This is a genomic window from Serratia sp. MMO-28, assembly GCF_037199905.1.
Taxonomy (GTDB): Bacteria; Pseudomonadota; Gammaproteobacteria; order Enterobacterales; family Enterobacteriaceae; genus Chania; species Chania oryzae.
Genome location: NZ_JBBCVB010000034.1, coordinates 1 through 57,671 on the forward strand (window position 1 = coordinate 1; position 57,671 = coordinate 57,671).

Here is a 57,671-nt window from a genome sequence, read left to right on the forward strand (position 1 = left end):
GAAAGCTGTTAACGATATTAAACGCGATGCTGCGAGATAATAGGCAATGGGTGACAAATTAATCATCACCCATTGACTTTAAACACAGCTGCTCTCCCACAGGGAGAGGGGGCGATGCTTTAAGCAATTGATGCATTATTATGCTGCTTTGCGCTTAACTGACCAGCATTAAGCCATTATGGTTAGTTTTTTTGTTATATCTCTTTTACCTATCACAGCCATTGCTTAATAAAACCACTACCATCGACTACGATTAGTCTGATGCTGTTGCAGACGTTTTGCACACAGCCGGGTTGATAACCCATTGAGGGATATCATTATAGTTTAAACCGTTTAAGCCTCATGCCACACGGCTAAGAAAGGTTGATTATGGCACGTACTACCCCCATCGAACGCTACCGCAATATCGGCATCTCGGCGCACATTGATGCCGGCAAGACCACGACGACCGAGCGGATTCTGTTTTATACCGGGGTCAGCCACAAGCTGGGCGAAGTTCACGACGGCGCCGCCACCATGGATTGGATGGCGCAGGAACAGGAGCGCGGCATCACCATTACCTCGGCAGCAACTACCTGTTTCTGGAATGGTATGGAGCACAATTACCCTCAGCACCGTATCAATATTATCGACACGCCAGGACACGTGGATTTCACCATTGAGGTGGAACGCTCGATGCGTGTGCTGGATGGCGCGGTGATGGTGTATGACTCGGTCGGTGGCGTGCAGCCGCAATCAGAAACCGTGTGGCGTCAGGCCAATAAATATAAAGTACCGCGCCTGGCGTTCGTCAATAAAATGGACCGCACCGGCGCCGATTTTTTCCGCGTGCGCAAAATGATGATCGAACGCTTGAAAGCCAACCCGGTGCCCATCGTGATTCCGATTGGGGCAGAAGATCATTTTGCCGGCGTTGTGGACCTGGTCCGCATGCAGGCGATCCGCTGGGATCAGGCGTCACAGGGGATGCTCTTCAGTTTTGAAGCCATTCCGGCCGATATGCTGGAGATGGCCTACGAGTGGCGTGCCAAGATGATAGAAGCCGCCGCTGAGGCTTCCGAAGCGCTGATGGACAAATACCTTAATCAGGTTGAACTGAGCAACGAGGAAATCGTCCAGGGTCTGCGGATCCGCACCATTGCCGGTGAAATCCAGCCGATGCTGTGTGGTTCGGCATTTCGCAACAAAGGTATCCAACGCATGCTGGATGCGGTGATCGAACTGATGCCTTCGCCGCTGGACGTGCCGCCGGTAGAGGGCCATGATGAGCGCGACAACATCGTCACGCGCAAGGCCGATGATAACGAGAAATTCTCTGCGCTGGCGTTCAAGCTGATGACCGACCCTTTCGTCGGCCAATTAACCTTTGTACGCGTCTATTCCGGCATTTTGGCTAAAGGAGACAGCGTTTATAACCCGGTGAAAGGGAAAAAGGAGCGTATCGGCCGTATCGTGCAGATGCACGCCAACGATCGTAAAGAGGTGGACGAGCTGCATGCCGGGGATATTGCCGCCTGTGTCGGCCTGAAAGACGTCACCACCGGCGATACCCTGTGCGATCCCAACGCCATCATTACGCTGGAGCGCATGGTGTTCCCGGAGCCGGTGATCGCGCAGGCCATTGAGCCGAAAACCAAGGCCGATCAGGAAAAAATGGGCATCGCCTTACAGCGTTTGACCTCTGAAGATCCGTCATTTCGCGTGCGTACCGACGAAGAATCTGGCCAGACCATTATTTATGGCATGGGCGAGCTGCATTTGGAGATCATCGTTGATCGCATGCGGCGTGAGTTTGGCGTGGAGACCAACACCGGTAAGCCGCAGGTGTCTTACCGCGAAACCATCCGCCGTAAAGTAACGGATGTGGAAGGCAAGTTTGTACGTCAGTCCGGCGGTAAAGGCCAATACGGCCATGTAGTGTTGACGGTGGAGCCCAATGAAGCCGGTAAAGGCTTTGAGTTTTTCGATGAGATCAAAGGCGGTGTGATCCCCGGTGAATATATTCCGGCGGTGAAAAAAGGCATTCTGGAAGCGCTGAACAACGGCGTGCTGGCCGGGTATCCGATGGTCGATGTCAAAGTGCACCTGACCTTTGGTTCCTACCACGATGTCGACTCCTCAGAGCAGGCGTTCCGCATGGCGGCGATCTTCGGCTTCAAAGAAGCTTGCCGCCAGGCCAACCCAGTGATCCTGGAGCCGATTATGTCGGTTGAAGTGGAAACGCCGGAAGAGTACGCCGGTAACGTGATGGGCGATTTGTCATCGCGGCGCGGTATGGTGCAAGGTATGGAGGATATTCCAGGCGGTGGTGGCAAAGAGATCCATGCCAAAGTGCCGTTGTCGGAGATGTTCGGTTATTCCACGACCTTGCGCTCGATGTCGCAAGGCCGAGCAACCTACACCATGGAGTTCAGCCATTACGCGGAAGCCCCGCGCAATGTGGCGGAAGAGATTATTCAACACAGCAAACGCTGATCCTCACGCCTGCCGCCGTTGCGGCAGGCGTTATTCTTCTACGGCCACCACCGGCTCCGGTTTGATGCGCATGGCGGAAATAACCCCAATCACCAGGCAAGCAATGCCACACAGCGTCAACAGCGGTGGCCAACTGTGGCGTAATATAAAGGTATAGGCCAGCCCGGCCAGAGTCTCGAACACAATCAATGGCCCGAGCAGCACCGTCGGCAAACGTTGGCTCGCCTCATTCCAGCACAGCGTACCTATCCATGAACACAAAATGCCAATGATGATCATCAGCGGTATAAAAACTTCCGGCCTTGGGCCAAATGGCAACGCAAACTGCGGCTGCGTCAGCGCCAACTGCCCACATACCAGCAAATACCCCACCAATGCCAGCGGTAGCGTTACCACGCCCTGCGCCGTCGCCCAGGTCATTGGGCGCTGATGTGGATTTGCACGCAACCAACGCGCATTGCGCAGCGGGAACCAGGTCCAGCAAACCACGGCCAATAAGGCCAGCAGCAATCCGCTGAGATAGCGCCAGGCATCCACGGCCACCTCATTCCCCATCAGTTCGGCAATATTGACCAGCAGCAGCCCGGTAACAATCAGCACCAGTGCCGGGGTCAATTCACGCCAGGAAAGCCGGCCATCGTGCTGGCCGTACAACAGATTGGCGCTGACAGACATCACCACCGGCAACGTACCAATTATCATGGTCGAAACCGGTGCGCCGGTGCGTTGAATCGCGCTGGCCAAACACAGGTAATAGAGCAGATTACCGATGGCGCTCAGTTTCAGCGCCTCCAGCCAATCCTTGGGCCGCAACTGCCGTAAACGGCGGCGATCGAGCCACGCCAGCGGCAACGCGATCGCACCAAAAGCCAGATAGCGCCCGGTTGATTGCAGGGCCGCCGGATAATCCGGCACCAATACCGGGCCGATAAAAATCAGCCCCCACATCAGCCCGGCCGCCAAGGCAAACAACACGCCAAAAAACATAATAACGTCCTTATTAACGACCCAAAGCGAATGGCTTAAACCGGTACACGCCGGCTGATTTCTACCACCTGATCGCTGGGTAGATAGTAATAATCCGTCACATGCATGCCGTTACGCACCATCAGCGCAAAAATATTGCGTTGCCACGCCGGTAATGCCCTACGCCCCTCACGCCCAACGATGGTTTCATGCCCCAGGTAATAGGTGATGTCATTGAAATTAAACCCACACTGCTGTGCTTCAGGCAGGCGCAACAACCGCGGAATATTGGGCCGTTCCATAAAGCCATAACTTGCTACACCGCGCCAGAAATTGGGTGCCAGTTGGGTCATCACCAAACGTTCAGCATTTGCCACTCGCGGCACGTTCAACACCACCACGTTCAAGGTCAGCAGGTCGGTATGCAAGGAGCCATTGCGCTTGACGTGCCATTTCATGACCGGCGGTGCTCCCCCTTGAGATCGCGTCAGGAAAACCGCCGTGCCCGGCACACGCGGAATGTTTTTCTCTTCGATCGTCGCCATAAAGTCGGCGACAGAGACCACCTTTTCGTCCAGCGTCTGTGATGCCGCCCGCACGCCACGGTGCCAGATCAGCATCACGCCGTATACCGCCGTGGCCAACAACAGCGGCATATAGCCGCCATCAAGAACTTTAGACATGTTGGCAATCAGGAAGCTGAGATCGACAATAAAGAAACATCCGGCCGCCACAAGAGTGGCTGCAAGGCTCCAGCGCCACACTTCACGCATGGCAATGAACAGCAAACCGGTGGTCATGATCATGGTCAGTGAAACGGCAATACCGTAGGCCGCCGCCAGGTTGTCTGACGATTTGAAAAATACCGCCAGGAACACCGTGACCGCCATCAGTAACCAGTTGATAGCCCCGATATAAATTTGCCCATAGCTCTCTTCCGTTGTCTGCTTGACGCGCAAACGTGGCAACCAGCCGAGTTGGATCGCCTGCCGGGTCATGGAGAATGCACCGCTGATGATGGCCTGACTAGCAATAATTGTCGCCAATGTGGCCAGAATCACCAGCGGGATCTGCAACACCGGCGGGCACAGGCGGAAAAAGATGTTCTGCGTAACATCGGCACCCGACAGAATCAACGCCGCCTGCCCTGCATAGTTCAACAGCAGGCTGGGGAACACGATACCGAACCAGGCCAACCAGATCGGTTTCTTGCCAAAATGCCCCATGTCGGCATACAGCGCTTCGGCGCCGGTGACGCAAAGAAAGACGCCCCCCAACACCAGAAAGCTGACCATGCCGTTTGAAAGTAAAAAGTTGATGCCGTAGACAGGGTTAATGGCCAGCAAGACTGCCGGGTGCTGAACAATGCCCCAGATGCCCAGTGCGGCGATCGCCGCAAACCACAGTGCCATAATCGGGCCGAACACTGTGCCGATACGGGCCGTGCCCAAGGGCTGGATGGCAAACAGGCTCACCAGGATCACCACCGTGGCCGGTAAAATATAGGGCTTAGACTCCGGCAAGACAATGTTCAGCCCCTCCAGCGCCGACAGCACCGAGATGGCGGGGGTAATGGCGCCGTCTCCGTAGATCAACGCTGCGCCAAACAATCCGGCAAAAATCACTGCCGGGCGAGTACGGGTTTTACTCACCAGCAACGACATCAGCGCCAGAATGCCTCCTTCACCGTTATTATCAATGCGCATGGCGAAAGTGGCATATTTCACCGAGGTAACAATCACCAGCGTCCAAAAAATCAACGACAGCAACCCCAGGATCACCGGTGCCGAAGGAGCATCACCCGACAGGAACAGCACGGTTTTCAGGGTATACAGCGGGCTGGTGCCGATATCCCCAAACACCACACCCAAGGCACCACCGGCCAACAGCGTCAGGCTGGTCTGCTTTTTATCTTCTGGATCGCGCACGGCTGACATGACGTCTTCCTTAAGGGCATCAGAACGTTAAGCAATGATAGTCATAGAAAAAGGATAGTGTACAACAAGAATCGATTTATCATTTCCCTATTGCGCCACGTCACAAGGCAAGAAAAAATCCTCAACAAGATGGTTGAACATTATCCACCCTGTTCTATATTTAACCTTATGGTTAAATTATCCTCGTCACGACTGGACGCTATCTTTCATGCATTGGCCGATCCGACAAGGCGCGCCATCCTGCATACGCTGGCTGAAGGCGAACATAGCATTGGTGAACTGGCGGCACCTTTCGAGATGTCGTTTGCAGGCGCATCCAAGCATATTAAAGCGCTGGAGCAGGCTGGGCTGGTGCAGCGAACCGTGCAAGGAAGAAACCATATTTGCCGGCTTGATCCCGAGCCGATGGCGCAGGCCATGCATTGGCTGCAAACTTATGAACATTTCTGGAATGAGCGGTTGGACGCACTGGAGCTCGCGTTGCGGCAAGCCGACTCGAGGAGTGAACCATGAACGATTACGGTATGATCATTGAACCCGGTACGCTGCGTATTCAACGGCTGTTGCCCGGCCCGCTCGAGCGAGTCTGGGCCTACCTGACCGAATCGGACAAACGCGCCACCTGGCTCGCTACCGGTGAAATGACGTTGCAGAAAGGTGCCCAAGTTGAATTGGTGTTCTGTAATTCTGAGCTGGCTGGCGAACATGAGAATCCACCGGCCAAATATAAGCAATATGGCGGCAAAGTCACCAATACTGGCCATATTACCTGTATTTTCCCCCCGCGCCTGCTGAGTTTTACCTGGGCAGAACAAGGCGAAGGCCGCCCTTCCGAAGTCACCTTTGAGCTGGCGCAACAGGGCGATAAAGTGCTGCTGACGGTGATCCACCGCCGCCTGCCCAATCGCGATACCATGCTCAACGTCGCCGGTGGCTGGCACACTCACCTGGATATCCTGCGCGATCGCCTGCAGGAGCGCCCTCCGCGCCCGTTCTGGGCCACCTTTACCCAGATGGAAGATGAGTATCGGGCAAAGCTGTAATCGCCTCTCTCCTAGGGATGAGCGTTTTTCTCATCCCTGATCAAACCTCTACGTGGTGCTTGAGCAAAAATCCCCGATTTGAAAAAGGCGGCGTTATAATGCACGGCAACTTTAAGTGCCCCTTGTATCACGCTTGGAAATGGAGCCGCTATGCGCCAACGTATTATTGTTTGCCCGTTAATTGAGAATGACAACGCTTATCTATTATGCAAAATGGCCGCACATAAAGGCGTTTTTCCCGGCCAGTGGGCACTGTCTGGCGGCGGTATGGAGCCGGGGGAAACCATCGAAGAGGCGTTGCGCCGCGAGGTGCGTGAAGAACTGGGCACCGCCTTGGTGCTGGACCGCATTCAGCCCTGGACCTTTCGCGACGACGTGCGGATAAAGACCTATGAAGACGGCAGCAAAGAGCAGATCTACATGGTTTACCTGATTTTTGACTGCCACGCCGCCAATCGCGAGATCACCATCAACGATGAGTTTGCCGATTACGCTTGGGTGAAGAAAGAGGATCTCGCCCGTTACGATCTGAATGAAGCCACCAAGTACACGCTGCAACAGCGGGGCTTGCTGGATTAAAGGGGCAACGGTCGATAAGCGAGCCTCTGATAACAGAGGCTCACCGAATACGTTACCGATCTTTCAAACCGCGATTGAGCAGCATTGGCTCAAGACTCGGTTCCTTGCCACGCCATTCAACATACAGTTTTTCCAGGTCTTCACTGTTACCCCGCGACAGCACCTTATCGCGGAAGCGTTGGCCATTCTCTGCCGTGAGCCCGCCGTGTTCGCTGAACCACTGGAAGGCATCATCTGCCAGCATCTGGGTCCATAAATAGGCGTAATAACCGGCGGCATAACCATTACCCCAAATATGTTGGAAATAGCTGGAACGATAACGCGGTGGCACCGCGTTCAGCGCGATGCGATCTTTTTGCAGCGCTGCCGCCTCGAAACTATCGGCGTCCTGCAAGGGCTGCCCGGCGACCAGCATATGCCAGTGCATATCCAGCAACGCCGCCGCCAACAGCTCGGTCATGTCATAGCCTTTGTTGAATTTATCGGCCTTCCCGATTTTGCTGACCAACGCCTGTGGCATGGCTTCGCCGGTTTGATAGTGCTTGGCAAAGTGGGCAAATACCTTGGGATCCTTAGCCCAATGCTCATTAAACTGCGAAGGGAACTCGACAAAGTCGCGTGCGGTATTGGTGCCGGACAGGCTGGGGTATTGCTGAGAGGCAAATATGCCGTGCAGAGCATGGCCGAACTCATGGAACAGGGTGATGACGTCATCATAAGACAGTAGTGCCGGTTGGCCCGGAGCCGGTTTGCTGAAGTTGGCCACGTTATAAATAACCGGTTTGGTGCCATTGATTTTTGACTGCTCAACGAAGTTGCCCATCCAGGCCCCGCCGCCTTTGTTATCGCGCTTAAACAGGTCGGTGTAGAACAAGGCCAAAGATTGACCGCCTTTATCCAAAACCTCATACACGCGGACATCCGGCTGATAAAGCGGGATATCTTGCCGCTCTTTAAAACTGATGCCATACAGCAGGTTAGCCGCATAAAACACCCCGTTATGCAGCACATTGTTCAATTCAAAATAGGGTCTGATCTGCGCTTCATCCAGATCATACTGCGCCTTACGCACCTGCTCGGCGTAGAATTGCCAATCCCAGGCTTCCGCCTTGAATCCCCCCTTCTGCTGATCGATCACCGCCTGAATGTCTTGCGCCTCACGCTCAGCGCGGGCCGTGGCGGCGGGCACAATATTGCGCATAAATGCCAGCGCAGCCTCTGGCGTTTTGGCCATCTGATTCTGCAGTTTCCAGGCGGCATAGTTCGGGAACCCCAACAAACGCGCTTGTTCTGCACGGACCTGTGCCAATCGGGCTATCGTCTGGCGAGTATCATTAGCATCGCCTTTTTCTGCCCGCTGCCATGAGGCATCAAATAATACTTTGCGGGTATCGCGCACCTGCAGGTTTTGCAGGCTGGGTTGTTGCGTGGTGTTCTGCAACACCAACAGCCACTGCTTATCTAGCTTGCGCTCGCTGGCTGCCTGCGCGGCAGCGGCCAGTTCACCGTCGTCGAGCCCGTCCAGCCAGGCTTTATCCGTGACGGCCACCGCCCCATTCTTGGTCGCGGCCAGCAGTTTATTGGTGAACTGGGTACTCAGCGTCGCCGCTTCCTGATTCAGCGCCTTCAACTGGTTTTTATTCACCTCGGAGAGGTTGGCTCCCGCCAACAGGTAATTCTGATAAGTGATCTCCAGCAAACGGCGAGACTCTGCGTCCAGCTTCAGGGCGTCACGTTGTTCATAAAGGGTGTGAATTCGCGCAAACAGTTTGCTGTTGAGCATGATGGCATCGTTCAACGCGGCCAGCTTTGGCGAGGTTTCTTCATCCAGCTTTTGCAGCTCATCACTGGTGTTGGCAGCCGTCATGGCGCTAAACACGTTAATTGTTCGCGTCAGCAATGCCCCCGCTTTCTCCAACGCCACTAAGGTGTTGTCGAAAGTCGGTGCGGCAGGGTTGTTGGCGATTTTCTCGATCTCCGCCAGCTTGTGCTGGATACCCGCAGCAATCGCTGGCGCGTAATCGCTGACCGTGATCACATCAAATGGGGGAGCTTGAAAAGGCAAGCTGCTGGCCGAGAAGAAGGGGTTCTCACCTTTCTGATCGGTATGTTTTTCGCTCATATTCGCCTCTTTCGTCTGGCCGTTTGGCGCGGCGGTGTTATTTGACGGCAACGTGCTCTCTGCGGCCTGCGCCTGTGCGCTCAAGGCCACGCCGATCGCCAATACCAGGGTCGATAAACGCATCAAATTAAAACTCCTTCCTATTTCATCTGCCACAGCCTAGCTTAGGCGCAGTTAACAGTTTCAGCAAAAACAAGTGATTACTGGCCGCTCGGCCCATCGCCTCCTCATGCCTGAATTTGCCGTGCCCGCTAATAATCACTTATCTAATCACTTTTTAACCTCCTTCTGATGCGCTATGCTCAAAAACTCTGCTGAGGCCAAGATTGCTGAAACGGGATTTCTATTATGTCTGCGCCGTTGCCGTGCTCCGCCAGGAGCCGCTTATGAGTGGTTTTTTCCGTGCCAGTGCGCTGCCGTTGTTGGTCGCTGGGGCGTTCTTTATGGAAAACCTCGATGGCACGGTGATCGTCACCGCTATGCCGCAGATGGCGGCGTCCTTCGGCGTACAACCGGTGGATATGAGTATCGGTGTTTCTGCCTATATCCTGACCCTGACGGTGTTTATTCCTGCCAGTGGTTGGATCGCCAACCGTTTTGGCGCACGCAATATCTTCGCCGCGGCGTTGCTGCTCTTTACTTTGGCTTCAATATTGTGCGCGCTGAGTACCAGCCTGCCGTTTTTTACCGCAGCTCGCATCCTGCAAGGGTTTGCCGGTGCGCTGATGGTGCCAGTCGGCCGCCTGGTGGTTTTGCGTAACACCGCTAAAGCCGATCTGATTAAGGCTATTGCCACGATCACCTGGCCGGGGTTAGCCGCACCGATCCTCGGGCCGCCGATCGGCGGATTCATCACCACCTATGCCTCTTGGCACTGGATTTTTATCCTCAACGTTCCCTTAGGGATCATCGCGCTATTCTTTGCCTGGCGTTTGATCCCGCCTGAAGCAGCACAAAAAGGTGTGCCGTTCGACGGGCTGGGGTTTGTGCTGACCGGGGTGGCCTGTTTTGGTTTGATGTTTGGGCTGGATCGGGTCAACAGCCCGCAGCTTTCTTGGCTGGTGCCCGCCTTGTGCCTGGCTGGCAGCCTGGCATTGGCGGCGTTGGCAGTGCGTCATGCCAAACGTTATGCCTATCCGCTGGTCGATCTGTGGGCATTGCAGATAAAAAGTTACGCCGTCACAATAGGCGGTGGCACGCTGTTCCGCATGGCTATCGGTGCCGTGCCTTTCCTGCTGCCGCTGCTGTTCCAGATTGGCTTCGGGTTAAACGCTTTCGATGCCGGGCTGCTGGTGCTGGCGGTGTTTGCCGGTAACTTGCTGATGAAGCCTTTTACTTCCGCCATTCTTTACCGCTTTCGCTTTCGTACCACGTTGGTGGTTAACGGCCTATTGAATGCCGCCACCATTTTCGCCTGCGCCCTGCTCACGCCGCAAACGCCAACCTGGCTGATTGTGGCGCTGCTGTTTGTTAGCGGGCTGACGCGCTCAATGCAGTTTACCGCCCTGAATACGCTGGCATTTTCCGAAGTGCCGCAGCCGCGGATGAACGGAGCCAATACGCTATTCAATATGGCGCAACAGATGGGCAGCGGTCTTGGCATTGCCATCGGTGCGCTGGCGCTGCGTTTAGCAGAAATGTTGATGCCACGCTCAGACGGCGGCGTAGCGCTCGCCGATTTTCATCTGGCTTTTGTGGCGATCGGTTTCATCGCCTTGCTGGCGGTGCTGGATAGCTTTACGTTGGGTGGCGAAGCGGGGAATGTCATCCGCCAGAAAAAATCCCACCCGGCAATTTCTGAAAAAACAATGGCAACCAAGGTAAGGAGTTAAACGATGGAATACCGTCAGCTTGGCCATTCCGGCCTGAAAGTTTCGGTGCTAAGTCTGGGCACCATGACCTTTGGAGGGCAAGGCAAGTTCGCCAAAACCGGTGATACCGATGTTAACCAAGCCCGCGACCAGCTTGCTATGTGCCTGGATGCGGGGATCAACCTGTTCGATACCGCCGATGTCTATTCTGCTGGCAAATCCGAAGAGATTCTCGCTCAGGCACTGGGCAGCAAACGCCATGACGTGCTGATCGCCAGTAAAGCGCGCTTCCCGATGGGCAGTGGGCCCAATGATGCCGGGCTGTCGCGCCATCATCTGATCCGCGCCTGTGAAGCCAGCCTGAAGCGCCTGAACACGGATTATCTCGATCTCTATCAACTGCATGAATGGGACGGCATCACGCCGGTGGAAGAAACCCTGCGGGCGCTAGAGCACCTGGTGAGCAGTGGCAAAGTGCGTTACACCGGGGTGTCTAACTTTTCCGGCTGGCACCTGATGAAACACCTCGGCAGCGCAGAGCGCTTGGGATTGGTGCGCCCGGTCAGCCAGCAGATCCATTACACCTTGCAGGCGCGTGAGGCGGAATATGAACTGCTGCCGATCGCTCAGGATCAGGGGCTGGGCGTTTTGGTCTGGGGGCCGCTGGCTGGGGGATTGCTGTCGGGCAAGTATCGCCGTAATCACCCCGAGCCTGCGGGCACACGCCATTTGGCCAACTGGGGCGAGCCACCGATACGCGATCGTGAAGCGCTGTTTGATATTGTTGAGGTGTTGGTGGATATCGCACATTCTCGTGGGCTGTCTGCCGCGCAAATTGCTCTGGCCTGGCTACTGACCCGCCCGACGGTGACTTCGGTGGTGATCGGCGCACGCAACAGTGAACAGTTGAAAGATAATCTGCATGCCGCCAACCTGATCTTGAATGAAGAGGAGTTACAGCGGCTGGAGGCAGTGAGCCAACCCCCGTTGATCTATCCTTACTGGCATCAGGCCCAAACGGCACCAGACCGCCTCTCTGCCGCCGATCGACTGTTACTCGCCGCCCACCTGCAGCAAAAATAAGTCGCATCTGACGCCAATCAACGTATTATCGATGATCCGCCCTGCTTTTTCGGGGGCGGATTTTTGCCGTTTTGGGCCTGAAAAGCGAGGTAATAATAATGAATCACAGTGACCTTTCTCAGTGCCGAGTGAACACCGATCGGTTGTTGATTGCCCCTTTTACCGCCGCAGATGCTGATGATGTTTACCAGGCGATAACCCCGACGCTGACGCGTTTTATGAATTTTGAACCAGAGGAATCCCCAGCGGCTTTTGCCAGCGTTTGGGAAAATTGGCTACCGTTGATCCGCGAAGGCGAAGAAGCCATCTTTGTCGCTCGCTTGCGCGACAGCAAGCAGTTTGTCGGCATGGGCGGTGTGCACGGTCTGCGCACACCCACCCCGGAACTGGGTGTCTGGGTGAAAGAAAACCTGCACGGCCAAGGCTATGGCCGCGAAATCACCCTGGCGATCGCCGCCTGGGCCAGCGCGCGTTATCACCCGCAATACTTTATCTATCCGGTTGCCGAACAGAATACCCCGAGCCGTCGCATTGCCGAATCCCTAGGGGGTATAATCAAAGGCCGGCGTGAGAATATCAAATATGACTGCGTGGTCTATCACCTGCCGGCGATCGCCGGTTAAATTTGCCGAGGCAATAGCGCCGCGCTAGAGTGGACGCAGGGTAAAAACACTTGAGGAACAGTAAGATGATCATTTTTGTTACGGGTGCCACATCCGGGTTTGGTGCAGCCATTGCCCGCAAGTTTGTGCGTGAAGGCCATCAGGTGATTGCCACTGGCCGCCGCATGGAGCGCCTGGAAGAGTTGCAAGCAGAATTGGGTGAAGCACTACACATCGTGCGTTTGGATGTTCGCAATCGTGCGGCAATTCAGCAGGCGATCGCCGCATTACCCGCCGAACTGCGCCAGATCGACGTTCTGGTCAATAACGCCGGGCTGGCGTTGGGCCTGGAGCCTGCGCACAAAGCCAATGCCGACGATTGGGAAACCATGATCGATACCAACACCAAAGGGCTGGTGAACATGACTCGCGCACTGCTGCCTGCCATGGTGGAGCGCAATGTCGGCCACGTGATCAACATCGGTTCTACCGCAGCCAACTGGCCTTATGCCGGTGGCAACGTGTACGGCGCAACCAAAGCCTTTGTGCGGCAGTTCAGCCTGGGCCTGCGCGCCGATTTACACGGCACCCATATCCGCGTCACCGATATCGAACCGGGCATGGTGGGCGGCACCGAGTTCTCTAACGTGCGCTTTAAAGGCGATGATGGCAAGGTAGACAAAACCTATGCTGGCGCTAATGCCCTGACGCCGGAAGACGTCGCCGAATCGGTGTTCTGGGTGGCGACCTTGCCTGCGCGCGTTAACATCAACACGCTGGAAATGATGCCAGTCTGCCAGTCCTTTGCCGGTTTAAGCATCCACCGCGAGTAATGATCCCAACGGGCAGGGCCAACGCGCCCTGCCGCTTTCCGTTTACGCCGTGCGCCAACCGGCTACGATGATTAGCATCCCGGCTAATGCCACCCCCGCCCCCAGCCAGTCCATCGCCGACAGTTTTACACCGTCCACCACCCGCAACCACAGCAGCGCCGTTGCCACATAGACACCCCCATAAGCGGCATACACGCGCCCGCTGGCGGCCGGGTGCAGGGTCAGCAACCAGACAAACAGCATCAGGCTGGCTGCGGCAGGTAACAACAACCAGGTAGAAGCACCTTTTTTCAGCCACAGATACGGCAGAAAGCAACCGATAATTTCTGCAAGCGCGGTCGCAAAAAACAGCAAAGTCGTTTTTAACATCAGTGACATATTCTCTCTAAAAATTAAACGAACACCGCGCTAGGCTGGTGTAATGCAAGATCGCGATGATATATTTAGCCCAATGTTACAGCGGGTGTCGCCGAATGACGCAACACTAACTTATAAGGATGAAATGATGAAATCACTCTCTATTCAGCGACTGATGTGCGGGATGCTACCCGTCGCGATGCTGATATTGGCGGCGAGCTGGCAGGCTCCGGCCTTGGCAGCAAACTGTACCCAAGGCAGCACCTGTGTCACCGTCAACGGTGATAGCGCGACGAGCGGCCAACAGGCGCAGCAAAGCAAGGAACAGTGGGATGATACCCGTTCCCTGCGCCGCAAGGTGAATACCCGCGTTGAAAAAGAGTTTGATAAGGTCGATCGCGCCATTGATGACGAAGAGAGCTGCAACAACAGCTACAACGTCAATGCCTATTGGGAATCCACCACCCGCAAGTGTCTGGATCGCCAAACGGGTCGGCCGATTAATCGTTAAACGGACAATGGGATTAAGCCATCCGGCGGAATGCTGTTATCCTGTCAAAGGAAATTCATTCTCAAAAAAGGGTTGAATGATGAAAAAAGCATTGGTACTCACGACATTACTGCTGGTTAGTGCACCATTAACCGCCCTTGCCGCCGTCTCTTCATGCGAAACCGTGAAAGCGGATATCGCGCAGAAGATCGTCAACAACGGCGTACCCGAATCGGGTTTCAAACTGGAGATTGTGCCTAACGATCAGGTTAGCCAGGCCGGTGGGCTGGTGGTTGGCCACTGTGGCTTCGACACGCAAAAAATCGTCTACACTCGCCTGCATAACGGTGATGACGGCGCTGATGCAGCACAGACCGGAACCTCTCAGGATACCAAGACGGCGCAATAATCTGTGCAGGGCGCACCTTCAGGCGGCGCCCTTTCTGTTTTTACGCCTGCTCCACCTCTTCACCTTCGCCCTGTGGCCGACGACGCGCCGGGATCAGCATGGCCGCCGCCAAGGCAAACAGAGACAACAGGGCCGACACCAGGAACACCCAGTGCATCGAGGCTGCCACCTGCTGCGTCAGGCTGGCCAAGGTTTCTGGCGACATAGCATTTCTTGCCGCCGGATCCATCAGTTGTTGCACCGGATCGACCGTTTCTGGCAAACGCATTTGCAGGTTGATATTGAGCGTCGCACCTAAAATAGCGGTACCGATCGCCGATCCCATCATGCGGGTAAAGACGGTACAGGCGGTGGCGATGCCGCGAATGCTGAAATGCGCCGCATTCTGTACTGAAACCAGAAACGTGGTGTTGCATAACCCCATCCCCGCCCCCACCATAAAGGCCGCTAAACGCCCCCACAGCAAGCCCCCGGCAGGTTGCAGCAACAGCAGAATCAACCCACCGCTGACCAACAGCAAAGCCCCCAACAGCGCGGTAGTCCGATAAGAAGTCAGCAACATCAAGCGGCCACTTAAGGTGCTGGCCAACGGCCAACCGATCGACATCAGCGCCAGCGTGGTGCCCGCTTCCAGCGGCGTTCCGCCTTTCACCCCTTGGATAAAGGTGGGTAAAAAAGCACTGATCCCCATCATGGCGGCACCAATCACCACGCCGCCGATATTACCGGCCACAATTACCCGGTTCTGCCACAACGCGAGCGGAAATAAGGGCTCAGGAGCACGGCGCTCCTGGCGGATCAGCCGTAGCAAAGCAACCAGCGCGACACCCAGCAATGGCACCACCCACCAACCCAGCATTTCTGCCTGCAACAGCGCCAGTAGTAAGGCGGTGACAAAAAGCGTCAGCCAGGCGGTCCCCGCCAGGTCCAGCGCATGCTGGCGCACCGGCTGCCTGGCGGGCAGATAACGCCCCAGGAAAAACATGGCCAGCAGGCCGATCGGCAGGTTGACCCAAAATACCAGCGCCCAAGGCAGATGCTGCACAATGAACGCACCGAGCAGTGGGCCAATAATCGCCGAAACGCCCCACACGCTGGAAATATACCCCATCACTTTAGGGCGCTCCGTAGCGGTATAAATATCACCGATGATGGTGGTGGCAATCGGCATAATCGCACCTGCGCCTAGCCCTTGCAGCAGACGAAACCCAATCAGCCAATACATATTGGGCGAAAAGCCACACAGCACAGAGCCGAGCAGAAACAGCGAAGCCCCAAAGAAGAAGATACGTTTGCGGCCATACAGATCCGCCAGCCGGCCGTATATCGGAATAGTTATCGCCTGCGTCATCAAGTAGACGGCAAAAACCCAGCCCAACAGCGAGAAGCCGCCAAGATCGCCAATAATCGTCGGCATCGCCGTAGCCACGATGGTGGCCTCGATGGCAGACATAAACATCGCCAGCATGCAGGCGATGAGGATCAGCGGCCGGTGGGCAACGGGTGCAGGTGAAAGGTTATTTGTCATCGGTGATTCCGGTCTTTTATTTCTCACCGAGTATACCGTTGTGCCTCATCAAAACCACCCGATTGTTTTGCGATCACGGAAAGGCATCATCACTATTTAAAGTGACATCGTCACACGATTAAACGAAAGAAAATAACAACCATTATTAATCAATAAATCATTTTAAGCGCTGATAGAACCAGTATAAAAATAAGGGGTATTCGCTATGGCAGATCGTCAACAATGAGTTAACATGGTAGAGTACCATGCACAGAATATTGAATTATAAGTAATTTCTTAGATGGGCTCACAGGCCGCATCACGCCTGTCTCATCGTTAAAACCTATCTCAGTGATAGTTAAGAACAATTGAAGAATTTGATTTCAGTCAAGTCGCAACGCCTTGAGACATGGCAACCTCGTCAGCCCGTTTTTTCATCAGCGAGCTCGGATGTCAGGCGACTTGGCAGCTAAACTCATTGGAGCGAGATCATGATTAAAAGAATTATCCTAGGATGTGCCGTTGTAGCGGTTGTGGGTTATTTGGGGTTTGTCGGCTATATCTACCATTACGATCAGCAACGCGCCCCCGTCGTTGCCGACAGCAGGATTGATGCTCTGCTAACCCGTTACGGATGTGACTATTGTCATACCGCTTCGGCCAAATTGCCCTTCTATGCCGAGCTGCCGATCGCCAAGCAGTTGATGGAATATGATATTCGTACTGGCAGCAGGCAGTTTACCCTTGATGCTACCCGTATGGCTTTGCAGCAAAAAACCGCTGTGCCAGAGGCCGATCTGGCCAAACTGGAATTCGTGTTACAAAACCAGACCATGCCACCGGCACTGTATAAAGTGATGCACTGGTCCGGCAATATCAGTGATGCTGACCGGCAGGAGCTGTTGAGCTGGATCCGCCAGCAGCGTGAGAAGCACTATGCTCGCCCGGATACTCCGGCAGAACTGCGTGGTGCCGTGTTGCGGCCTTTGCCAGAATCATTGCCCACCGATCCACAAAAAGTGGCGCTGGGCTTCCGCTTGTTCCACGACCCACGCCTGTCGAAAGATAACAGCATTTCCTGCGCGCATTGCCACCAACTGGGTGCCGGTGGTGTAGATGGCCGCGTCTCTTCACTGGGGGTGAACAACCAGTCAGGGCCGATCAACGCACCAACGGTATTCAATGCCGTTTTCAACATCGCACAATTCTGGGATGGCCGCGCGAGCGATCTGCAGGCACAGGCCGGTGGCCCACCGATGAACCCGCTCGAAATGGCCTCAGGTTCCTGGAACGATATTATCGCCAAGCTGGAAAAAGACGCGCAGTTGAAAGCCGACTTCCAGCGGGTTTACGCCAACGGTTTTACCGGTGACAACATTACCGATGCGATTGCCGAATTTGAAAAGACGCTGATCACGCCAAACAGCCCGTTTGATCGTTATCTGAAAGGGGATGAAAGCGCCCTGACCGCCCAACAAAAGCACGGCTACCAATTGTTCCAGCAGAACAAATGTGGCACCTGCCATACCGGGGTTAACCTTGGCGGCCAGTCCTATGAAATCATGGGGGTAAAAGCGGATTACTTTGCCGCCCGTGGGAATCCGACCGATGCCGACCTTGGGCGTTACAATGTCACTAAAAATGAAGCCGACCGCAATCGCTTCAAAACGCCAACGCTGCGTAATATCGCTCAGACCGCGCCTTACTTCCATGATGGCAGCGTCACTTCGCTGAATCAGGCGGTGAAGGACATGCTGAAATATCAGGTCGGCGTTAGCCTGCCGGAGAGCGACGTCAACGATCTGGTGGCTCTGTTGGAAAGCATGAGCGGTAAATATCAGCCTGCAACACCACCGGCCAATTAATACTTTCACCACTACGCCAGTGATCCCGTAAATATTCGCTGGTTTTCAGGTGGGCAAGCCAGCACAATGCCCACCTGAACCTTTCATTTTTCTCACAATTTCCCGAAATATGAAACGATGGGCCCATCTACACCACTACCGCGCCCTGTTGCGTCGCTTATCTATTGCCATCTTTTTGGGCATTTCGGCTGCGCTGGCCGTCTGGTTGTTCCACCGCAGCATGCTCGGGCTGGAGTTGCTGTTGTTGGGGCACGACAGCGGTAGCCTGGTAGCCGCCGCCGCGGCGCTCCCCACTTGGCGCAGAGCGCTTACTCCGGCGCTGGGGGGATTGGCGGCCGGATTGTTGCTGTGGATTTTTCAGCGCTATCGGCATCAGCCCTCTGCGGCCCCCACCGATTATATGGAAGCAATAGAAACCGGTGACGGGCGGCTGGATGTTTCTGCCAGCCTCATCAAGAGCCTTGCCTCGTTACTGGTGGTCTCCAGCGGTAGCGCAATTGGCCGCGAAGGGGCGATGATCCTGTTGGCGACGCTGGTCGGCTCGGTTTTTGCCCAACGTTTTACCCATGCCAGAGAATGGAAACTGTGGGTAGCCTGCGCAGCAGCGGCCGGCATGGCCAGCGCCTATCATGCGCCGCTGGCGGGCAGCCTGTTCATTGCCGAGATCTTGTTTGGTACGCTGATGCTGGCCTCTCTCGGGCCGGTGGTGATTGCCGCCGTCAGCGCCTTGTTGATGACCAACCTGCTTAACGGTGGCCAAGCGCCGTTGTATCTTGTCGTTCCTCTACTGCCCCCTTCGCCGGTGCAATATCTGCTGATGGCGCTGTTAGGCGTCTTGGCGGGTGTTTCTGGCCCGCTGTTCCTGTGGGCGATGGCCGCCAGCGGGCGGGCATTCCGCTCGCTGAACCTCATTCCCCCCTTCCAACTGGCGCTGGGTGGGTTGATCGTTGGGCTGCTTTCTTTGTTGTTTCCTGAAGTCTGGGGCAACGGTTACAGCGTGGTGCAATCTTTGCTCAACGCGCCGCCGGGCCTATTACTGCTGGCCGCGATTCTGATCTGCAAGCTGCTGGCGGTGCTGGCCAGCAGTGGGTCTGGTGCGCCTGGAGGCGTATTTACCCCAACATTATTCGTGGGAGCCGCGCTGGGTTCGCTGCTGGGGCAACTGTGTGCGTTCTGGCCGGAACTGGGAAGCGCAGTGCCGATCCTGATGGCGCTGACCGGTATGGCAACCCTGTTGGCTGCAACCACTCATGCGCCGATCATGGCGGCGCTGATGGTATTTGAAATGACCGGGGAATATACCCTACTCCCCGGTATGCTGCTGTCTTGTGTGATCGCCACGACCATCGCGCGTGGGTTACGCCCGCAGTCGGTTTATCACAATGCGTAACGATCCATCAGGCCGGTGATATCCAGATACTGCGCCAACTCGCGCTGTTCGGCGCGTGGCAGATAAGGGATCTCACCCAGCAGCGGTGCGGGAATGCGTTGCTGCAGCGCGTCGATGGTTTCAGCATAGTGCGCTAAACCGGGATTAATGCGGTTGGCGACCCATCCCAACAATGGTAAGCCATCGTTAAGAATCGACTGGGCCGTCAGCAACGCATGGCTGACACACCCCAGCTTGATGCCAACCACCAGGATCACCGGCAGTTGTTCCTGCACCACCCATTCAGCATAAGGGCGCAGATCGTTCATCAAGACGCGCCAGCCACCGCTGCCTTCAACCACCACGGTGTCAGCCTTGGCGGCTAGATGCCGCAGCCCACGGCTCATCACGCCGTAGTCAACATCCTGTGTAGCATGGGCGTGAAAGACCTCATCCAGGCAGGTAATCGGGTTAATTTCTTCATAAGACAAAGGCATAGAAGACGAAGCCTGCAGAACCAAAGCGTCTTTATTTCGAATGCCTTCGCTGGTTTCCTGGCAACGCGCCGCAATGGGCTTATACCCTGCCGCTGAGCGGCCCTGTGCAGCAAATGCCTGCAGTAATCCGCGGGAAACCACGGTTTTACCTACGTCGGTATCCGTGCCTGTAACAAATAAACGCTTTAACATGAATAGATTGCCCTGAAATGCTCCGTTAACTAAAGGATCGCCGCCAATCGCAGCGCGAGTAGCCTGACAGGGAAAAGTCTAGGGGATGCAGACCTGAAGGGGCTTGAGGTAGCTCAATATTTTGGCGGTAAACATTAAGAAACTCTGATAGAAGCGTTTTACATTAGCCCTGTAACAGTTTTACCAACAGCGAACCGTTATATAACGCGTCTTTGACCAAAGCCGCTCCCGGCATAGTGCCCTGGTTGAAAAACTGAGTGGATTCAACCTGCAGGTGCTCACTGTAAGCAGGTAACGATTGCTGGCGGATGCAGGAAGCAATCGCCGGGTGGAGGATTTCGGCGGCACGGTTCAACGGTGAGCCTACCAGGATCTTTTCCGGATTAAACAGGTTGACCATGATCGCCACAATGCGCCCAACGCTGTGCCCGACGCCAAGAATGATGTCTTTAGCTAGCTGATCTCCGGCCAGCGCGGCATCACACAGGGATTCGACGCTTAAGGGTGCACCATGCAGCATGGAAGTCATTGAGCCCCCCAAACGCTGCTGGGCGATTTCCAGCATGTTTTCGATGCTGGCGACCGTTTCCAGGCAACCGTGATTGCCGCAATAGCAACGTTTGCCGTAAGGATCGACCTGAGTATGGCCAATCTCTACCACGCTGCGGCTACCGGCATGCAGCACGCGGCCATTGGTGATCACTCCCGCCCCCACGTTATGATCGATCACTACCTGGATGACATTCATATTACCGCGCGAAGCACCGTATAAAGCCTCGGCCATGGTCCAGGCGCAAATATCATGTTGCAGATAGACCGGCAACCCGGTGAGCGAAGCCAATGCCGGCCCCAACGCCATCTCGTGCACATCATAGAACGGCATCCGGTGGACAATGCCCGACGCGGTATCGATCATCCCCGGCAAAGTGATGGCGATCGCCGTTAAGCGCTCCAGCTTGCTTTGATGACGGATAAAAAAGCGGTCGATTTCGCCCACGATGCGCTGCAGTAAAGGGTCTGGATGTTCCGCATCAAGCGGCAGCAGTTCTTCAACCACCATTTTGCTGCTGAGATCGCGCAGCGCCAGCGTAATGGTTCCCCGGCTGATGCGGGCAGAGAGGTAATGCCAGGCCTCGGTATCCAACACCAAACCAACCGCCGGGCGGCCACGGCTACCGATTTCCTGGTATTCGGTTTCTTTCACCAAGTGCGCTTCGAGCAACTCCCGCACGATCTTGGTGATACTGGCAGGCGCAAGCTGTGCACGTTTTGACAATTCGATGCGCGAAATCGGCCCCAGCTGATCAATCAGCCGGTACACTGCCCCTGCATTGGTTTGCTTGATCTGATCAATATGCCCAGGCTGCCCATCCGCAATCACAAACCTGCTCCTACTATTTTTCGCGCTTCTAAATAAAGACTAAAGGCTATGGTGGGGCTTTTGGAATACAGCGTCAACTATTTGATTCGTTATGTGATTAACAGCACAAATTCACCGATATTTAGCCGCAAAGCGCGCTTTATTTGTGCAGGTTCAGCATTAACGCCATCAGGGTTTGGGCAGCAACGGTCAGCGGGCGGTTACGGTGATGGACCAGCCAGACTTCCGTCATCGCATCCGGTTCAGCCAACGGGAGATAGGTGACGCCGTCAATTTTCACCCGGCCAAATGACATTGGCAGGATAGAAATCCCTAACCCGGCGGCCACCAGGCCAATGATCGTCATTGCCTCACCCACTTCCTGAGTAATGTAGGGGGAGACGCCAGCATTGGCCAACAGCGCCAGAATTTCATCGTACAGCGCCGTGCCCACCTCACGGGAAAAGAACACGAACGGTTCTTGCGCCAAATCGGCGAAACGCAGCGTACCAGGGGCCATCTGGGTAAGTGGATGACCGTTCGGCACCACCGCCAACAAGGGTTCGCACAACAGCAGTTGATGCTGGAGCGCATCCGGTAAGCGAGTGTTGCGCATAACGCCCAGATCCAGTTCACCGTTCAGCAAGGGTTCGAGTTGCTGTTTGGTATTAACCTCGCGCATTTTGATATGCACGTTCGGCGACAACTGACGAAATGCCCGCAGGCTGCGTGATACCACGCTGATAAAGGGCGCGGAAGAGGTAAAACCGATGGTTAACTCGCCGATCTCACCGCGCTCAAGGCGAGCGGCCTTCTCTGCCGCACGGTTAACCTGATCGAGTACCTGATAAGCCTCTTTGAGAAACATCTCCCCGGCCTGAGTCAGCCCGACGTTGCGGTTATTGCGCGCCAGCAAACGTGCACCGACCATCTCTTCCAGCGCCTGGATCTGCTGGCTCAGCGGTGGCTGAGAAATCCGTAAGCGTTCCGCTGCACGGCCAAAGTGCAGCTCTTCTGCGACGGCGACAAAATAACGCAGGTGTCTGAGCTCAATATTCATATATTAAAAGTCTCAATTGTAATGATTAATATATTAGACAAAAAACTGCCCTCTCCCTATCATTTTGTGACTCAAGACGTGTTTTTATTCTTCCGAACCCGGTAGGGAAATGCTGTGACAACCCCAGTGCGTTCTGCGGCCACCACACCGCTAACGCTGACTCCACATGCTGACGCCAGTGCCGTAGCCAAAACCAGGCTCTCAACGCTGAACAAACTGCCCTTTATCGAACGTGGTACCTCGCAATTTACGCGCGTCACCTTGGCATTGTTTTCCGCTGGCTTAGCCACTTTTGCTCTGCTGTATTGTGTACAACCCATTCTGCCGGTGCTTTCGCAAGATTTTGGCATCTCTCCCGCCGAAAGCAGCCTTTCGCTCTCCTTCTCTACCGGATTATTGGCTATCGGCCTGATGTTCACCGGCCCACTGTCCGATGCCGTTGGCCGCAAGCCGGTGATGGTCGTGGCCTTACTGCTGGCGGCGATCTGTACGCTGATTTGTGCTTTTATGACCAGTTGGCACAGCATTCTGCTCATGCGCGCCCTGATTGGGCTTTCACTGAGCGGCGTTGCAGCGGTTGGCATGACCTATCTGAGTGAGGAGATTCACCCCAGCTTTGTCGCCTTTTCGATGGGGCTGTATATCAGCGGCAACTCCATTGGCGGCATGAGCGGGCGTTTGGTTACCGGGGTGCTGACCGATTTCTTCTCGTGGCGCATTGCCTTGGCGGTTATTGGGCTGTTCGCGCTGGCGGCCGCCTTTATGTTCTGGCGCATTTTACCGGCATCAACACATTTTCGGGCCAGTTCGCTGCGCCCGCATACCTTGCTGATCAACTTTAGGCTGCACTGGCACGATAAAGGGTTGCCGCTTCTGTTTGCCGAAGGTTTCCTGCTGATGGGCAGTTTTATCACCCTGTTTAACTACATTGGCTATCGCCTGTTGGCCGATCCCTACCATCTCAGCCAGGCCGCCGTTGGGTTGCTGTCTGTGGTTTATCTCACCGGTTCGTACAGCTCGCCCAAAGCGGGATCCCTGACGACCCGCTTCGGGCGCGGGCCTGTGCTGCTGGTTTCAATCCTGATTATGCTGGTTGGGATCCTGATCACCACTCTGGCTCCGCTCGCGGCGATCTTTATCGGTATGATGCTGTTTACCGCAGGGTTCTTTGCCGCGCACTCGGTTGCCAGCAGTTGGATCGGTCGCCGCGCGCGCCGCGCCAAGGGCCAGGCTTCGTCGCTGTATCTGTTCTGTTATTACGTCGGCTCCAGCGTTGCCGGAACCCTGGGTGGCGTGTTCTGGCACCGTTTCGGCTGGGGCGGCGTGGTGACATTTATCAGCGCGATGTTGCTTTTGGCCCTGTTGGTCGCGCGCTATCTGAAGAAACTGCCAGAAGCCGCACGTATTTAAGGAGATTTCCCCTACTTTTCCTGTTTGGCCTGAACAGCTCGGTGGTTAATAGTGCTAAGGGGCTGAAGTTGCCCCTTTCTTTGTGTTTACCCCTAATGTATGTTGTAACTAAAAAGGGGGAAAAAATGGATAAATACAGCCTTATTGGCAGAATGAATGCGTGCTTTGCCGAGTTGGAACAGGCGCTAGCGGCACTCCACCAGCAGATCCTGCCGCTACGCCTCCTCGCCGCGCGGGTATTTACCCTGCCGGAGATCGAGAAAGGCAAAGAGCATGCCGCTGTGGAACAAATCAGCGTAGAGCAACATGTTGGCCAGGCGGCCCGCGATCTGGCACTGGAACACTACCAACGATTGTTTATCCACCATAACCAGCCGCACGTCAGCAGTAAGGCGGCCGTGCGCTTGCCCGGTGTGCTCTGCCTGGCGGTGGACAATGCCGAGTATCTGGCTCTGCAGCAGCAAATTACGCTAATCAACAGCCTGAAAGCCGAATTGGAACAGATCATCACCGTCGAGTCCGGCTTGGCTCCGGAACAACGTTTCGATTTTGTGCATACCCGCTTGCATGGTTTGATCACCCTTAGCGCCTATCGTTCGCTGACTTTGCTGACCAATCCTGACTCCGTGCGCTTCGGCTGGGCCAACAAGCACATCATCAAGAACGTCAAGCGCGACGATATTCTTACCCAGTTGGAAAAAAGCCTGAAAGCCGGGCGTGCGGTGCCGCCGTTTGATCGCGAACAATGGGCGGAACTGGTCAGCCGCGAGATCGATGATGTCAGCCGCCTGCCGCAAAATGCGCAGTTAAAGATCAAGCGGCCAGTGAAGGTACAGCCGATCGCGCGAGCCTGGTATCAGCCGCAGCAAAAACAGGTTCAACACCCCTGCCCGCTGCCGCTGATAGCCCTCTGCCAGTTGGAGGCTGGGGCAAAGGTGCCAAAAATTGGCGAGTTGCTCAATTACGACGCGGCAACGGTGAAGCATAAGTACAAGCCGGATGCCCAACCGTTGCGCTTATTGGTCAAGCGCCTGCATTTGTACACCAACGTGCCGGATTAACCGTAAAACTGGTAAACACGCAGGCGGTGGCCATCCAAATCTTCAGCCACAAAGGTATAGCCGAAATCCATCGCTACCGGGTGTTGCGCTATCGTTAATCCAGCGGCCTGCCACTGCTGATAGAGCGCATCGACCTGTTCCCGTTGTTCACAGACGAAACTGATTTCCCCCCCCGCCACCGGTTGCCTTCGCGGCGGGCTTCACGGTGTGCTTCGACCACATCGCCAGCTTAAAGCCGTTACTGAAGACAAACATCGCGAAGGTGGGTGATTTTTCAACCGGCGCAACGCCTAACAGTTGCTGATAGAAATCGGCGCTTTTTTCTGGGCTATCCACATAAATAATAGTCATGCTTGGCATTATCATGCTTGTCTCCTGGTAGTAAAGGGAATCTCAGTGTTCCCGATACCCATAGACTAGCCTGCCCGACTGTCAGTTTCTGGCAGTAGCCTATTAGGCTGAGCCGTTCCCCTCGATTTCACGCCACGCTTTCATTAATACCCGGCGGCCTTGCGGATAGCGTTGCACTAATGGCGTCAGCGTGCGGATACGATCCAGGCGGAAATGACGAAATGAAGATCGCAGTTCACACCAGGCAACGAGCACCTGCACCTGCTCAAAGTAGCCTATGGCAAACGGCCATAAAATGCGTTCGCTGACATTGCCCGTCTGATCCTGATATTCCACGCTAATTTTGCGTTCAAGACGGATCACTTCACGGATCAACACTCGGGTTTCATCCGCGACCCTGACGGCATCCACAGGGCCGATCAGCAAGGTGCTGGCATCAAGCTCCTCCCGCAGTTCATTGGGTAAGACCGCGGCAATCTTCGCCAGCGCATTGGTCGCAGCTTTTGCCAACTGGCTGTCGCCCCGGCGCTCCACCCAACGCATACCCAGCACCAGTGCTTCCGTCTCTTGCTGTGAGAACATCAGCGGCGGCAGCGTAAACCCTGGCCGCAAGATGTAACCCACCCCCGCTTCACCGGCAATATCCGCCCCCTGCTGCTGCAAGGTGGCGATATCGCGATACAGGGTGCGCATGCTGATCCCCAGTTCTTCGGCCAGAGCATGGCCCGCCAGTGGATAGCGATGGCGGCGCAGGATTTGCATCAAATCAAGCAGGCGTTGGGTTCGGGACATGTTTGCTTCCCATGGTAGGGGTTAAAAGATGTGGCCAAGGGTAACAAAAATCAGCCGGACAACAAGGAACACTCCCTTCCACTTTGTACATCACGGCTGTGAAGAAAACACCAAACCCATACTACGCCTGAAATAGTGAGGCAGACTATTTCTTCATACTCCCCACCATCTCTTCTGGCCGCACCCATTGATCAAACTGCTGCTCGGTGAGATACCCCAGCGTTAACGCGGAGGCTTTCAGCGTCAGCCCCTGTTTGTGGGCATTTTTGGCGATCTCTGCCGCTTTGTCGTAGCCGATGTGAGGGTTCAGCGCGGTCACCAGCATTAGCGACTCATTCAGCAACTGGCTGATACGGTCACGATTCGGTTCGATCCCCACCGCGCAGTGCTCGTTGAAACCCTTCATGCCGTCTGCCAGCAGACGGACAGATTGCAGATAATTGTGGATCACCAGCGGGCGGAACACGTTCAGTTCGAAGTTGCCGGAGGCACCACCGATATTCACCGCCACATCATTACCCAACACCTGTGCGCACAGCATGGTCATCGCCTCACACTGCGTCGGGTTGACTTTGCCCGGCATAATCGAGCTGCCTGGTTCGTTTTCTGGAATGGCGATCTCACCAATTCCGCAGCGCGGGCCAGATGCCAGCCAGCGCACATCGTTGGCGATCTTCATCAGCGATGCCGCCAGCCCTTTCAACGCACCATGGCTATGCACCAATGCATCACAGGTTGCCAAGGCTTCAAACTTGTTGGGGGCGGTAACAAAGGGCTGCCCGGTCAGATCTGCCAAGGCCTTAGCGACCCGTACTGCATATTCAGGATGGGTGTTCAGCCCGGTCCCCACCGCCGTGCCCCCCAGCGCTAGCTCACAAAGATGCGGGATGCTGTCTTCGATATGCTTGAGATTGTGTTCCAGCATCGCCGCCCAGCCAGAGATCTCCTGCCCCAGCGTCAGCGGAGTGGCATCCTGCAAATGGGTTCGGCCGATTTTGACGATATCGTGAAAAGCCGCCGCTTTGCTGCTCAAGGTCTGGTGCAACACCTTCAGTTCAGGGAGCAGGTGTTCACGCACGGCGATCACCGCCGCCACGTGCATGGCCGTGGGGAAAACGTCGTTTGAGCTCTGGCTTTTATTCACATCGTCATTGGGGTGAACCCGGCGCCCTTCGCCGCGTTCTCCGCCCAACAACTCACTGGCACGGTTGGCCAGCACTTCGTTGATATTCATGTTGCTCTGGGTGCCGGAACCGGTTTGCCAGACAGACAACGGGAATTCGTTAGCATGCCGATCGGCCAGTACCTCATCGGCCGCCTGGATAATGGCGTTACCCCGCTCGGCCGGCAGCAACCCTAAATCCATATTGACGCTGGCTGCGGCGCGCTTGGTCATGGCTAACGCATGGATCAGCGCCGGAGGCATTTTCTCTGAAGAGATGCGGAAGTGTTCCAGCGAGCGCTGGGTTTGCGCTCCCCAGAGTTGGTCGGCCGGGACGTCGATCGGCCCCATCGAGTCTTTTTCAATACGAACGCCTGCCATTACGATCTCCTTAGCACAGTGCTTATCAGGTCCCCTCAGTATAGCGAGATAATAATTATTCGCATTAACTGCCCGGCTAGAGGGCATTTTTAGCGATCTTTGCTTGCATGCTCAGGGGGCACATTGTTTACTTAGCGCAATTTCCTTTAAAAAGCAGGTAGTAATCATGCAAAAAATGACCAATGCGATACAGAATTACGCCTGGGGTAGCCTTGATGCGTTAACCCAGCTCTATGGTATCGCCAATCCAGACGGCAAGCCGATGGCAGAACTGTGGATGGGCGCGCACCCGAAAAGCAGTTCGCAAGTCACCGACGCCAAGGGTGCTCTGCGTTCATTGCGCGATGTGATTGATGAAAACCAGCCGGAGCAGTTGGGTGCTCAGGTGGCAGAGCGCTTTGGTGAGTTGCCATTCCTGTTTAAGGTGCTGTGTGCCGATCAGCCGCTTTCTATTCAGGTTCACCCGAGCAAGAGCGCCGCAGAAGCCGGTTTTGCCAAAGAGAATGCGGCCGGTATTGCGCTCGATGCCGCAGAACGCAACTACAAAGATCCCAACCATAAACCCGAATTGGTATTTGCTCTGACGCCATTCCTCGCCATGAACGGCTTTCGTGAGCTTGCCGACATCGTTTCCCTGCTGCAGCCGCTCGCGGGCGCACATCACGACATCGCCACTTTCCTGCAACAGCCGGATACCGCTCACTTAGCGACGCTGTTTGCCAGCCTGCTGGGTATGCACGGTGAGCAGAAAACCAAAGCCTTGGGCGTGCTAAAGGCAGCCCTGAACAGCCAGCAGGGCGAGCCTTGGGATACCCTGCGTTTTATCGCCCGCTTCTACCCGGACGACAGCGGCCTGTTCTCACCGCTGCTGCTGAATGTCGTCAAGCTGGCACCGGGCGAAGCTATGTTCCTGTACGCTGAAACCCCGCATGCCTACCTGCACGGTGTGGCACTGGAGGTGATGGCCAACTCGGACAACGTGCTGCGCGCGGGGCTGACGCCAAAGTTCATCGATATCCCCGAACTGCTGGCCAACCTGCAATTCCGCCCACAACCGGCGTCTGGCTTGCTAACTCAGCCAGAGAAGCGCGGCGATGAGCTGTTTTTCCCGATCCCGGTCGAGGATTTTGCTTTTTCTTTGCACGATCTTTCCGCCTCCGCGCAGCCACTGGCGCAAAACAGCGCAGCCATCGTGTTTTGTGTGGCAGGAGAAGCGATCCTGCAAAAGCAGGATCAACGGGTGGTGTTAAAGCCGGGTGAGTCCTGCTTTATCGCGGCCGCTGAGTCACCGGTACAGGTTACCGGCGTTGGCCGTATCGCCCGCGTTTATAATACCTTGTCTTAATCGGCGGTAAAATTAAGCAAATAAGTTGCTAACATGAGTCACTTACCTCCACAATTAAACGCCTGCGGGCGTTTTTTGCAGGTCCAATTTGCCCATCCATCTATCATCTGGAATAGATGGCTTTGAAAGGATGAAGAGAACTATGAAAAAATCGTTAGTGGCTGTCAGCGTCATTGTGGTTCTTGGCGCGGCATGGACCGGTGCCTCCTGGTACACAGGCAAGTTGATCGAGCAACGGATGGGCGAAATGGTGGACAATGCCAACAGCCAGTTGACAGCTTACCTGCCCAATGCTGGGGTGAAACTGAGCTATGAAAATTATCAGCGCGGGATTTTCAGCAGCCATGTGCGCTATGTACTGCGCTCCGACGGTAACACCAAGAATAATGGCGCACTGCTGAAAGCCGGTGAAGAGTTGGCTTTGTTTGAAACCGTCGACCATGGTCCGTTCCCGCTTGCCCAACTGAAAAGATTCAACCTGATCCCGAGCCTGGCATCTATCCATACCGAGCTGGAAAACACGCCACCGGTCAAACCGCTGTTTGAGATCACCAAAGGCAAGTCCCTGTTCACCGCTGACTCGCGCATTGCTTACAGTGGCGATACGTCTTCGGCAATCGACGTGATCCCGGTAGAGTTTCAAAAGGACAAGTCCACGCTGAAATTCAGTGGGGCAACCATCAACGCCGACGTTGGCAGCGATCTAAAAACCATTGTGCTGGAGGGTAACAGCGACAGCACCGTGATCAGCGGCCCAGGCCAGTCTGGCCTGATCGAGCAAGTCACCCTGCAGGGCCTGACGCTCAAAAGCAACACCCACAAAGGCCAGTTCGATCTCAGCCTGGGTGACCAGAAGCTGGGGCTGAAACAGCTGAAAGTGGCCGTTGATGGTAAAGAAGTGGTGGCAATGGAAGGGTTAAACCTCGCCAGTCAATTTGGTGAGAAAGACACCAAGCTGAATGGTCAATTCGATTACACGCTGGATGCCGTAAAAATTCAGGGTAGCGATTTTGGCTCAGGCAAGCTGTTGCTGAAAATTGATAATCTGGATGGCAAATGGCTGAAAGAGTTCGCCACCCGCTACAACCAAGAAGCCATGGCCCTGCTTCAGCAGTCCGAAGCGTTGGATCCACAGGCTTATCAGCAGCAAACTTCTGAAATGTTGATCAAGAACCTGCCGCTGTTGCTGAAAGGTAACCCAACCATCAGCATCGCACCGCTAAGCTGGAAAAACAGCAAAGGCGAAAGCACCTTTACCCTGAATCTGAATTTGGCCGATCCAACGCCGGATGGCGCCACTACCGAAACCCCGGATCAGTTGCTCGCCCGTTCCGTGAAGAAACTGGAAGCAGCGCTGACCATCCCGGTGGCGATGGCGACCGAAACCACGGCACAAGCGGCTAAACTGCAAGGCTATAGCGCCGAAGAAGCACAAAAGATGGCGCAGCAGCAAATACAAGGCCTGGCAGCGATGGGCCAGATGTTCAAACTGACCACGCTGAAGGATGAGGTGATTGGCAGCAAATTCCTGTATGCCGACAATCAGGTTGAACTGAACGGCAACAAGATGTCGCTGCAGGATTTTGTTGGCCTGTTCAGCATGATGGGTGGCCCGGCAGAGGAAGAGAGCGCACCAGTTCCGGATCAACCAACGTTAGGGCAGTAAAAGTTAACGCCAGGGGCTAACAGTATTTGGCCTCTGGTGTATCAGTTTGAGCTTCAGGTTGATAATGGTTTACTGATTTTGGCGAGTGGCTACCTGGCAATAAGCTCACCATAAAATATCCTGAGGTATTGGCCCTTCATGGGAAGGAAAGTGCGGCAACACCTCTTCAGCCAACTCCTGTATGACCTCACGGGTAGGCCGTTGTGAAAATTGGATCCCCAGGGCAGCATGGTTAACACCCGCGTCTTTCCATTCACCCAGCAAATCAATTAATCCCTTACGCCCGGTCTGTAGCACATAACCGCCACGCAACGGTGTGCGCGGGTAGTCAGGGTTTTCCACCAGATCAATCCACTCATTAGTCATATGGGGCCGAAATCCCCCGTCCGGGATTAACTGGCGCCAAGCGCGAATCTTTTCCGCCAAGCGTTGTGGCCCCTGACGGGTGTGTGTTGCCTCGGGATAAGTTAACCAACCATCTGCATGCTCACCGATCCATCTCAACGACTGCCCTGATGAACTGGTCACAATAAGAGGAAGGTTACCCGTGACCGGTTTAGGCAGTAACTCAGCTCCCGCAACCTTGCCTAAGGGAGACACAATAGCTTGGCTACCCGAACGAATGAGTTGGCGGAAATATTCCACGCTTTGAGAGAACCGTTCACCACGTTCACTATGTTCTAAACCATATGCTGGGAACTCAATAGGTCGATCACCTGACGCAATCCCTAACACCAGTCGCCCCCCCCGACAGTTGATCAATAGTGGTGGCGGCTTTGGCCAAGTCGATGGGGTGGCGTAGGGAAAAAATCGCGCTCCCCGTTGCCAGCGCAATGACCTTCGTCCGTGCAGCGAGAAACGCCAGGTAGGTGAAGGGATCAAACAGTTGCCCAGCATCACCGAACGTAGGGTCAAACAGCGGAATATCCCGCACCCACACGGCGGCAAAACCATAGCGATCAATGTCTGTTACCCATTCCGCCTGCCCGGCCAGCACGTGCATATCCCCCTCATAGAACCGCAATGGCAGAAAGATACCTATCGTAAGCGCACTGGGCGCGAACATGCGACGATAACCTGGATGGGTGGTGAAAGCCTGAAACGACTCTCCAGATGCGTATTGTGCAGAATGGCTCATTGCTTACTCCTTGAAAAGCCAAGTTCATGCGCCCGTTGCGAGGGCAGGTAAAGCGATACCTCTCTGTACCGCAGGCCTCGCCGCTACTCGTTCGTGCCAGGTACTCAGGTGTCGATATGTACTGAAATCAAAATCGATAATCCGCATGATGTGAGTCCAACCAAAATGTGCGATGTCGGCAATGGAGTAATCATCGCCGGCCATGTAAGCGCGTGTGGCCAGATGGTTGTCCAGTGTGGTAAAGGCTTCATCGGTCAACCGACGATAATGAGCAATGGCTTCAGGGATCTTAGAGGCAGCGAATATCTCAAAATACACTCGCTGGCCTATTAATGGCCCGACGCTCGACGCATGAAATATCAACCATTGAAGCGTTTCCCAACGGACTTTTGGCGTCGAAGAGAGTAATTGGCCTGTTTTTTCAGCCAGGTAGAGTAGGATTGCAGCAGATTCGAACAGCGTGATCCCGGTATCGTCATCCACTAAAACGGGGATACGGCCGTGGGGATTAAGGTGCAGAAACTCAGGCTTGCGGTTATCTCCCTCCTCGATACGGACATGCCGTAAGGTATAGGGCAGGCCTAACTCTTCCAAGGCAATCGTGGCCTTGAAGCCGTTGGGTGAGCTATCGGTATAGAGCTGGATCATTGTACCGTCCCCAACGTTGTCGTTTTACCCGGCAGGATCAGCGCCGCGCATACTAACCCCATCACTACCATGCCCGCTGAAACCAGAATGGCGTAGCTAAAACCCTGTGCAGCACTGTCTCCACCAGCCAGCGCTGCAATACTGATGGCGACACCGATCGCCAACCCGACAGCGGAACCGATTTCCTGCGTCGTAGTGAGCATGCCGCCAGCCAACCCGTGATCGACGGCATCCACCCCTTCAATACCGGCCACCGTCAACGCCGGGAAAGCGATACCGTAGCCGATGCCCGCTAACAGGGTTCCAGGCAGGATAGACGCCGCCCATGAGGCATCAGCCGCCAGAGAGAGCCCTAACAGGGCAAGCCCCGCGATGAACAACACCATCCCCCCCAAGATGACCGGTTTGGTATCCACCTTGGCGATCAGGGCTGGGCCAGCCCAGGCGCTGGACAGCGTAAAAGCGGCAGCCATCGGCAGTAATCCCAACCCTGCCTGCGTAGCGGTGAAACCCAGGATCTCTTGCATATAAAGTGCCACAACGACAAAGGTCGGCCCCAAAGCGGTATTCGCCAGCAGTGACACCAGATTCGCTCCGCCCGTCAGGCGTCGCCAAAAGATGGGGATAGGCATCAAGGGTGATTCAACCTGGCTCTCCACCCAAACGAACAAAGCCAGCAGCATCAGCGACAAAACAATCAAACCCAATGTGGTGAGAGAAGTTAAGCCAACATGCTCGCTATTAGCAAAGGCGAAAACCAGCGTTGCTGCCCCTGCGGCAACTAAAATAGCCCCCCATATGTCCAGACTTTTCACTGCGCTTTCACTATCGGGCCGTCCCTCAGGCAGAAGTCCGGTCAACGCGATGACGAATACGCCAACCGGCACGTTGATCCATAGAACCCAGCGCCATCCCAGTAGATCGGTGATGATCCCCCCCAGGATCAGACCTGCAACGAATCCGCTAGCAGCAACGGCCGTCCAGGCACCGAGTGCACGATTACGCTGTTTTTGTTCGGGGAACACTGCCAGTAACAAGGAGAAGGCGGCCGGTGAAAACAACGCCGCGCCGAAGCCCTGCACAGCGCGGGTGATGATGAGCATCGCAGGGCTCTGAGAGAAACCACCGAGTAATGAGCCGAGGGTGAAGATCGCTAGACCGAGCAGGAATACGCGACGACGGCCAAACATATCGGCAGCACGCCCCCCAGTAGCAGAAATCCTGCAATGACCACACCATAGGCGTTAATGACCCACTGCAATGCGCCAGGAGTGAAGCCCAGGCTTTCCTGGATCTGCGGTAAAGGGATCATGGTAATAGAGAAATCGAGCAGTGCGACAAATTGAGTAGTGCAGAGCAAGATTAAACAAAGCCGCAACTGCGAACTGTTCATACGAACATTTGAAGTAAACATAGATTTCCTAAATTAATGCAATTAATCTAAAAGTGATGCATGATCCCCTTCCAGCTTGGTTATTGGAAATGATTGTTTCTTTATATAGCCTTTAGGAAAACTAAATATCATGGCCTCATCACTTCCATTATTGGCTTTGCGAGCTTTTGTCGAAGTTGGGCGCTTAGGCAGCATCAAAGCGGCAGCAAGTGCACTGAACGTTACTTCTGGGGCAGTCAGCCAGCAAATACGACTGTTGGAAGATCGGGTCGGAGTAACACTATTTACACGTGAACGACAAGGGCTGCGCCTGGCCGAAGCTGGAGCTAGCGTTTACCCTTCGCTACTCTTGGCGTTCGAGCAAATCGAAAAGGCCGCGCAAACTCTGGGTGAAATCAAAGTGCGGCAGACGTTAACTGTCAGTATGGTAGCCACATTCGCCGCATCCTGGCTGGTGCCCCGCCTGGGCCGTTTCACCCAACGCTATCCGAACATCGAAGTGAGAATTGAAGCCACATCAACCACGGTAGATATGCATCGAGGGCGAGTTGATGTCGCGTTGCGACATGGTTTGGGTATTTATCCTGGGCTTAACATTATGCGCCTGATGGCACCGGTATTAATCCCTGTTGCTTGCCCTGGCCTTGTCACTGAGAGCGCTGAGCTTAAGGAACCAAGGGACTGCCTGAACTATCCACTGCTGCATGATTCTGACCGTGCCGATTGGCCTTTATGGCTTGCAGCGCATGACGTTGCCAAAGATCAACGAGCTGAACGAGGGACAGCTTTTGAAGATGATTTTCTGCTTATTCGTGCGGCGGAAGCGGGCCAGGGGTTAGCCTTGGTACCATTGGAATATGCGCAGACAGAAATCGCCGCTGGGCGTTTGGTTCAAGTGCTGAACAAACCTTGGCCCGCGCGCTTCGCTTATTATGTGGTGACCAAACAGGATGCAATGCAGCGACCAGAAGTGAAAGCGTTTGTGGATTGGGTTATGGAAGAAGCGCAAAATACGTTGCCGTAGCTCATATTCAGTATTTAATACGTCAATACTAAACCATAAAATTCGGTGGTGATTTATCAATTTATATTTTTGACCATCCCCTCATTCACCAACTACCAGACACTCTTATTTAGAGCATTGAAGTAGAAAATGATTATGCACAGCCGCAAGCGTACCCAAAAGATATGACCTCTTCATGTTAACTTCAGAAAAACTAAATGATAAGTTTAGTTTAAATGATTATACGATAAAAAATATTAGTGCTACGGTCTACATTGCTCGCAAACATAATCCTGACATTACTTACTTAAATTTGCTTGTTTGAACATTTTAATTTTGGCCTGCAATTTCCCTATCGCTACGAATATCGTGATTATATCAAATGGGCCGCAGGGCATTTCGATGGAGCCGTAGAATATTCAACAGCCGTAACGACGGTCAGGCTATTACCGTTATTCGAAGGTTCAGCACGATTCAAACTCACCACCAACACGGGGAAAATCATCACCTGCGACAATTTAGTTATCGCGACAGGCCGTACACCGTATATTCCTCAAGTTCTTAATGCCGTTGAGCGCAATAATCTCATCCACGGCGCAAATTTCAAGTATCCCTATCTAAACTCCGTTCAATGGTCCCGGCGCTTCAATGGGTTACGCTTGTTTTTACCATTGGCGATCCTCGGACGAAAAGGCTTCAGCAAGATGATCGACTATCAGGTCGAACTGGGGGACTATTTGAAAATGGCATTAGAACAGAACGACTGGGTTGTGGTGAATGTCACTACGCTGCCAGTGATATGCTTCCGTGATGTGTTGAACGGTGATGTTGACCTGATTCTTGAACAGGTACTGACAGCCAACAAAGTCTGGTTATCTTCAACGGTATTTGCCAAAAACAAGGTTTTTCGCACCTGTATAACGAGTTTCCGCTCTGTGACGGCAGATGTTGATAACCTTATTACTGCTTTGAATAATGCGCGATCTCTGGTTTATCGTACCGCTATCACACCCGATCAATCTACTCTGGAGCAGTAAAGACTGACGTATGGGGCTGCGCGCGTGGCCTCTACAATCAACGCTGGGCGGCAGGTGGAGAATATACCGCTCAAGTTATGGTTCTTTATTGAATTGACTTTATGCGCGAAAAACGTACACGGCACGTCACGCCGATCCGCGTTTGATCAGCGTGGGCGGCAGGATCACATTCTGCGGCGACAAATCACCATCGGTGATGCGCTGTAACAGCCGAGACGCCGCGCTGCGCCCAACTTCGCGCGCAGAACTGGAGATAAACGTGAGCGGCGGCTCGGTCAGTTCGGCTTCCGGCACATCGCCAAAACCGATCAGCGCCACCTGTTGGCCATAGAAACTGTCCATCCCTTCCGAACCAATGCTGCGGCCGCTGCGCACAATGCCGAAATAGGCACCCAAAGCCACCGACGCCTTGTGGCACACCAGCGCACTGATATTAGGGTACTGGCGCAGCAGATTTTCTGCCGCTTCTGCCGCCGCCCGCTGATGACAGTCGCACTCGACGATCCATTCAGAACGGAACGGCAGGCCGTACTGCACCAGCGTGGCGCAAAATCCCCCCAAGCGCTCGGCGCGCGTCAGCGAGTCGCTTTGCCCGCCAAGATAGGCGATCTGGCTGTGGCCCCGTTTGATCAGAAATTCGGTAGCCATCTTCGCCGCCTGCATATTGTCTGGCCGCACCACGTCAACACCTTCCAAGCCGTTGGAACGCGCCGCGCACACCAACGGCACGCCCTGCTCTTCGGCTTTCTCTTTCAGGCCGCTGACGGAGCGAACGCCGCCTGCCAGCACCATCCCGTCGACACCCTGTGCCAACAGAGTGTCGAAACAGCGCATCAGCCCTTTCCCTTCACGCCCACTTTGCGTCAGGAACAGCACTTTGCCATTGGCTTCCAGCACTTCACTCAGCCCGGCGGTCATTTCGGCATAAAACGGCTCACAGATATCGCGCAGGATCAGCCCAATCACTCCCGATTCGCCCCCGCGCAGCGTCGCCGCCTGGCGGTTACGCACATAGCCAAGCTGCTCGATCGCCTGATTCACCCGGGCCATGGTCGCCGGGGAAATACGCCCCTTGCCGCTCAGCACCAAAGATACCGTGGTCACGGATACCCCGGCCAATTGCGCAACATCGGTGATGGTGATCTTTTTGATAGTCATAGCCTCTGCAAAACAGTTATCTGGCAATAAAGGGTATACCGAATCTCTTTCTGCGGTAAAACGTTTTACTGGTCTTATTATTGTCACCGCAAAGCCTGGTGCATAATTGTGACTGGCGGCGCATTTTTGCTAGGTAAAACGTTTTATCTTATTTTTACCTAAATCGGGTATACACAACATTGCATGCTTTTTCGCCAGGAGTCGTCGGTTATGCCAGCGTCCAAAAAACAAAAAATCACGCTTTGGGAGTTTTTCCAAAGCCTGGGCAAGACATTTATGCTGCCCGTCGCGCTACTTTCGTTCTGCGGCATTATGCTGGGGATCGGCAGTTCATTAAGCAGCCGTGACGTCATCACCCTGCTGCCGTTTATCGGTCATCCGGTACTCCAGTTAGTCTTCACCTGGATGAGCAAGATCGGTTCGTTTGCCTTCAGCTTCCTGCCGGTGATGTTCGCCATTGCCATCCCGTTAGGTATGGCGCGCGAGAACAAAGGCGTGGCCGCGTTCTCTGGTTTTGTCGGCTTTGCGGTGCTGAATCTGGCCACCAACTTCTACCTGACCACCGCGGGCATCCTGCCTTCCAGCGATCCGCTGGTGCTGAAGGCCAATAATATCCAGAACATCCTGGGGATCCAGTCGATCGACACCGGGATCCTTGGCGCGGTGATCGTCGGTATCATCGTTTATCTGCTGCATGAGCGTTACAACACCATCCGCCTGCCGGATGCGCTGGCGTTCTTCGGTGGCACCCGCTTTGTGCCGATCGTCACCACCGTAGTGCTGGGCCTGTGTGGCTTGCTGATCCCACTGATCTGGCCGTGGTTTGCTGCCGGTATCAACGGCCTGGGCCGGATGATCAACGGCGCTGGCATCTTTGGGCCGATGATTTTCGGTACCGGCGAGCGTCTGCTGCTGCCGTTCGGTTTGCACCACATTCTGGTCGCGCTGATCCGCTTTACCGAAGCGGGCGGTACGCTGGATGTCTGTGGCCGTGAAGTCAGCGGTGCATTGACCATCTTCCAGGCGCAGCTCTCTTGCCCAACCACCAAAGGCTTTGCTGAAAGCGCTACCCGCTTCCTGTCGCAGGGTAAAATGCCAGCCTTCCTCGGTGGCCTGCCGGGTGCCGCATTGGCAATGTATCACTGTGCCAAACCGGAAAACCGTCATAAAATTAAAGGCCTGCTGATTTCCGGCGTCGTCGCCTGTGTAGTGGGCGGCACGACTGAGCCGATCGAGTTCCTGTTCCTGTTCGTTGCCCCATTCCTGTATCTGATCCACGCGGTGCTCACCGGCCTGGGCTTCACCGTCATGGCCCTGCTGGGCGTCACCATCGGTAATACCGACGGTAACATTATTGATTTCGTGGTGTTCGGTATCCTGCACGGCACTGCGACCAAGTGGTACTGGGTGCCGGTCGTGGCCGCTATCTGGTTCGCGATCTACTACAGCATTTTCCGTTTCTCTATCCAGCGCTTTAACATTAAAACGCCGGGCCGTGAGGCTGAAACCACCGCTACCCAGAGCGCCCCTGTCGGTGTCGTCGGTAAATCCGGCTATAACGTTCCAGCGATCCTGGCCGCACTGGGCGGCAAAGAGAATATCGTGTCACTGGATAACTGCATCACCCGCCTGCGCATGTCAGTGAACGATATGAGCAAAGTGGATGATGCCGCGCTGAAAGCCAACCGTGCCATCGGTGTGGTTCATCTCAATGAACATAATCTGCAGGTGGTGATTGGCCCGCAGGTACAATCGGTGAAAGATGAATTAGACTCACTGATAGCCACAGCATAAATCCCTCTCCGGGCGCAGCCTATGCTGCGCCCCAATCCGGAGCTACATATGTTTGATTTTTCCACCCCGGTCGATCGTCACGGTACCTGGTGTACCCAATGGGATTACATTGCTGACCGGTTCGGTTCGGCCGACCTGCTGCCTTTCACCATCTCTGATATGGATTTCGCTACTGCCCCCTGCATTCTCGACGCCCTGCAACAACGCCTGCAGCACGGCGTGCTGGGCTATAGCCGTTGGCAGCACGAGGATTTTCTCGGTGCGCTGCGGCACTGGTATCTGCAACGTTTTAATGCCCCTATCAATACCTCAATGGCGGTTTATGGGCCTTCGGTGATTTACATGGTGGCGCAGTTGATTCGCCTCTGGTCAGCACCGGGCGAGTTCGTCGTTACCCACACCCCGGCCTACGATGCGTTTTATAAAGTGATCCTCGGCAATCAGCGCCAGGTGCTGCCATGCCCGCTGCAGAAAGTCGATAACGACTGGCTGTGTGATATGGCACATCTGGAAGCCTTGCTGGCCCGCCCGCAGACCAAGATCCTGTTGCTATGCAGCCCGCAGAACCCGACGGGCAAAGTGTGGAGCCAGCAGGAGCTCGAGCAGATGGCGGAACTGTGCGAACGCCACGATGTGAAGGTGATCAGCGACGAAATCCATATGGACATGACCTGGGGCGCACAGCGCCACACGCCATGGAGCCAGGTGGCCAGGTCACCATGGGCATTGCTGACCTCCGGTTCCAAGACGTTCAACATTCCGGCGCTGACCGGCGCTTACGGCTTTATCAGCGACGATAGCTCGCGTGAAAGCTACACCTTGGCGTTGAAAAACCGCGATGGGCTCTCTTCTCCGGCGGTGTTAGCCGTCGCGGCCCACATCGCAGCCTATCGCCATGGTGAGCCCTGGCTGGATGCGTTGCGCGGTTATCTGCAAGCTAACCTGGCCTACGTGGCCGAGCGGCTCAATCAGGCCTTCCCGCAGTTGAACTGGCAACCACCGCAGGCCACCTATCTGGCGTGGATCGATCTGCGCCCGCTGGGCATTGACGATCGCCAGTTGCAGCAGGTGCTGATCGAGCGCGAAAAAGTCGCCATCATGCCGGGCTTTACCTACGGCGAAGAAGGCCGCGGTTTCCTGCGCTTGAACGTCGGTTGCCCGCGCAGCAAGGTAGAGGCCGGGATGGATAAGCTGATTGCCGGGCTGAAATTTGTGTTGGAAAATCAGTAAATAAAAATCGCAGGCCTTGAGCCTGATGCTGGTCAGCTAAGGCTAACCAGCATTAGGCCTTGCTCCTGCTTTTTGTTACCCTCCGAATAAATGTGATTTAAATCACTTTTTTATGCAACTTGATGGTAATTTTCACTCATTTGTTTTTATACTGATACGCACTTTCTCGCTATACCCAAAATAATTCGAGTTGCCTGCAGGTGACAAAACACCTAGCCAACACCCCAGCAACTTAAAGCATGGCGGGTATAACAACATAACGAGTGCCTAACATGATTGATCCCAAACTGCCGCTTACCGATATCCACCGCCACCTTGATGGCAACATTCGTGCTCAAACCATTCTCGATCTCGGCCGCCAATTTAATCTCACCTTACCCGCCGATGAGTTGGCAGCGTTGCGCCCGCATGTACAAATCACCCATACCGAACCCGATCTGATGAGCTTTCTGCAAAAACTAGATTGGGGCGTAGCCGTGCTGGGCGATCTGGATGCCTGCCGCCGTGTGGCGTATGAAAACGTGGAAGATGCGGCCGATGCTGGCTTGCACTATGCAGAGTTGCGATTCTCGCCCTATTACATGGCACGAAAACACCGCCTGCCCGTGGCTGGCGTTGTGGAAGCGGTGATCGACGGTGTCCACTCCGGCTGCCGCGATCGCAGCATTGATGTACGCCTGATCGGTATCCTGAGCCGCACCTTTGGCGCAGACGTTTGTCAGCAAGAGTTAGAGGGACTACTGGCACACCGTGACGGTGTCACGGCGCTGGATCTGGCTGGCGATGAGTTAAGCTTCCCTGGCAGCCTGTTCCTCAACCATTTCAAGCGCGCCCGCGATGCAGGCCTGCGTATTACCATCCATGCGGGCGAAGCCGCCGGGCCGGAAAGCATCTGGCAGGCGATCCGTGAATTGGGTGCGGAACGTATCGGCCACGGCGTTAAAGCGGTACAGGATCCTGCGCTGATGGATTTCCTGGCCGAGCATGCTATTGGCATTGAATCCTGCCTGACCTCGAATATCCAGACCAGCACGGTGCCTTCGCTAGCTCAACATCCCCTGGCGATCTTCCTGCGCCACGGCATACTAGCCTCCATCAACACCGACGATCCGGCGGTTCAGGGCATTGAGATTGAGCATGAGTACCGCGTGGCTGCGCCACAGGCCGGGTTAACGCCGCAAGAAATCAGCACCGCACAAGAAAACGGCCTGAAAATGGCGTTCCTGACTGCAACAGAAAAACAGGCATTGTGTAAAAAGGTTCAGGGTTAACGAGCGAGATGCCAAGAGGTGGAGAACCCACCTCTTTCTCACTAATCAACCAACGGTAATGTACCATTCTTGTAAGGCAGCACCACTCGGTGGCTTTCTTCAATCAGCGCAACAATCTCGGCGCGAGGGCCTGCGCGCCAGGCGCTGCTGTGGTAGAAATGATGCAACACCTGTTCCATTTCATCGACGCCATCAAACAAACGCATCAGATAATAGGCGTCTGACGCATGCAGTGAGAGGCCATATTTCAATACCACCAACCCCGCCTGATTATGCAATGGCACACTGTGTTCCTGCATAATGGTATGAAAACGTTCACCTGAGCCAGCCTTGAGCCGATATTGCAAGATTTCAACCACTTGAGTCATTGCGTTCCCCATTTTCATTTAGCCGCGACGGCAACTGCCTGCTCTTTCGCCATTTTACGCGCATAGCGCTGTGCCAGAACCGCGCACACCATCAATTGCACCTGGTGAAAGATCATCAGAGGCAACACCATCGCCCCAACGGCCGCGGCCGGGAACAGCACGTTGGCCATCGGGATGCCGTTGGCCAGGCTCTTTTTCGAACCGCAAAACACAATGGTGATCTCATCGGCGGTATTGAACCCCAACCCACGCGCGGCGTAGGTATTGATAATCAACACCACCGTCAGCAACACTAATGACATCACCAGGATCGTCAACAGCGACCAGCCATCAATGGTGTGCCAGATCCCCTCTACCACCGCCGCACTGAACGCGGTATACACCACCAGCAATATTGATGAACGGTCGGTAATATTAATCAGTTTGCGGTGGCGATCGACCCATTTGCCGATCAATGGCCGGGCCAAGTGACCAACAATAAACGGCACCATCAATTGCAGGATGATCGCCCCAATGGCGTGCAGCACATCGGTATCACCTCCCTGGGTATGCATCAGCGCCCCGACCAGCAACGGTGAAAGAAACACACCGAGAATGCTGGAGGCCGAAGCGCTGCAAATCGCCGCCGCCACATTGCCCCCCGCGGCAGAGGTGAAGGCGATCGCCGATTGCACCGTCGCCGGCAGCGCGCATAAATAGAGGAACCCCAGATAAACGGTTGGCGTCATCACGCTCGGTACCAGCAGATTCATTGCCAGCCCCAGCAATGGAAACAGGGCAAAGGTGCTAAGGAACACGACCAGGTGCAGCTTCCAATGGCTCATACCGGCAATAATCGCCTCGCGTGAAAGCTTGGCACCGTGCATAAAGAACAGCAATGCGATTGCAGCAGTGGTCAGGCGGGCAAAAAAGGTTTTCCATATCCCTTCGCAGGGGAAAATCGAAGCGACAAGCACCACCAGCACGAGTACCAGCAGAAACTTGTCGATACGCAAACGTTGCAACCAGGACATTTCAGCGAGATTCCTTGAACACAGGTTCTATTGCGGGCGCAGCACAGCCTGCTGCACCCATCGTCTATACCCTTCATACTTCAAGTTGCTTGGGTGTTGGCTTTGTTACTCGGCCCATCCGTGGGCCTCGCCCCTTCGGGGCCGCTGCAAGCAGCGTTCAAATCTGCTCCTGGCAGATTTGTCGTTCACCCCAGTCACTTACCTGAGTAAGCGCCTGGGGCTTATGAGCCTCTTCGAGGCTCACCCTACGGGCCAGCGCAAGCGCTGTTCAAATCAGTCTTTGACTGATTTGTCACTCCGTTGCCGCCTACAAGCAACTCGAATTATTTTGGGTATAGGTGTTAAGCGACCGGCAGCGCTTTTTGCTGCTTGGCGGATTCGATGCCCAGCTCGATCATTTCCATCACGCTGATGGCTTCGCTGGCCGGTACCGGGTTGCGGCCGACACCGTTGATCGCATCACGGATCGCAGCGTAATAGGCGGGATAGTTACCGGGAATGGTCAACAAGGGTTGTTCCACTAACGCACCATTGCGTGACAACGTCACCAAGCCGTCGCGCATATCGTACCCCCAATCCTCCTGCGGCAAGCGCTCTCCGGCCTTCAGGCGATCTTCCTGCGGATCCAAACCAAACTTGACGAAACTGCCCTGCGTACCATGCACGATATAGCGCGCGGATGCGGCAGGAGCCAGCACCGTGCTATGTAGCACCACGCGGCGCTTGCTGTATTTCAGCACCGCATGGAAGTAATCCACTGACTGTGAACCCGGGCGCATCTCACCGAGATCGACAAACAGCGTTTCCGGCTTGCCGAACAACTGCAACGCCTGGTCGATCAGATGTGGCCCCAAGTCGAACCAGATACCGCTGCCCGCGCCTGCTTGCTCACGCCAACGCTGACGTATTTCCGGGCGGAAGCGATCGAAATGAGATTCGAAATACACCACTTCCCCGAGCGAGCCTTCTTTTAATAACGCTTTCAGCGTCAGAAAATCGCTGTCCCAACGGCGGTTATGGAATACCGAAAGCAGCAGGCCGCTCTGTTCCGCCTGCTGTTGCAACTGCTGCGCTTGTGACAACGTCACGGTAAAGGGTTTATCAACCACCACATGTTTACCGGCGGCCAATGCCTGCTGTGCCAAGGGGAAGTGCGTGTCGTTAGGGGTCGGGATGACAATCAGGTCAATGGACGGATCGCTAAACAGTGCCAGGGGATCGCTCACCACCGTCATTAGCGGCCAGTCGGCATGCACCTTAGCGGCGTCGCTGCTGGAGACGGCGGCCAGCTCCACGCCGGGCGTTCCCACAAGCAAAGGTGCATGAAATGTTTTACTGGCGTAGCCGTAACCGACCAGCCCAACGCGGATTTTCTCAGCCATGGTGTTCCTCTCTTGCCTACACATCGATTAACGCGATTTGACACCATGGCGCGGGCAGTCACAAGCAGTAAATTCAACGTTAACGGGATGCCGTTGCTAAAGCGCGATCGCCAAAGCCGTTCGCCGGGTAATTGATTTCCAGGCTACGGCGGCGGAAATCGCTCGGGCTGACGCCCACCCGCTTGCGAAATACCCGCGAGAAATAGAGCTGATCGTCATATCCCACCACCCGACCGATGGTGGCGATCGACTCCTGCGTGGTCTGCAACAGCAGTTTGGCGCGGATCACCCGCTGATCTTCACGCCAGCGCAGAATGTTGATCCCCACCTGCTCGCGGAACAGGTGCGCCAGGCGCGATGGCGACAGGCAAACGTGGCGTGCCACTTCATCAATGCGCAACTCACCGGCCAGGTTGCCGGTAATAAACTGGCAGGCTTCGATCACCCGTGGATCCATAATCCTCTGCGGGCTGAGAGGGTCTTCTTCCATCGCCCGCAGCAGCAGGCGTTCGAGCAGGTTCATGCCCATCTCTTCGGCAAAGCGGCGGCCGGAGCGCTGAGTCTGCTCGATATTGGCAAACAGCCGATCAAACTCCAGCAACAGATTATTGTTCGGCAACGTCAGGCGGCCCACCTGATGGGTTTTGCTGTGCCACTCCAGCCAGTCGGCCCAGTAGGCACGCGGGCGGAAGTAAACCCAGCGGTGATACCAGCAGTCGCTTTCTGGCGAGCGGCCATAGTAGTGCGCCGCCTTGGGCGGAAACAGCAGCAGGTCGCCAGGATTGCAGTAAAAAGTATCTTCACCGTCAAACACTTTACCCTGGCCTTTGATGGTTAGATTGAGGATATAACCTTTCATCCCACCGGGGCGATCGATAAAGAAATCCAGCGGCCCGTCAGCCATGATCGGCGTCAGCCCAGCGACCAGATAGGCATTGAAAGTGTAACCCGGCAACAGCGGATTCGGTTGAGGTTCCTGAACTATGCGATGGTACATCTGGCCTCCGAAAGTATCATGCTTATATTCCCTCACCCTAACCCTCTCCCCAAGGGAGAGGGAATTGAGCGTGCCGTAAAGCTATAGCGAGTTTATCAGCCAGAGTGAAGGCCGCTCGGGCCGATAGCAAAACTGCGCTGTGCCTCACACCGTGCGTTTGGCTTTCTGTTTGTAGCGGTCAAAAATCACCGCCGCCAGCAGGATCACGCCGCGCACCACGTACTGCGAGAACGGCGAAATATTCAACAGGTTCATGGCATTTTCCACCGTTCCCAGGATCAGCACCCCGGCGATCACGTAAGAAATCTTGCCGATCCCACCTTTAAGCGATACCCCACCCAGCACGCAGGCAGAAATCACGATCAACTCATAGCCGATCGAGGTCATCGGTTGGCCGCTGGTCATGCGCGAAGCCAGAACAATCCCCGCCACCGCCGACACCAACCCGGAAAGCACAAAGATGATAATTTTGGTGCGCACCACCGGCACCCCGGCCAAGCGCGCCGCCTCTTCGTTACCGCCAATCGCCAGCGTATTGCGGCCAAAGGTGGTTTTGTTCAGCAGGAAGCCAAACAGGATCAGGCAGACCACGGTGAGCCAGATCGGCGCAGGCAACCCCAGCCAGTTGGTGTTCCCCAGAACAAAGAAACGCTCATCTTCGATCCCCACCGCTTTGCCGTCGGAGATGATATAAGCCAGCCCACGGAAGATCTGCATGGTGGCCAACGTGGTGATCAGGGCGTTGATTTTCAGCCGGGCGATCACAAAACCGTTGATCAGCCCGGAGAGCACGCCGAGCAATAGCCCTGCCGTGACGCCAATCCACAGGCTTTCGGTCATGTTGATCACCACCGCAGTGGTAACCCCCGCGCAGGCGATCACCGAGGCTACCGACAGATCGAAGTCGCCAGAGGCCAGGCAGAACAGCATGCCGCAGGCCACCATGCCGGACATGGAGATCGCCAGGCCCAAGCCTTTCATATTGATAAAACTGCCAAAGTTTGGCACAAACAGCGCACAGACAATAAACAGCACGGCAAATACCACCAGCATGCCGTAGCTGTCCCAGATCCGCGCCAGCCCTTGGCCGCTGCGGTTTTTTACCGAATGGGTTGTCATGGTCGACATCTCTTTCTCCTTCACAATCAGGCCACCGCCGCAGCGATATTAGGGGTGTTCAGCATTGCCAGGCTGAGGGCCAGTTCCTCAGTGGCATCATCATGGCTTAGCTCACCGGAAATGGCCCCTTCACGCATCACGACGATGCGATCCGCCAGCCCCAGTACTTCAGGTAAATCACTGGAAGCGAACAGCACTGCAATACCCTGCTGCGCCAACTCATAGATCACGTGGTAGATCTCATGCTTTGCCCCCACGTCAATACCGCGCGTCGGTTCATCCAGCAGGATCACCTTCATCTCCTCCGACAGCCAACGGCCCAGGATCGCCTTCTGCTGGTTGCCGCCGGAAAGGTTCATAATCAGCTGTTCAGCACTGGGCGTTTTGATATTGAGCGCACGAATGTGGTGATCGGCATTGCGGGTTTCCCAGGCGTTATTGATCAGGCAACCGGCTTTGATACTTTTGCGCCGCGCGCTGATGTTGATATTGTCACGTACCGAGTGCACCGGAATGATGCCGTCAACCTTGCGATCTTCCGGGCAGAGCATGATCCCGGCACGGATAGCATCGATTGGGGAGCGGATCGTCAGCGGCCGCCCGTCCAGCAGCAAACGGCCAGCGTTGACCGCTGTGGCACCGAAAATCCCCTTCATCAGTTCACTACGCCCGGCCCCCACCAGGCCAAACAGGCCGACAATCTCCCCGGCACGCACGCTGAGATCGATCGGGGTTTTTACCCCCATGGCTTTGAAACCATCCAACTGCAGACGCACAGCGCCCATTTCACGCGGCTGATAGCCATAAACGTCGCCGAGATCGCGCCCCACCATGGCCTGCACCAGTTGAGCGTTATTCACCTGCTGCATATCGTCGAAGGTACGCACGTAGCGGCCATCTTTAAACACGGTGATCGCATCGCTGAGGGCAAAAATCTCCTCCATACGGTGCGAGACGTACAGGATCACCCGTCCTTCGGCACGCAGTTCGCGGATCACCCGGAACAGTTGTTCAATCTCACGGGCAGACAGCGAACTGGTGGGCTCATCAAAGGCAATCACTTTGGCGTTGCGCGCCAGCGCCTTGGCGATCTCCACCATCTGCCACTGGCCGATCGACAGGTATTTCAGCGGCGTATCCGGATCGATATCCAGCCCAAGATGCTCCAGCTGTAGCCGGGCCTCGTAGCGCAGCAGTTTGCGATCCACCAGCCCAAGCTTGGTGGGCAGTTGGCCAAGGTAGATGTTCTCGGCCACCGTCATTTCCGGTACCAGATGCAATTCCTGATAGATAATCGCCACACCGGCGTTCAAGGCTTCGGTGGTATTGGCAAACTGTACCGGCTGGCCATTGAGAATGATTTCACCCTGGCTCGGAGCGTAGTTGCCGCTGAGGATCTTCAACAGCGTGGATTTGCCCGCACCGTTTTCCCCCATAAGCGCGTGGATCTGCCCGGCCTGACAGCTGAAGCTGATATCATCCAGTGCTTTTACGCCGGGGAAGCTTTTACCGATGCCTTTGAAAGCCAGATAGGGCGTTACAGCGGTCATAATGCTTTCCTCATGGTGTTGACACAACGCCGCCCGCGTAACGCAGGCGGCACAACAATTACATCAGGCCTTTTTTCTGCAGTTCGGTTTTAAAGTTGTCGCGTGTGATCAGCACCACGTCGGTCACTTCGGTGAATTTCTGCGGTTCCACGCCTTTTTCTACCCAGTCATGCAGCATCTGGATGCTCTTGTAACCGTGGATGTCCGGGCTTGGCAGTAAAGATCCATAGAAACCGGTCGCCTGCGCTTTCGAGAGTTCGCTCACCGCGTCAACGCCGTTGATGCCGATGCCGATCACGTTCGGCGCTTTGAAGCCCTGGCCTTCGGTGGCGCGCACGCCGCCCAGCACGGTGTTGTCGTTCATGCCGACGATCAGCCAGTTTTTCACTTCAGGGTGCTGCACCAACATTGAGTTGGCGGCATCGAATGCCCCTGGAATGTCGTTAGATTTGGTAGGGACTTTATAGATCTGTTTTTCTGGGAAACCCGCGGCTTTCAACGCTGCCATGGAGCCCCCGGTGCGGCGGCGGGCGGTATCCAGCTCATCGGCGGTGATCGCCATCACGCCGGTTTCGGCCACTTTCCAGCCGCGTTTGTGCATCTCATTCCACAGTTCCTGGCCCTGGCGCTCACCAATTTTGGTCGCTGCCATCATCACCAAAGGTACCGTGTCCATCGGTGCGCCTTTGGCGGTAACGAACTGATCGTCAACGGCAATCACTTTCAGATCGTAACTGCGCGCCTTGGCAACAATCGCCGAACCGAGTTTGGGATCGGGGGTACAAATTACAAAGCCTTTCGCCCCGCTGGCCGCCAGGCTGTCGATGGCGTTCAGGGTTTTTTCGCCGTCCGGTACGGCGATTTTGATCACCTCAAAACCCAAATCTTTACCGGCCTTATCGGCAAATTTCCATTCGGTCTGGAACCAGGGTTCCTCTGGCTGTTTGACTAAAAAGCCCAGCTTCATGGTCTCGGCGATAGCCGAATGTGACATAACCGCCGTCAAACCGATTACCGCCAGTGCCTTAGTGAATTTATGCATGATGCTCTCCGCTGTATTGTTTTCTGCAGCTTTGAAACGGGCCTGCTGTGAAAACGTTATCATTAGGGTGTTTATCACGGCGTGGCGCTTATTGCGCGCCCTCTTCCGCTCTCAACAGTAAGACGGGATCAGTTTTAACGGGTATTTGTTACTCAAATGTAGAGCGCTATCACATCCAGGAATAACAGCAGATAGATCCATATATTTAGCAAATTTGGCCAAGCGATAACTTTTGACTGCCATCACAAAATCACTGCAGGAAGCAGAAAAGTGCATACTTCCAGCTAACCACTCCTCACCTGCCCACTGCCCACGCTCCTATCGTTAACCACTGTCTAACAACTAAGGAGTCAGCATCATGACGGCAGGCGCGATCACCCTGGGACTGGACTTCGGCAGCGATTCAGTACGGGTACTGGCTGTCGAGTGTCATAACGGCAATGAACTGGATACCGAGGTGGTCTACTACCCTCGCTGGCAACGCGGTGAATTCTGCTGCGCTGCAGAAAACCAGTTCCGCCACCATCCGCTTGACTATATCGAAGCCATGGAACAAGCGATTGTTGCCGTGGTGCAACGCATGAATCCTGCGCAACGGCAAGCGGTGATCGGCATTGGCGTCGACTCCACCGGTTCCACCCCCGCGCCGATCGATGAAAATGGCGATGTGCTGGCGTTGCGCCCGGAGTTTGCCAGCAACCCCAACGCCATGTTCGTGTTGTGGAAAGATCACACCGCGATTGAAGAAGCCGATGCCATTAACCAACTGTGCCGCAGCGGCGATTTCCCCGATTATTCACGTTACATCGGCGGTGTTTATTCCTCTGAGTGGTTCTGGGCCAAGATCCTGCACGTTTCACGCCAGGACGCCGCCGTCCGTCACGCCGCAGCCTCTTGGGTGGAACTGTGCGACTGGGTGCCCGCCCTGCTTTCTGGCACCACCGCGCCACAGCAACTGAAGCGCGGCCGTTGCAGCGTGGGGCATAAAACCCTGTGGCACCCAGACTGGGGGGGTTTGCCGCCAAAAGGTTTTTTCGCCGCGCTGGATCCGTTGCTGGTGAACGATCTGCCCTATCCGCTGTTTACCGACTCTTACACCGCCGATCTGCCCGTTGGCACGTTGACCAAAGAGTGGGCGCAGCGCCTGGGGCTATCTGAAAGCGTGGTGCTTTCCGGCGGCGCCTTTGACTGCCACATGGGGGCAGTCGGTGCCGGAGCCCAGCCTTACACGCTGGTGAAAGTGATTGGCACCTCCACCTGCGACATTCTGATTGCCGATCGTCAGCGAGTGGGCGAGCGCGCCATTGGCGGGATCTGCGGCCAGGTGGACGGCAGCGTGGTGCCGCACACCATCGGCATGGAAGCAGGGCAATCCGCCTTTGGCGATATGTATGCCTGGTTCAGCCGTCTGCTGAGCTGGCCGTTGCGCGAAGCCGCCAAAGATCAGCCACAGTTGCAGGCGCAGCTGCAGCAGATCGAGAACGGCATGCTGTCAGCGCTGACTACCGCCTGGGCGGCAAACCCGTCTCTCGACCACTTGCCGATCGTGCTGGACTGGTTCAACGGCCGCCGCACGCCCTATGCCAACCAGCGTCTCAAAGGGGTGATTGCCGATCTGAACCTCGGCACCGATGCCCCGACCCTGTTTGGTGGCTTTATCGCCGCCACGGCGTTTGGCGCGCGCGCCATCATGGAATGTTTTGAACAGCAGGATATCCCCGTCGACAACGTGCTGGCATTAGGCGGCATTGCGCGCAAATCGCCGGTGATCATGCAGGTTTGTGCCGACGTAATGAACCGTCCGTTGCAGATCGTCGCCTCCGATCAGTGCTGCGCGCTGGGCGCGGCGATCTTCGCCGCCGTCGCCGCCAAACATTTCTGCAGCGTCCCACAGGCACAGCAGAAGATGGCCTGCAGCATTGAACGCACCATGCAGCCCGACCCACAGCGTGCGGCACGTTATCAGCAACTGTATGAGCGCTATCAGCAGTGGTGCCAGGCCGCTGAGCCGCGCTACGCCGCACAGCATTAATACACACTTAACCCTATTATCAGGAGTCTTTGATGGACGTCTTTAAACAACGTGAAGTCTGGTTCGTGATCGGCAGCCAGCATCTGTATGGCCCAAAAACCTTGCAGCAGGTAAAAGAAAACGCCGAACAGGTGGTCAACAGCCTGAATCGCGAAGCGGGCCTGCCGGTGAAACTGGTGCTGAAACCCCTTGTTACCACCCCGGATGAGATCACCGCCGTCTGCCGCGATGCCAACTATCACCAGGGCTGCATCGGCATTCTCACCTGGCTGCACACCTTCTCACCGGCCAAAATGTGGATTGCCGGGCTGTCGATCCTCAACAAACCGCTGTTGCAGTTCCACACCCAGTTCAACGCTGAAATTCCCTGGAACAGCATGGATATGGACTTTATGAACCTGAACCAGACCGCTCACGGCGGCCGTGAGTTCGGATTTATTGGCGCACGCATGCGCCAGCAGCACAGCGTGATTGCCGGGCATTGGCAGGATCCTGCCGCCCATCGGCGTATCGCCCAGTGGATGCGCGTAGCCGCCGCCAAGCAGGAGAGCCAGCAATTGAAGGTGGCGCGTTTCGGCGACAATATGCGTGAAGTGGCGGTGACCGAGGGCGACAAAGTCGGCGCGCAGATCCAGTTTGGTTATTCGGTCAACGCCTATGGCATCGGTGATTTGGTCAGCGTGATTAACGAAGTGAACAAAGGCGAAATCGATACGCTGATCGAAGAGTACGAAGCCAGCTATGAGCTGAGCGATGCCGTGAAAGCCAACGGAGCGAAACGTGAGAACCTGCTTGACGCCGCCCGTATCGAACTGGGGATGAAACGCTTCCTGGAACAAGGCCAGTTCCATGCGTTTACCACCAACTTTGAAAACTTGCACGGCATGAAACAGTTGCCGGGGTTGGCGGTGCAACGCCTGATGCAGCAAGGTTACGGCTTTGGTGCCGAGGGCGACTGGAAAACCGCCGCCCTGCTGCGCATCCTGAAAGTGATGGGGGCCGGATTGCACGGTGGGACCTCGTTTATGGAGGATTACACCTACAACTTCCAGCCTGGTAACGATCTGGTGGTCGGTTCACATATGCTGGAAGTATGCCCATCGATCGCCAAAGAGAAAAAGCCGTTGCTGGATGTTCAGCCCCTGGGCATCGGTGGCAAAGCCGATCCAGCACGGTTGATTTTCTCTACCCCGGCAGGCCCGGCGGTGAATGCCAGCCTGATCGACATGGGCGATCGTTTCCGCCTGCTGGTGAATCAGGTCGATGCGATTGAGCAACCTCACCCGATGCCGAAACTGCCGGTGGCCCGCGCCATCTGGCGGGCGCAGCCAACGCTGGCAACGGCGGCTGAAGCCTGGATCCTCGGCGGCGGTGCGCACCATACGGTGTTCTCGCAGGCGATCAATGCCGATGACCTGCGCCTGTATGCCGAGATGCATAATATCGAGTTCCTGCTGATCGATCACGCCACCACCCTGCCAGCCTTCAAGAACGAGATCCGCTGGAATGAAGTTTACTATCAGTTGAATCGCCGCTAACCCTGCCACAAAACTGCAACCGGTTTCAGAAACCGGTTGCAAACACATTTCCGATCCACATAAACTATCCTCAATGTTGGTTTGTTGTTTCCTAACAAAGAGAGAATAGTTATGTCTGCTTTCCCGAAAGATTTCCTCTGGGGTGCGGCTACCGCAGCCTATCAGGTTGAAGGTGCGCATGATGTTGACGGTAAAGGCCCTTCCATCTGGGATACCTTCTCCCATCTGCCCGGCACCACCTATCAAGGCACCAATGGCGATGTCGCCGTCGATCACTATCATCGTTTCCGTGAAGACGTGGCGCTGATGGCAGAGATGGGCATGCAGAGCTACCGTTTCTCCATCTCATGGCCGCGCCTGCTGCCGCAGGGCCGTGGCACCATTAACGAAGCCGGGGTGAAGTTCTACAGCGATCTGATCGATGCCCTGCTGGAGCACAACATCGAGCCGATGATCACCCTGTACCACTGGGATCTACCGCAGGCGCTGCAGGACGAGGGCGGCTGGGAAGCTCGCAGCACCGCAGAAGCCTTCGAAGAATATGCGCGCCTGTGCTACCAGCGCTATGGCGATCGCGTCAAACTCTGGTCAACCTTCAATGAAACCGTGTGCTTTATCGGCTTCGGTTACATCACCGGCGGCCACCCACCGGGCGTGAAAAACCCGGCGCGTGCGCTGCAGGCTTGTCACCACGTGTTTGTTGCGCACGCCAAAGCAGTCGCCGCATTCCGCACCAGCGGCATTGATGGCAAGATCGGCTTCGTCAACGTGTTGCAGACTCATACTCCGCTCAGCCAGTCTGCGGAAGATCTGGCCGCCTATCAGTTGGCGGAGGGCATATTCACCCACTGGCTGTACGATCCGGTGCTGAAAGGGGAATACCCGGCGGAACTGCTGGCGCAGGCGCAGGCAGTGTGGGGCGTGCCGCAATTTGCCCCGGGTGATGAACAGTTGCTACGTGACAATATCTGCGACTTTATCGGCCTGAACTACTATAAGCGCGAAACCATCGCCGCCAACCATCATGAATCGCACCTGACCATGAACACCTCTGGCGAGAAAGGCAAAGGCCATCAGCAGGGTAACGAGTTCGGCTTCAAAGGGCTGTTCAAGTTCGTGCGTAACCCGAACGGGGTTTACACCGATTGGGACTGGGAAATTTACCCGCAGGGCCTGACCGAAGGCATCATGAACATCAAGGCGCGTTACGGCGATATTCCTATGTATATCACCGAGAACGGCCTGGGTGCCAAAGACCCGATTATCGATGGCGAAGTGGTGGATGACGATCGTATCGACTATCTGCGCCAGCATATTGGGGCAATTGAAGATGCCATCAACCAAGGCGCGGACGTGCGCGGCTATTATCCGTGGTCGTTTATCGATTTGCTGAGCTGGCTCAATGGCTTCCAGAAGCAGTACGGCTTTGTGTACGTTGATCACAACAAAGGCCTGGCGCGCCAGCGCAAGAAGAGCTTCTTCTGGTATCAGAAGCTGATCGGGAGCAATGGGGCTGAGCGGTAACTTTCTCCATGGGCGCAACCTATTGCGCCCATTTACTCTAAATAATTCGAGTTGCCTGTAGGCGGCAAGTCCGAGAGTCGCCAGGAGCATAGGCCACTATGTGACTGGTGCGAGCGGACGTAGCCAACACCCAGGCAACTTGAAGTATGACGAGTAAATCCATCTGATTGACATTGATGACGAACCGGCCATTACCCGTTAAGCTATGCGGCTTACCATGCTAAATCATGTCACTCAGGATACCGTTATGACTCAAGCTGAATACTCCCGCATCGGCGGTTGGCTGCTGGCCCCCATGGCCTATCTGATCGTCACCCTGCTCAGCGCCAGCCTGATGTTGATGCTGTACGGTATGGCGATCTTTATGCCGGAATCGCGCGAATATCTGATCACCAACGCCCAGGCATTTACCCTGCAGTGGTATTTCTCGGTGCTCACCGCGCTGGTGATGTGGTGCTTTACCCTGTATCTGCTGCGGCTGTTCTGCCAACGCTCGCGGCGCTTCCCGAAACTGTTTCTGCTCTGGTTGCTGATCACTGTGCTGCTGGCGATCAAAGCCTTCGCTTTCTCTCCGGTATCGGATGAGATGGCGGTGCGCAGCCTTATGTGGCCGCTGCTGATGGCCGCCTTGCTGGTGCCTTATATCAAACGTTCCAAACGCGTAATAGGCACATTTACCGAACGCTAAGCATTCCGCAGGGCAAATTTTCATCAAAAGACACAAAAAAGCGCTATACCCCTGCGATTCATCGGTTGTCGTTATGCCGCCAATTCCCGATAATAGGCGGCTTTTATTTTTTTAGGCATCGCAATGACCGAATACCTGCTTCTGTTTGTCGGCACCGTGCTGGTGAATAACTTTGTCCTGGTGAAGTTTCTGGGCCTGTGCCCATTTATGGGCGTTTCCAAAAAACTGGAAAGCGCCATCGGCATGGGCATGGCCACCACCTTCGTGATGACCCTGGCTTCTGTCTGTTCCTGGCTCATCAACAGCTTTATCCTGATCCCGCTGGATCTGGTGTATCTGCGCACGCTGTCCTTCATCCTGGTGATCGCCGTTGTGGTGCAATTTACCGAAATGGTGGTGCGCAAGACCAGCCCGGCGCTGTATCGCCTGCTGGGGATCTTTCTGCCGCTGATCACCACCAACTGCGCCGTGCTGGGCGTTGCGCTGCTTAACGTCAATCTGGGCTACAACTTCCTGCAGTCTGCGGTATATGGCTTCAGCGCTGCCGCAGGTTTCTCGCTGGTGATGGTGCTGTTCGCTGCCATCCGTGAACGCCTGGCCGTCGCAGACGTGCCAGCCCCCTTCCGTGGTTCTTCGATCGCGCTGATCACCGCCGGGCTGATGTCATTGGCCTTTATGGGCTTTACCGGGTTGGTGAAATTCTAATGACTGCGTTGTGGATAGCGATTGCCGCATTGAGTGCATTAGGGCTGCTGTTCGGCGTGCTGCTGGGTTTTGCCGCGCGCCGTTTTGAAGTGGAAGAAGATCCGGTGGCCGAGCAGGTGGATGAGATCCTGCCGCAGAGCCAGTGTGGTCAATGTGGCTATCCCGGCTGCCGCCCGTATGCCGAAGCCGTCGCCAACGGCGAGATGATCAACAAATGTGCCCCCGGTGGCGAGCAGGTGATGCTGAAGCTGGCCGAGCTGCTCAACGTTGAACCACAGCCGTTGGATGGCGAAGCCGTGGCCGAGCCGGTGCGCAAAGTGGCGTTTATCGATGAAGCCAACTGCATCGGCTGCACCAAATGCATCCAGGCCTGCCCGGTTGACGCCATCGTTGGCGCCACGCGCGCCATGCACACGGTGATTACCGATCTCTGTACCGGCTGCGACCTGTGCGTTGCGCCCTGCCCAACCGATTGTATTGAAATGAAACCGGTCGCCACCACTACCGCCAGTTGGAAGTGGGATATGCAGGCTATTCCGGTGCAAGTGATTCACGTGGAGCCACATGTTTAATCTGTTCACCGCCTTTAAAAAAGACCGGATTTGGGATTTCGACGGGGGTATTCATCCACCCGAAATGAAGACCCAATCCAGCGGTGTGCCGCTGCGCGTGGTTCCCCTGCCCGCCGTATTTATTATCCCGCTGCAACAGCATTTGGGGCCGGAAGGCGAACTGTGCGTTAAGGCTGGCGATCGCGTCTTGAAAGGCCAACCGCTGACCTTTGGCCGCGGCCGCACGTTGCCCGTACACGCTCCCACGTCAGGCACCATCCGCGCCATTGAACCCCATGTCACCGCCCATCCTTCAGGATTGGCAGAGCTGTGCGTGATCATCGAACCGGACGGTGAAGATCGTTGGTGTGAACTGGCGCCGGTGGCAGATTACCGCCAATTGGATGCGGCAGAGCTGATGCAACGTATCCACCAAGCCGGAATTGCGGGCCTAGGCGGGGCCGGCTTTCCCACCGCCAGTAAATTGCAGGGCGGCCAAGGTGTAGAAACGCTGATCCTGAATGCCGCCGAGTGCGAACCCTACATTACCGCCGACGATCGGCTGATGCAGGAACATGCCGATCAGATTATTGAAGGCACCCAGATCCTGCGCCATCTGCTGCAACCCAAGCTGACGCTGATCGGCATTGAAGACAACAAACCGCAGGCGATCGCTGCATTACAAGCCGCATTGCGTGACCATACTGATATCGCACTGCGCGTTATTCCTACCAAATACCCTTCCGGCGGGGCCAAGCAGTTAACCAAGATCCTGACCGGCAAAGAGGTGCCGCATGGCAAGCATTCGTCTGCTATCGGCGTACTGATGCAAAACGTCGGCACCGCGTTCGCCATCAAACGCGCGATTATCGATGGTGAACCGCTGATTGAACGTGTGGTGACCCTGACGGGTGCCGCCATGAGCCAGCCCGGCAACGTCTGGGCACGCCTCGGCACACCGGTGCAACATCTGTTGGCGTTTGGCGGTTGCCAGCCGCAGCCACAGCAGATGGTGATCATGGGCGGCCCGCTGATGGGCTTTACCCTGCCTTCGCTGAATGTGCCGGTGGTGAAAATCAGCAACTGCCTGCTGGCACCCACGATCGACGAAATGGCCCCGCAGGAACAGGAGCAATCCTGTATCCGTTGCGGATTATGCGTTGATGCCTGCCCGGCCGGGCTGTTGCCACAACAGCTGTACTGGTTCAGCAAAGGCGGTGAACACGAGAAAGCGCGCAACCATAATCTGTTCGACTGCATTGAATGCGGCGCATGTGCTTATGTCTGCCCAAGTAATATTCCGCTGGTGCAGTATTACCGCCAGGAGAAAGCCGAGATTAAGGCGCAGGATCAGGAAGCAGCCCGCGCAGCAGAAGCCAAGGCACGTTATGAAGCTAAATTGGCCCGCTTAGAGCGTGAAAAACTCGCGCGCGAAGAACGCCATAAAAAAGCGGCGGTGAAGCTGACTGACAGCGAGCAGAATGCCGTCAGTGCCGCTTTAGCGCGCGTGCGCAGTAAGAACAGTGAAGCCGCTGGTGTGGTAATCAATGGGCAAGAGCCAGATAACAGTGCCGCCATTGCCGCTCGTGAGGCGCGTAAAGCACAGGCCAGAGAGCGCAAAGCTCAGGCGGTGCAAGCAACTCCGGCAATCACAGAGCTGACAGAAGCAGCCGATCCGCGCAAAGCCGCGGTAGCCGCCGCACTCGCGCGCGTGAAGGCCAAAAAGGCCGCGCAGCAGGAAGCACAGGCCGCAGCGGCTGAACCT

Annotated in this window: 51 protein-coding genes and 2 pseudogenes (1 of these 53 running past the window's edge); 28 read left to right on the plus strand and 25 right to left on the minus strand. The window is 55.4% G+C overall.

Going from position 1 to position 57,671, the window contains the following annotated elements; translation table 11 throughout:
• Positions 1–369: 369 nt before the first annotated feature.
• The gene (gene fusA, locus WG891_RS22880; protein WP_337264612.1) at positions 370–2,475 is read left to right on the plus strand and encodes an elongation factor G; all 2,106 of its coding nucleotides are present in this window, start codon (positions 370–372) and stop codon (positions 2,473–2,475) included.
• Between the two features lie 30 nt (positions 2,476–2,505).
• Here the strand turns inward: fusA and WG891_RS22885 are convergent, their stop codons facing one another.
• On the minus strand, positions 2,506–3,462 hold the full coding sequence (locus tag WG891_RS22885; protein WP_337264613.1) for a DMT family transporter: 957 nt from the start codon (positions 3,460–3,462) through the stop codon (positions 2,506–2,508).
• A gap of 35 nt (positions 3,463–3,497) precedes the next feature.
• Positions 3,498–5,378, minus strand: coding sequence for a potassium transporter Kup (locus WG891_RS22890; protein ID WP_337264614.1), 1,881 nt, complete (start codon positions 5,376–5,378; stop codon positions 3,498–3,500).
• Between the two features lie 168 nt (positions 5,379–5,546).
• On the opposite strand from WG891_RS22890, the gene WG891_RS22895 reads away from it, so the two are divergent.
• From WG891_RS22895 to nudI, 3 genes are all read left to right on the plus strand, one after another.
• Entirely contained in the window at positions 5,547–5,891 is a 345-nt protein-coding gene (locus WG891_RS22895) for an ArsR/SmtB family transcription factor (protein WP_337264654.1), read from the plus strand.
• Complete coding sequence (locus WG891_RS22900) at positions 5,888–6,421, plus strand: SRPBCC family protein (protein WP_337264615.1); 534 nt, start codon at positions 5,888–5,890, stop codon at positions 6,419–6,421. The genes WG891_RS22895 and WG891_RS22900 overlap by 4 nt, the downstream gene beginning before the upstream one ends.
• Positions 6,422–6,571: 150 nt before the next feature.
• The gene (gene nudI, locus WG891_RS22905) at positions 6,572–7,000 is read left to right on the plus strand and encodes a nucleoside triphosphatase NudI (protein ID WP_337264616.1); all 429 of its coding nucleotides are present in this window, start codon (positions 6,572–6,574) and stop codon (positions 6,998–7,000) included.
• Positions 7,001–7,052: 52 nt separating this feature from the next.
• Here the strand turns inward: nudI and dcp are convergent, their stop codons facing one another.
• Positions 7,053–9,245: a peptidyl-dipeptidase Dcp gene (gene dcp / locus WG891_RS22910; RefSeq protein WP_337264617.1), complete on the minus strand. Its 2,193-nt coding sequence runs from the start codon at positions 9,243–9,245 to the stop codon at positions 7,053–7,055.
• Between the two features lie 263 nt (positions 9,246–9,508).
• Here dcp and WG891_RS22915 point away from each other — a divergent pair, with 263 nt between their 5' ends.
• The 4 genes from WG891_RS22915 to ydfG all read left to right on the plus strand — a co-directional run bounded on the left by WG891_RS22915 (position 9,509) and on the right by ydfG (position 13,451).
• A complete protein-coding gene (locus WG891_RS22915) occupies positions 9,509–10,954 on the plus strand; it encodes an MFS transporter (protein ID WP_337264618.1) in 1,446 nt (481 codons plus the stop codon).
• A gap of 3 nt (positions 10,955–10,957) precedes the next feature.
• On the plus strand, positions 10,958–12,016 hold the full coding sequence (locus WG891_RS22920) for an aldo/keto reductase (RefSeq protein ID WP_337264619.1): 1,059 nt from the start codon (positions 10,958–10,960) through the stop codon (positions 12,014–12,016).
• A gap of 98 nt (positions 12,017–12,114) precedes the next feature.
• Positions 12,115–12,639: a GNAT family N-acetyltransferase gene (locus WG891_RS22925; RefSeq protein ID WP_337264620.1), complete on the plus strand. Its 525-nt coding sequence runs from the start codon at positions 12,115–12,117 to the stop codon at positions 12,637–12,639.
• A gap of 65 nt (positions 12,640–12,704) precedes the next feature.
• Positions 12,705–13,451, plus strand: a complete 747-nt coding sequence (gene ydfG, locus WG891_RS22930; protein ID WP_337264621.1) for a bifunctional NADP-dependent 3-hydroxy acid dehydrogenase/3-hydroxypropionate dehydrogenase YdfG — start codon at positions 12,705–12,707, stop codon at positions 13,449–13,451.
• A gap of 42 nt (positions 13,452–13,493) precedes the next feature.
• Here ydfG and WG891_RS22935 read toward each other — a convergent pair whose 3' ends face one another.
• On the minus strand, positions 13,494–13,820 hold the full coding sequence (locus WG891_RS22935; RefSeq protein ID WP_337264622.1) for a YnfA family protein: 327 nt from the start codon (positions 13,818–13,820) through the stop codon (positions 13,494–13,496).
• 136 nt (positions 13,821–13,956) lie between these two features.
• On the opposite strand from WG891_RS22935, the gene WG891_RS22940 reads away from it, so the two are divergent.
• Both WG891_RS22940 and WG891_RS22945 read left to right on the plus strand, forming a co-directional pair.
• Positions 13,957–14,319, plus strand: coding sequence for a DUF1283 family protein (locus tag WG891_RS22940; protein WP_337264655.1), 363 nt, complete (start codon positions 13,957–13,959; stop codon positions 14,317–14,319).
• Between the two features lie 79 nt (positions 14,320–14,398).
• Positions 14,399–14,707, plus strand: coding sequence for a DUF1161 domain-containing protein (locus tag WG891_RS22945; RefSeq protein WP_337264623.1), 309 nt, complete (start codon positions 14,399–14,401; stop codon positions 14,705–14,707).
• Positions 14,708–14,747: 40 nt separating this feature from the next.
• Here WG891_RS22945 and WG891_RS22950 read toward each other — a convergent pair whose 3' ends face one another.
• A complete protein-coding gene (locus WG891_RS22950) occupies positions 14,748–16,235 on the minus strand; it encodes an MDR family MFS transporter (RefSeq protein WP_337264624.1) in 1,488 nt (495 codons plus the stop codon).
• A gap of 470 nt (positions 16,236–16,705) precedes the next feature.
• Between WG891_RS22950 and WG891_RS22955 the strand changes: the two genes are divergently transcribed.
• Together WG891_RS22955 and clcB are read left to right on the plus strand one after the other, a co-directional pair.
• On the plus strand, positions 16,706–18,079 hold the full coding sequence (locus tag WG891_RS22955) for a cytochrome c peroxidase (RefSeq protein WP_337264625.1): 1,374 nt from the start codon (positions 16,706–16,708) through the stop codon (positions 18,077–18,079).
• 109 nt (positions 18,080–18,188) lie between these two features.
• A complete protein-coding gene (clcB, locus tag WG891_RS22960) occupies positions 18,189–19,469 on the plus strand; it encodes a voltage-gated ClC-type chloride channel ClcB (RefSeq protein WP_337264626.1) in 1,281 nt (426 codons plus the stop codon).
• Here clcB and bioD read toward each other — a convergent pair.
• The 3 genes from bioD to WG891_RS22975 all read right to left on the minus strand — a co-directional run bounded on the left by bioD (position 19,457) and on the right by WG891_RS22975 (position 22,557).
• On the minus strand, positions 19,457–20,137 hold the full coding sequence (gene bioD, locus WG891_RS22965; RefSeq protein ID WP_337264627.1) for a dethiobiotin synthase: 681 nt from the start codon (positions 20,135–20,137) through the stop codon (positions 19,457–19,459). The two genes, clcB and bioD, sit on opposite strands and share 13 nt — an antisense overlap.
• Positions 20,138–20,300: 163 nt before the next feature.
• A complete protein-coding gene (gene mlc / locus WG891_RS22970; RefSeq protein ID WP_337264628.1) occupies positions 20,301–21,518 on the minus strand; it encodes a sugar metabolism global transcriptional regulator Mlc in 1,218 nt (405 codons plus the stop codon).
• Between the two features lie 139 nt (positions 21,519–21,657).
• Positions 21,658–22,557 (minus strand): LysR family transcriptional regulator, encoded by a 900-nt coding sequence (locus tag WG891_RS22975; protein ID WP_076940085.1) that lies wholly within the window; start codon positions 22,555–22,557, stop codon positions 21,658–21,660.
• Between the two features lie 126 nt (positions 22,558–22,683).
• Between WG891_RS22975 and WG891_RS22980 the strand changes: the two genes are divergently transcribed.
• Both WG891_RS22980 and tus read left to right on the plus strand, forming a co-directional pair.
• Entirely contained in the window at positions 22,684–23,967 is a 1,284-nt protein-coding gene (locus tag WG891_RS22980) for an MFS transporter (protein WP_443006242.1), read from the plus strand.
• Between the two features lie 125 nt (positions 23,968–24,092).
• Positions 24,093–25,028: a DNA replication terminus site-binding protein gene (gene tus, locus WG891_RS22985; protein WP_337264630.1), complete on the plus strand. Its 936-nt coding sequence runs from the start codon at positions 24,093–24,095 to the stop codon at positions 25,026–25,028.
• On the opposite strand, the pseudogene WG891_RS22990 reads toward tus, so the two are convergent.
• From WG891_RS22990 to fumC, 3 genes and pseudogenes are all read right to left on the minus strand, one after another.
• A pseudogene (locus WG891_RS22990) lies at positions 25,025–25,394 on the minus strand (VOC family protein). The gene tus and the pseudogene WG891_RS22990 overlap by 4 nt on opposite strands.
• 87 nt (positions 25,395–25,481) lie before the next feature.
• Entirely contained in the window at positions 25,482–26,171 is a 690-nt protein-coding gene (locus tag WG891_RS22995) for a helix-turn-helix transcriptional regulator (RefSeq protein WP_337264631.1), read from the minus strand.
• Positions 26,172–26,316: 145 nt separating this feature from the next.
• Positions 26,317–27,714, minus strand: coding sequence for a class II fumarate hydratase (gene fumC / locus WG891_RS23000; protein WP_337264632.1), 1,398 nt, complete (start codon positions 27,712–27,714; stop codon positions 26,317–26,319).
• Between the two features lie 166 nt (positions 27,715–27,880).
• On the opposite strand from fumC, the gene manA reads away from it, so the two are divergent.
• Together manA and WG891_RS23010 are read left to right on the plus strand one after the other, a co-directional pair.
• Positions 27,881–29,059, plus strand: coding sequence for a mannose-6-phosphate isomerase (gene manA / locus WG891_RS23005; protein WP_076940093.1), 1,179 nt, complete (start codon positions 27,881–27,883; stop codon positions 29,057–29,059).
• 142 nt (positions 29,060–29,201) lie between these two features.
• Positions 29,202–30,725: a YdgA family protein gene (locus WG891_RS23010; RefSeq protein WP_337264633.1), complete on the plus strand. Its 1,524-nt coding sequence runs from the start codon at positions 29,202–29,204 to the stop codon at positions 30,723–30,725.
• Positions 30,726–30,830: 105 nt separating this feature from the next.
• Here the strand turns inward: WG891_RS23010 and WG891_RS23015 are convergent, their stop codons facing one another.
• The 6 genes and pseudogenes from WG891_RS23015 to WG891_RS23035 all read right to left on the minus strand — a co-directional run bounded on the left by WG891_RS23015 (position 30,831) and on the right by WG891_RS23035 (position 33,925).
• Positions 30,831–31,091, minus strand: a complete 261-nt coding sequence (locus WG891_RS23015) for a hypothetical protein (RefSeq protein ID WP_337264634.1) — start codon at positions 31,089–31,091, stop codon at positions 30,831–30,833.
• A gap of 132 nt (positions 31,092–31,223) precedes the next feature.
• Positions 31,224–31,460 (minus strand): annotated as a pseudogene (locus WG891_RS27130) (LLM class flavin-dependent oxidoreductase); the annotation flags it as partial.
• Positions 31,438–31,863, minus strand: a complete 426-nt coding sequence (locus tag WG891_RS23020; RefSeq protein ID WP_337264635.1) for an LLM class flavin-dependent oxidoreductase — start codon at positions 31,861–31,863, stop codon at positions 31,438–31,440. The pseudogene WG891_RS27130 and the gene WG891_RS23020, both read right to left, overlap by 23 nt.
• 24 nt (positions 31,864–31,887) lie before the next feature.
• Positions 31,888–32,511, minus strand: coding sequence for a glutathione S-transferase family protein (locus WG891_RS23025; protein WP_337264636.1), 624 nt, complete (start codon positions 32,509–32,511; stop codon positions 31,888–31,890).
• Positions 32,508–33,701: an MFS transporter gene (locus tag WG891_RS23030; protein ID WP_337264637.1), complete on the minus strand. Its 1,194-nt coding sequence runs from the start codon at positions 33,699–33,701 to the stop codon at positions 32,508–32,510. Before WG891_RS23030 ends, WG891_RS23025 begins: the two co-directional genes overlap by 4 nt.
• Positions 33,665–33,925: a hypothetical protein gene (locus WG891_RS23035; RefSeq protein WP_337264638.1), complete on the minus strand. Its 261-nt coding sequence runs from the start codon at positions 33,923–33,925 to the stop codon at positions 33,665–33,667. The genes WG891_RS23030 and WG891_RS23035 overlap by 37 nt, the downstream gene beginning before the upstream one ends.
• Positions 33,926–34,034: 109 nt before the next feature.
• On the opposite strand from WG891_RS23035, the gene WG891_RS23040 reads away from it, so the two are divergent.
• Together WG891_RS23040 and WG891_RS23045 are read left to right on the plus strand one after the other, a co-directional pair.
• Positions 34,035–34,928, plus strand: coding sequence for a LysR substrate-binding domain-containing protein (locus WG891_RS23040; protein WP_337264639.1), 894 nt, complete (start codon positions 34,035–34,037; stop codon positions 34,926–34,928).
• A 296-nt stretch (positions 34,929–35,224) separates the two neighbouring features.
• Positions 35,225–35,944, plus strand: a complete 720-nt coding sequence (locus WG891_RS23045) for a SidA/IucD/PvdA family monooxygenase (RefSeq protein ID WP_337264640.1) — start codon at positions 35,225–35,227, stop codon at positions 35,942–35,944.
• A 126-nt stretch (positions 35,945–36,070) separates the two neighbouring features.
• Here WG891_RS23045 and WG891_RS23050 read toward each other — a convergent pair whose 3' ends face one another.
• Positions 36,071–37,102 (minus strand): Mal regulon transcriptional regulator MalI, encoded by a 1,032-nt coding sequence (locus WG891_RS23050; RefSeq protein ID WP_337264641.1) that lies wholly within the window; start codon positions 37,100–37,102, stop codon positions 36,071–36,073.
• Positions 37,103–37,312: 210 nt separating this feature from the next.
• Between WG891_RS23050 and malX the strand changes: the two genes are divergently transcribed.
• From malX to add, 3 genes are all read left to right on the plus strand, one after another.
• Positions 37,313–38,896 carry a maltose/glucose-specific PTS transporter subunit IIBC gene (malX, locus tag WG891_RS23055; RefSeq protein ID WP_337264642.1) on the plus strand — a complete coding sequence of 528 codons (1,584 nt, stop codon included), beginning with the start codon at positions 37,313–37,315 and terminating at the stop codon, positions 38,894–38,896.
• 48 nt (positions 38,897–38,944) lie between these two features.
• Complete coding sequence (locus WG891_RS23060) at positions 38,945–40,126, plus strand: MalY/PatB family protein (protein WP_337264643.1); 1,182 nt, start codon at positions 38,945–38,947, stop codon at positions 40,124–40,126.
• Positions 40,127–40,398: 272 nt separating this feature from the next.
• Positions 40,399–41,397, plus strand: a complete 999-nt coding sequence (add, locus tag WG891_RS23065) for an adenosine deaminase (protein WP_337264644.1) — start codon at positions 40,399–40,401, stop codon at positions 41,395–41,397.
• Positions 41,398–41,438: 41 nt separating this feature from the next.
• On the opposite strand, the gene WG891_RS23070 is transcribed toward add, so the two are convergent.
• The 7 genes from WG891_RS23070 to WG891_RS23100 all read right to left on the minus strand — a co-directional run bounded on the left by WG891_RS23070 (position 41,439) and on the right by WG891_RS23100 (position 48,868).
• Positions 41,439–41,765 (minus strand): NIPSNAP family protein, encoded by a 327-nt coding sequence (locus tag WG891_RS23070; RefSeq protein ID WP_337264645.1) that lies wholly within the window; start codon positions 41,763–41,765, stop codon positions 41,439–41,441.
• A gap of 14 nt (positions 41,766–41,779) precedes the next feature.
• Positions 41,780–42,778 (minus strand): bile acid:sodium symporter family protein, encoded by a 999-nt coding sequence (locus WG891_RS23075; RefSeq protein ID WP_337264646.1) that lies wholly within the window; start codon positions 42,776–42,778, stop codon positions 41,780–41,782.
• A 341-nt stretch (positions 42,779–43,119) separates the two neighbouring features.
• A complete protein-coding gene (locus tag WG891_RS23080; protein ID WP_337264647.1) occupies positions 43,120–44,160 on the minus strand; it encodes an oxidoreductase in 1,041 nt (346 codons plus the stop codon).
• 79 nt (positions 44,161–44,239) lie between these two features.
• Entirely contained in the window at positions 44,240–45,157 is a 918-nt protein-coding gene (gene araC / locus WG891_RS23085) for an arabinose operon transcriptional regulator AraC (RefSeq protein WP_337264648.1), read from the minus strand.
• 144 nt (positions 45,158–45,301) lie between these two features.
• Positions 45,302–46,285 (minus strand): L-arabinose ABC transporter permease AraH, encoded by a 984-nt coding sequence (araH, locus tag WG891_RS23090; protein WP_076940115.1) that lies wholly within the window; start codon positions 46,283–46,285, stop codon positions 45,302–45,304.
• 17 nt (positions 46,286–46,302) lie between these two features.
• Positions 46,303–47,826 carry an L-arabinose ABC transporter ATP-binding protein AraG gene (gene araG, locus WG891_RS23095; RefSeq protein WP_337264649.1) on the minus strand — a complete coding sequence of 508 codons (1,524 nt, stop codon included), beginning with the start codon at positions 47,824–47,826 and terminating at the stop codon, positions 46,303–46,305.
• Positions 47,827–47,884: 58 nt separating this feature from the next.
• Complete coding sequence (locus WG891_RS23100; RefSeq protein WP_156292216.1) at positions 47,885–48,868, minus strand: arabinose ABC transporter substrate-binding protein; 984 nt, start codon at positions 48,866–48,868, stop codon at positions 47,885–47,887.
• Positions 48,869–49,226: 358 nt separating this feature from the next.
• On the opposite strand from WG891_RS23100, the gene WG891_RS23105 reads away from it, so the two are divergent.
• The 7 genes from WG891_RS23105 to rsxC form a co-directional block, all read left to right on the plus strand.
• Entirely contained in the window at positions 49,227–50,900 is a 1,674-nt protein-coding gene (locus WG891_RS23105) for a ribulokinase (RefSeq protein ID WP_337264650.1), read from the plus strand.
• Positions 50,901–50,932: 32 nt separating this feature from the next.
• Entirely contained in the window at positions 50,933–52,438 is a 1,506-nt protein-coding gene (araA, locus tag WG891_RS23110) for an L-arabinose isomerase (RefSeq protein ID WP_337264651.1), read from the plus strand.
• Between the two features lie 111 nt (positions 52,439–52,549).
• On the plus strand, positions 52,550–53,962 hold the full coding sequence (locus WG891_RS23115) for a glycoside hydrolase family 1 protein (RefSeq protein ID WP_337264652.1): 1,413 nt from the start codon (positions 52,550–52,552) through the stop codon (positions 53,960–53,962).
• A gap of 247 nt (positions 53,963–54,209) precedes the next feature.
• Entirely contained in the window at positions 54,210–54,650 is a 441-nt protein-coding gene (locus WG891_RS23120; protein ID WP_076940120.1) for a DUF2569 domain-containing protein, read from the plus strand.
• Positions 54,651–54,773: 123 nt separating this feature from the next.
• Positions 54,774–55,355: an electron transport complex subunit RsxA gene (rsxA, locus tag WG891_RS23125; protein ID WP_076940121.1), complete on the plus strand. Its 582-nt coding sequence runs from the start codon at positions 54,774–54,776 to the stop codon at positions 55,353–55,355.
• On the plus strand, positions 55,355–55,927 hold the full coding sequence (rsxB, locus tag WG891_RS23130; RefSeq protein ID WP_076940122.1) for an electron transport complex subunit RsxB: 573 nt from the start codon (positions 55,355–55,357) through the stop codon (positions 55,925–55,927). Before rsxA ends, rsxB begins: the two co-directional genes overlap by 1 nt.
• On the plus strand, positions 55,920–57,671 hold part of the coding region annotated (rsxC, locus tag WG891_RS23135) for an electron transport complex subunit RsxC (protein WP_337264653.1) (this coding region is incomplete at its 3' end). 288 nt of the annotated region lie beyond the right edge of the window; 1,752 of 2,040 annotated nt are visible. The genes rsxB and rsxC, both read left to right, overlap by 8 nt.

Bases quoted from the DNA above. Each gene is read 5' to 3' on its own strand.
- WG891_RS23060 (WP_337264643.1), top strand. From the start codon at position 38,945: ATGTTTGATTTTTCCACCCCGGTCGATCGTCACGGTACCTGGTGTACC.
- WG891_RS23050 (WP_337264641.1), bottom strand. From the start codon at position 37,102: ATGACTATCAAAAAGATCACCATCACCGATGTTGCGCAATTGGCCGGG.
- rsxB (WP_076940122.1), top strand. From the start codon at position 55,355: ATGACTGCGTTGTGGATAGCGATTGCCGCATTGAGTGCATTAGGGCTG.
- araC (WP_337264648.1), bottom strand. From the start codon at position 45,157: ATGTACCATCGCATAGTTCAGGAACCTCAACCGAATCCGCTGTTGCCG.
- WG891_RS22950 (WP_337264624.1), bottom strand. From the start codon at position 16,235: ATGACAAATAACCTTTCACCTGCACCCGTTGCCCACCGGCCGCTGATC.
- WG891_RS22945 (WP_337264623.1), top strand. From the start codon at position 14,399: ATGAAAAAAGCATTGGTACTCACGACATTACTGCTGGTTAGTGCACCA.
- araH (WP_076940115.1), bottom strand. From the start codon at position 46,285: ATGTCGACCATGACAACCCATTCGGTAAAAAACCGCAGCGGCCAAGGG.
- WG891_RS23030 (WP_337264637.1), bottom strand. From the start codon at position 33,701: ATGTTTGGCCGTCGTCGCGTATTCCTGCTCGGTCTAGCGATCTTCACC.
- dcp (WP_337264617.1), bottom strand. From the start codon at position 9,245: ATGCGTTTATCGACCCTGGTATTGGCGATCGGCGTGGCCTTGAGCGCA.
- WG891_RS22995 (WP_337264631.1), bottom strand. From the start codon at position 26,171: ATGTCCCGAACCCAACGCCTGCTTGATTTGATGCAAATCCTGCGCCGC.
- WG891_RS23115 (WP_337264652.1), top strand. From the start codon at position 52,550: ATGTCTGCTTTCCCGAAAGATTTCCTCTGGGGTGCGGCTACCGCAGCC.
- WG891_RS22885 (WP_337264613.1), bottom strand. From the start codon at position 3,462: ATGTTTTTTGGCGTGTTGTTTGCCTTGGCGGCCGGGCTGATGTGGGGG.
- WG891_RS22975 (WP_076940085.1), bottom strand. From the start codon at position 22,557: ATGAATATTGAGCTCAGACACCTGCGTTATTTTGTCGCCGTCGCAGAA.
- WG891_RS23010 (WP_337264633.1), top strand. From the start codon at position 29,202: ATGAAAAAATCGTTAGTGGCTGTCAGCGTCATTGTGGTTCTTGGCGCG.
- WG891_RS22890 (WP_337264614.1), bottom strand. From the start codon at position 5,378: ATGTCAGCCGTGCGCGATCCAGAAGATAAAAAGCAGACCAGCCTGACG.
- clcB (WP_337264626.1), top strand. From the start codon at position 18,189: ATGAAACGATGGGCCCATCTACACCACTACCGCGCCCTGTTGCGTCGC.
- WG891_RS22915 (WP_337264618.1), top strand. From the start codon at position 9,509: ATGAGTGGTTTTTTCCGTGCCAGTGCGCTGCCGTTGTTGGTCGCTGGG.
- WG891_RS22940 (WP_337264655.1), top strand. From the start codon at position 13,957: ATGAAATCACTCTCTATTCAGCGACTGATGTGCGGGATGCTACCCGTC.
- manA (WP_076940093.1), top strand. From the start codon at position 27,881: ATGCAAAAAATGACCAATGCGATACAGAATTACGCCTGGGGTAGCCTT.
- WG891_RS23015 (WP_337264634.1), bottom strand. From the start codon at position 31,091: ATGACTAATGAGTGGATTGATCTGGTGGAAAACCCTGACTACCCGCGC.
- fumC (WP_337264632.1), bottom strand. From the start codon at position 27,714: ATGGCAGGCGTTCGTATTGAAAAAGACTCGATGGGGCCGATCGACGTC.
- malX (WP_337264642.1), top strand. From the start codon at position 37,313: ATGCCAGCGTCCAAAAAACAAAAAATCACGCTTTGGGAGTTTTTCCAA.
- WG891_RS23020 (WP_337264635.1), bottom strand. From the start codon at position 31,863: ATGAGCCATTCTGCACAATACGCATCTGGAGAGTCGTTTCAGGCTTTC.
- WG891_RS22935 (WP_337264622.1), bottom strand. From the start codon at position 13,820: ATGTTAAAAACGACTTTGCTGTTTTTTGCGACCGCGCTTGCAGAAATT.
- WG891_RS23035 (WP_337264638.1), bottom strand. From the start codon at position 33,925: ATGTTTACTTCAAATGTTCGTATGAACAGTTCGCAGTTGCGGCTTTGT.
- araA (WP_337264651.1), top strand. From the start codon at position 50,933: ATGGACGTCTTTAAACAACGTGAAGTCTGGTTCGTGATCGGCAGCCAG.
- bioD (WP_337264627.1), bottom strand. From the start codon at position 20,137: ATGTTAAAGCGTTTATTTGTTACAGGCACGGATACCGACGTAGGTAAA.
- WG891_RS22955 (WP_337264625.1), top strand. From the start codon at position 16,706: ATGATTAAAAGAATTATCCTAGGATGTGCCGTTGTAGCGGTTGTGGGT.
- WG891_RS23075 (WP_337264646.1), bottom strand. From the start codon at position 42,778: ATGTCCTGGTTGCAACGTTTGCGTATCGACAAGTTTCTGCTGGTACTC.
- WG891_RS23100 (WP_156292216.1), bottom strand. From the start codon at position 48,868: ATGCATAAATTCACTAAGGCACTGGCGGTAATCGGTTTGACGGCGGTT.
- WG891_RS22895 (WP_337264654.1), top strand. From the start codon at position 5,547: ATGGTTAAATTATCCTCGTCACGACTGGACGCTATCTTTCATGCATTG.
- tus (WP_337264630.1), top strand. From the start codon at position 24,093: ATGGATAAATACAGCCTTATTGGCAGAATGAATGCGTGCTTTGCCGAG.
- WG891_RS23105 (WP_337264650.1), top strand. From the start codon at position 49,227: ATGACGGCAGGCGCGATCACCCTGGGACTGGACTTCGGCAGCGATTCA.
- WG891_RS22925 (WP_337264620.1), top strand. From the start codon at position 12,115: ATGAATCACAGTGACCTTTCTCAGTGCCGAGTGAACACCGATCGGTTG.
- WG891_RS23070 (WP_337264645.1), bottom strand. From the start codon at position 41,765: ATGACTCAAGTGGTTGAAATCTTGCAATATCGGCTCAAGGCTGGCTCA.
- add (WP_337264644.1), top strand. From the start codon at position 40,399: ATGATTGATCCCAAACTGCCGCTTACCGATATCCACCGCCACCTTGAT.
- WG891_RS23120 (WP_076940120.1), top strand. From the start codon at position 54,210: ATGACTCAAGCTGAATACTCCCGCATCGGCGGTTGGCTGCTGGCCCCC.
- WG891_RS22900 (WP_337264615.1), top strand. From the start codon at position 5,888: ATGAACGATTACGGTATGATCATTGAACCCGGTACGCTGCGTATTCAA.
- rsxA (WP_076940121.1), top strand. From the start codon at position 54,774: ATGACCGAATACCTGCTTCTGTTTGTCGGCACCGTGCTGGTGAATAAC.
- fusA (WP_337264612.1), top strand. From the start codon at position 370: ATGGCACGTACTACCCCCATCGAACGCTACCGCAATATCGGCATCTCG.
- WG891_RS23080 (WP_337264647.1), bottom strand. From the start codon at position 44,160: ATGGCTGAGAAAATCCGCGTTGGGCTGGTCGGTTACGGCTACGCCAGT.
- WG891_RS22920 (WP_337264619.1), top strand. From the start codon at position 10,958: ATGGAATACCGTCAGCTTGGCCATTCCGGCCTGAAAGTTTCGGTGCTA.
- ydfG (WP_337264621.1), top strand. From the start codon at position 12,705: ATGATCATTTTTGTTACGGGTGCCACATCCGGGTTTGGTGCAGCCATT.
- nudI (WP_337264616.1), top strand. From the start codon at position 6,572: ATGCGCCAACGTATTATTGTTTGCCCGTTAATTGAGAATGACAACGCT.
- WG891_RS23040 (WP_337264639.1), top strand. From the start codon at position 34,035: ATGGCCTCATCACTTCCATTATTGGCTTTGCGAGCTTTTGTCGAAGTT.
- araG (WP_337264649.1), bottom strand. From the start codon at position 47,826: ATGACCGCTGTAACGCCCTATCTGGCTTTCAAAGGCATCGGTAAAAGC.
- WG891_RS23025 (WP_337264636.1), bottom strand. From the start codon at position 32,511: ATGATCCAGCTCTATACCGATAGCTCACCCAACGGCTTCAAGGCCACG.